Annotated in this window: 53 protein-coding genes (1 of these 53 only partly in view); 21 read left to right on the top strand and 32 right to left on the bottom strand. The window is 64.4% G+C overall.

Annotated features, from left to right (window positions below; all coding sequences use genetic code 11):
• Nucleotides 1-54: 54 nt before the first annotated feature.
• Together AB0O52_RS05385 and AB0O52_RS05380 are read right to left on the bottom strand one after the other, a co-directional pair.
• The gene (locus AB0O52_RS05385) at nt 55-804 is read right to left on the bottom strand and encodes an SDR family oxidoreductase (RefSeq protein ID WP_364534466.1); all 750 of its coding nucleotides are present in this window, start codon (nt 802-804) and stop codon (nt 55-57) included.
• A gap of 88 nt (nt 805-892) precedes the next feature.
• Entirely contained in the window at nt 893-1,618 is a 726-nt protein-coding gene (locus AB0O52_RS05380; RefSeq protein ID WP_234749389.1) for a beta-ketoacyl-ACP reductase, read from the bottom strand.
• 174 nt (nt 1,619-1,792) lie between these two features.
• Here AB0O52_RS05380 and AB0O52_RS05375 point away from each other — a divergent pair, with 174 nt between their 5' ends.
• The 5 genes from AB0O52_RS05375 (at nt 1,793) to AB0O52_RS05355 (ending at nt 4,391) form a co-directional block, all read left to right on the top strand.
• Complete coding sequence (locus AB0O52_RS05375) at nt 1,793-2,281, top strand: DUF3099 domain-containing protein (protein WP_364534464.1); 489 nt, start codon at nt 1,793-1,795, stop codon at nt 2,279-2,281.
• A complete protein-coding gene (locus AB0O52_RS05370) occupies nt 2,278-2,556 on the top strand; it encodes a hypothetical protein (protein WP_364534462.1) in 279 nt (92 codons plus the stop codon). The genes AB0O52_RS05375 and AB0O52_RS05370 overlap by 4 nt, the downstream gene beginning before the upstream one ends.
• Complete coding sequence (locus AB0O52_RS05365; protein ID WP_364534460.1) at nt 2,557-3,411, top strand: SURF1 family protein; 855 nt, start codon at nt 2,557-2,559, stop codon at nt 3,409-3,411.
• Nucleotides 3,395-3,880, top strand: coding sequence for a YbaK/EbsC family protein (locus AB0O52_RS05360; RefSeq protein ID WP_364534458.1), 486 nt, complete (start codon nt 3,395-3,397; stop codon nt 3,878-3,880). Before AB0O52_RS05365 ends, AB0O52_RS05360 begins: the two co-directional genes overlap by 17 nt.
• A gap of 67 nt (nt 3,881-3,947) precedes the next feature.
• Nucleotides 3,948-4,391, top strand: a complete 444-nt coding sequence (locus tag AB0O52_RS05355; protein WP_364534455.1) for an SRPBCC domain-containing protein — start codon at nt 3,948-3,950, stop codon at nt 4,389-4,391.
• Between the two features lie 44 nt (nt 4,392-4,435).
• On the opposite strand, the gene AB0O52_RS05350 is transcribed toward AB0O52_RS05355, so the two are convergent.
• Nucleotides 4,436-6,034, bottom strand: a complete 1,599-nt coding sequence (locus AB0O52_RS05350) for an ABC-F family ATP-binding cassette domain-containing protein (protein WP_364534452.1) — start codon at nt 6,032-6,034, stop codon at nt 4,436-4,438.
• 271 nt (nt 6,035-6,305) lie between these two features.
• On the opposite strand from AB0O52_RS05350, the gene AB0O52_RS05345 reads away from it, so the two are divergent.
• The 4 genes from AB0O52_RS05345 to AB0O52_RS05330 all read left to right on the top strand — a co-directional run bounded on the left by AB0O52_RS05345 (nt 6,306) and on the right by AB0O52_RS05330 (nt 9,239).
• A complete protein-coding gene (locus AB0O52_RS05345; protein WP_364534449.1) occupies nt 6,306-7,082 on the top strand; it encodes a hypothetical protein in 777 nt (258 codons plus the stop codon).
• A 153-nt stretch (nt 7,083-7,235) separates the two neighbouring features.
• Nucleotides 7,236-7,850 carry a biotin transporter BioY gene (locus tag AB0O52_RS05340; protein ID WP_364534447.1) on the top strand — a complete coding sequence of 205 codons (615 nt, stop codon included), beginning with the start codon at nt 7,236-7,238 and terminating at the stop codon, nt 7,848-7,850.
• A gap of 34 nt (nt 7,851-7,884) precedes the next feature.
• Nucleotides 7,885-8,619 (top strand): ABC transporter ATP-binding protein, encoded by a 735-nt coding sequence (locus AB0O52_RS05335; protein WP_364534444.1) that lies wholly within the window; start codon nt 7,885-7,887, stop codon nt 8,617-8,619.
• Nucleotides 8,616-9,239, top strand: a complete 624-nt coding sequence (locus tag AB0O52_RS05330) for an energy-coupling factor transporter transmembrane protein EcfT (protein WP_364534441.1) — start codon at nt 8,616-8,618, stop codon at nt 9,237-9,239. The genes AB0O52_RS05335 and AB0O52_RS05330 overlap by 4 nt, the downstream gene beginning before the upstream one ends.
• Here AB0O52_RS05330 and AB0O52_RS05325 read toward each other — a convergent pair.
• The 8 genes from AB0O52_RS05325 to AB0O52_RS05290 all read right to left on the bottom strand — a co-directional run bounded on the left by AB0O52_RS05325 (nt 9,236) and on the right by AB0O52_RS05290 (nt 17,195).
• Nucleotides 9,236-10,483: a thiolase family protein gene (locus AB0O52_RS05325; protein WP_364534438.1), complete on the bottom strand. Its 1,248-nt coding sequence runs from the start codon at nt 10,481-10,483 to the stop codon at nt 9,236-9,238. The two genes, AB0O52_RS05330 and AB0O52_RS05325, sit on opposite strands and share 4 nt — an antisense overlap.
• On the bottom strand, nt 10,446-11,870 hold the full coding sequence (locus AB0O52_RS05320; RefSeq protein ID WP_364534435.1) for an AMP-binding protein: 1,425 nt from the start codon (nt 11,868-11,870) through the stop codon (nt 10,446-10,448). The genes AB0O52_RS05325 and AB0O52_RS05320 overlap by 38 nt, the downstream gene beginning before the upstream one ends.
• Before the next feature lie 125 nt (nt 11,871-11,995).
• Nucleotides 11,996-12,328: a metal-sulfur cluster assembly factor gene (locus tag AB0O52_RS05315; RefSeq protein WP_364534432.1), complete on the bottom strand. Its 333-nt coding sequence runs from the start codon at nt 12,326-12,328 to the stop codon at nt 11,996-11,998.
• Between the two features lie 14 nt (nt 12,329-12,342).
• On the bottom strand, nt 12,343-13,134 hold the full coding sequence (gene sufC / locus AB0O52_RS05310; protein WP_364534429.1) for a Fe-S cluster assembly ATPase SufC: 792 nt from the start codon (nt 13,132-13,134) through the stop codon (nt 12,343-12,345).
• Between the two features lie 38 nt (nt 13,135-13,172).
• A complete protein-coding gene (locus tag AB0O52_RS05305; protein ID WP_364534426.1) occupies nt 13,173-13,529 on the bottom strand; it encodes a non-heme iron oxygenase ferredoxin subunit in 357 nt (118 codons plus the stop codon).
• 26 nt (nt 13,530-13,555) lie between these two features.
• Entirely contained in the window at nt 13,556-14,884 is a 1,329-nt protein-coding gene (sufD, locus tag AB0O52_RS05300) for a Fe-S cluster assembly protein SufD (RefSeq protein WP_364534423.1), read from the bottom strand.
• A gap of 2 nt (nt 14,885-14,886) precedes the next feature.
• The gene (gene sufB / locus AB0O52_RS05295; protein ID WP_284981344.1) at nt 14,887-16,362 is read right to left on the bottom strand and encodes a Fe-S cluster assembly protein SufB; all 1,476 of its coding nucleotides are present in this window, start codon (nt 16,360-16,362) and stop codon (nt 14,887-14,889) included.
• Between the two features lie 11 nt (nt 16,363-16,373).
• Entirely contained in the window at nt 16,374-17,195 is an 822-nt protein-coding gene (locus AB0O52_RS05290; protein WP_364534420.1) for a MarR family transcriptional regulator, read from the bottom strand.
• 108 nt (nt 17,196-17,303) lie between these two features.
• Here AB0O52_RS05290 and AB0O52_RS05285 point away from each other — a divergent pair, with 108 nt between their 5' ends.
• The 3 genes from AB0O52_RS05285 to AB0O52_RS05275 are packed head-to-tail and all read left to right on the top strand — an operon-like array spanning nt 17,304 to nt 20,046.
• Nucleotides 17,304-18,269: an ABC transporter ATP-binding protein gene (locus tag AB0O52_RS05285; protein ID WP_364534417.1), complete on the top strand. Its 966-nt coding sequence runs from the start codon at nt 17,304-17,306 to the stop codon at nt 18,267-18,269.
• Nucleotides 18,266-19,042: an ABC transporter permease gene (locus AB0O52_RS05280; RefSeq protein ID WP_364534414.1), complete on the top strand. Its 777-nt coding sequence runs from the start codon at nt 18,266-18,268 to the stop codon at nt 19,040-19,042. The genes AB0O52_RS05285 and AB0O52_RS05280 overlap by 4 nt, the downstream gene beginning before the upstream one ends.
• Nucleotides 19,043-19,101: 59 nt before the next feature.
• Nucleotides 19,102-20,046 carry a COX15/CtaA family protein gene (locus AB0O52_RS05275; RefSeq protein ID WP_364534411.1) on the top strand — a complete coding sequence of 315 codons (945 nt, stop codon included), beginning with the start codon at nt 19,102-19,104 and terminating at the stop codon, nt 20,044-20,046.
• A 60-nt stretch (nt 20,047-20,106) separates the two neighbouring features.
• Here the strand turns inward: AB0O52_RS05275 and AB0O52_RS05270 are convergent, their stop codons facing one another.
• Together AB0O52_RS05270 and AB0O52_RS05265 are read right to left on the bottom strand one after the other, a co-directional pair.
• Nucleotides 20,107-21,255, bottom strand: coding sequence for a glutathione-independent formaldehyde dehydrogenase (locus tag AB0O52_RS05270; RefSeq protein ID WP_364534408.1), 1,149 nt, complete (start codon nt 21,253-21,255; stop codon nt 20,107-20,109).
• Nucleotides 21,256-21,682: 427 nt separating this feature from the next.
• Nucleotides 21,683-22,645, bottom strand: a complete 963-nt coding sequence (locus tag AB0O52_RS05265; protein WP_364534405.1) for a heme o synthase — start codon at nt 22,643-22,645, stop codon at nt 21,683-21,685.
• 415 nt (nt 22,646-23,060) lie between these two features.
• Here AB0O52_RS05265 and tkt point away from each other — a divergent pair, with 415 nt between their 5' ends.
• Genes tkt through pgl form a run of 6 tightly spaced genes read left to right on the top strand, consistent with a single transcriptional unit; the run spans nt 23,061 to nt 31,319 of the window.
• Nucleotides 23,061-25,178 (top strand): transketolase, encoded by a 2,118-nt coding sequence (tkt, locus tag AB0O52_RS05260; RefSeq protein ID WP_364534811.1) that lies wholly within the window; start codon nt 23,061-23,063, stop codon nt 25,176-25,178.
• A gap of 57 nt (nt 25,179-25,235) precedes the next feature.
• On the top strand, nt 25,236-26,354 hold the full coding sequence (gene tal / locus AB0O52_RS05255) for a transaldolase (RefSeq protein WP_364534402.1): 1,119 nt from the start codon (nt 25,236-25,238) through the stop codon (nt 26,352-26,354).
• A 5-nt stretch (nt 26,355-26,359) separates the two neighbouring features.
• The gene (locus AB0O52_RS05250; protein ID WP_364534399.1) at nt 26,360-27,991 is read left to right on the top strand and encodes a glucose-6-phosphate isomerase; all 1,632 of its coding nucleotides are present in this window, start codon (nt 26,360-26,362) and stop codon (nt 27,989-27,991) included.
• 15 nt (nt 27,992-28,006) lie between these two features.
• Entirely contained in the window at nt 28,007-29,572 is a 1,566-nt protein-coding gene (gene zwf / locus AB0O52_RS05245; RefSeq protein WP_364534397.1) for a glucose-6-phosphate dehydrogenase, read from the top strand.
• Nucleotides 29,569-30,492, top strand: coding sequence for a glucose-6-phosphate dehydrogenase assembly protein OpcA (locus AB0O52_RS05240; protein WP_364534394.1), 924 nt, complete (start codon nt 29,569-29,571; stop codon nt 30,490-30,492). Before zwf ends, AB0O52_RS05240 begins: the two co-directional genes overlap by 4 nt.
• Nucleotides 30,493-30,500: 8 nt before the next feature.
• Entirely contained in the window at nt 30,501-31,319 is an 819-nt protein-coding gene (gene pgl, locus AB0O52_RS05235; RefSeq protein ID WP_364534391.1) for a 6-phosphogluconolactonase, read from the top strand.
• On the opposite strand, the gene AB0O52_RS05230 is transcribed toward pgl, so the two are convergent.
• From AB0O52_RS05230 to AB0O52_RS05150, 17 genes are all read right to left on the bottom strand, one after another.
• On the bottom strand, nt 31,272-31,667 hold the full coding sequence (locus AB0O52_RS05230) for an RNA polymerase-binding protein RbpA (RefSeq protein ID WP_364534388.1): 396 nt from the start codon (nt 31,665-31,667) through the stop codon (nt 31,272-31,274). The two genes, pgl and AB0O52_RS05230, sit on opposite strands and share 48 nt — an antisense overlap.
• A 99-nt stretch (nt 31,668-31,766) precedes the next feature.
• Nucleotides 31,767-32,024: a preprotein translocase subunit SecG gene (gene secG, locus AB0O52_RS05225; RefSeq protein ID WP_364534385.1), complete on the bottom strand. Its 258-nt coding sequence runs from the start codon at nt 32,022-32,024 to the stop codon at nt 31,767-31,769.
• A 47-nt stretch (nt 32,025-32,071) separates the two neighbouring features.
• The gene (gene tpiA / locus AB0O52_RS05220; RefSeq protein WP_364534382.1) at nt 32,072-32,887 is read right to left on the bottom strand and encodes a triose-phosphate isomerase; all 816 of its coding nucleotides are present in this window, start codon (nt 32,885-32,887) and stop codon (nt 32,072-32,074) included.
• Nucleotides 32,888-32,970: 83 nt separating this feature from the next.
• On the bottom strand, nt 32,971-34,197 hold the full coding sequence (locus AB0O52_RS05215) for a phosphoglycerate kinase (RefSeq protein ID WP_364534379.1): 1,227 nt from the start codon (nt 34,195-34,197) through the stop codon (nt 32,971-32,973).
• 9 nt (nt 34,198-34,206) lie between these two features.
• Nucleotides 34,207-35,217, bottom strand: a complete 1,011-nt coding sequence (gene gap / locus AB0O52_RS05210; RefSeq protein WP_364534376.1) for a type I glyceraldehyde-3-phosphate dehydrogenase — start codon at nt 35,215-35,217, stop codon at nt 34,207-34,209.
• A 286-nt stretch (nt 35,218-35,503) separates the two neighbouring features.
• Nucleotides 35,504-36,127 carry a superoxide dismutase gene (locus AB0O52_RS05205; RefSeq protein ID WP_364534373.1) on the bottom strand — a complete coding sequence of 208 codons (624 nt, stop codon included), beginning with the start codon at nt 36,125-36,127 and terminating at the stop codon, nt 35,504-35,506.
• Nucleotides 36,128-36,236: 109 nt separating this feature from the next.
• Nucleotides 36,237-37,217: a DNA-binding protein WhiA gene (gene whiA / locus AB0O52_RS05200; protein WP_133202987.1), complete on the bottom strand. Its 981-nt coding sequence runs from the start codon at nt 37,215-37,217 to the stop codon at nt 36,237-36,239.
• 9 nt (nt 37,218-37,226) lie between these two features.
• Nucleotides 37,227-38,243 carry a uridine diphosphate-N-acetylglucosamine-binding protein YvcK gene (gene yvcK, locus AB0O52_RS05195; protein WP_364534370.1) on the bottom strand — a complete coding sequence of 339 codons (1,017 nt, stop codon included), beginning with the start codon at nt 38,241-38,243 and terminating at the stop codon, nt 37,227-37,229.
• Nucleotides 38,243-39,166, bottom strand: coding sequence for an RNase adapter RapZ (gene rapZ, locus AB0O52_RS05190; RefSeq protein ID WP_364534367.1), 924 nt, complete (start codon nt 39,164-39,166; stop codon nt 38,243-38,245). Before rapZ ends, yvcK begins: the two co-directional genes overlap by 1 nt.
• Before the next feature lie 87 nt (nt 39,167-39,253).
• Entirely contained in the window at nt 39,254-41,248 is a 1,995-nt protein-coding gene (gene uvrC / locus AB0O52_RS05185; RefSeq protein ID WP_364534364.1) for an excinuclease ABC subunit UvrC, read from the bottom strand.
• 58 nt (nt 41,249-41,306) lie between these two features.
• Entirely contained in the window at nt 41,307-41,975 is a 669-nt protein-coding gene (locus AB0O52_RS05180) for a lysophospholipid acyltransferase family protein (protein WP_364534361.1), read from the bottom strand.
• Nucleotides 41,962-42,678, bottom strand: coding sequence for an HAD hydrolase-like protein (locus AB0O52_RS05175; protein WP_364534358.1), 717 nt, complete (start codon nt 42,676-42,678; stop codon nt 41,962-41,964). Before AB0O52_RS05175 ends, AB0O52_RS05180 begins: the two co-directional genes overlap by 14 nt.
• Nucleotides 42,679-42,777: 99 nt before the next feature.
• Nucleotides 42,778-45,705, bottom strand: a complete 2,928-nt coding sequence (gene uvrA, locus AB0O52_RS05170) for an excinuclease ABC subunit UvrA (protein ID WP_364534355.1) — start codon at nt 45,703-45,705, stop codon at nt 42,778-42,780.
• A gap of 65 nt (nt 45,706-45,770) precedes the next feature.
• The gene (locus AB0O52_RS05165) at nt 45,771-46,148 is read right to left on the bottom strand and encodes a GntR family transcriptional regulator (RefSeq protein WP_364534352.1); all 378 of its coding nucleotides are present in this window, start codon (nt 46,146-46,148) and stop codon (nt 45,771-45,773) included.
• Nucleotides 46,135-48,033, bottom strand: coding sequence for an ABC transporter ATP-binding protein (locus AB0O52_RS05160; RefSeq protein ID WP_364534349.1), 1,899 nt, complete (start codon nt 48,031-48,033; stop codon nt 46,135-46,137). Before AB0O52_RS05160 ends, AB0O52_RS05165 begins: the two co-directional genes overlap by 14 nt.
• Nucleotides 48,030-49,772: an ABC transporter ATP-binding protein gene (locus tag AB0O52_RS05155; RefSeq protein ID WP_364534346.1), complete on the bottom strand. Its 1,743-nt coding sequence runs from the start codon at nt 49,770-49,772 to the stop codon at nt 48,030-48,032. Before AB0O52_RS05155 ends, AB0O52_RS05160 begins: the two co-directional genes overlap by 4 nt.
• 137 nt (nt 49,773-49,909) lie before the next feature.
• Nucleotides 49,910-50,689 (bottom strand): trans-aconitate 2-methyltransferase, encoded by a 780-nt coding sequence (locus AB0O52_RS05150; protein WP_364534343.1) that lies wholly within the window; start codon nt 50,687-50,689, stop codon nt 49,910-49,912.
• A gap of 57 nt (nt 50,690-50,746) precedes the next feature.
• On the opposite strand from AB0O52_RS05150, the gene AB0O52_RS05145 reads away from it, so the two are divergent.
• The 3 genes from AB0O52_RS05145 to AB0O52_RS05135 are packed head-to-tail and all read left to right on the top strand — an operon-like array spanning nt 50,747 to nt 55,213.
• The gene (locus tag AB0O52_RS05145) at nt 50,747-53,308 is read left to right on the top strand and encodes a DUF3516 domain-containing protein (protein ID WP_364534340.1); all 2,562 of its coding nucleotides are present in this window, start codon (nt 50,747-50,749) and stop codon (nt 53,306-53,308) included.
• 20 nt (nt 53,309-53,328) lie between these two features.
• Nucleotides 53,329-53,826, top strand: coding sequence for a GNAT family N-acetyltransferase (locus AB0O52_RS05140; RefSeq protein WP_364534337.1), 498 nt, complete (start codon nt 53,329-53,331; stop codon nt 53,824-53,826).
• A gap of 16 nt (nt 53,827-53,842) precedes the next feature.
• The gene (locus tag AB0O52_RS05135; RefSeq protein ID WP_364534808.1) at nt 53,843-55,213 is read left to right on the top strand and encodes an alpha/beta fold hydrolase; all 1,371 of its coding nucleotides are present in this window, start codon (nt 53,843-53,845) and stop codon (nt 55,211-55,213) included.
• Nucleotides 55,214-55,278: 65 nt separating this feature from the next.
• On the opposite strand, the gene AB0O52_RS05130 is transcribed toward AB0O52_RS05135, so the two are convergent.
• Nucleotides 55,279-56,313, bottom strand: a complete 1,035-nt coding sequence (locus tag AB0O52_RS05130; RefSeq protein WP_364534334.1) for a TerC family protein — start codon at nt 56,311-56,313, stop codon at nt 55,279-55,281.
• A gap of 179 nt (nt 56,314-56,492) precedes the next feature.
• Nucleotides 56,493-57,183, bottom strand: partial view of an excinuclease ABC subunit UvrB gene (gene uvrB / locus AB0O52_RS05125; protein ID WP_364534331.1) — the final stretch only. 1,397 nt of this gene lie beyond the right edge of the window; the window shows 691 of its 2,088 coding nt (coding positions 1,398-2,088); its start codon lies beyond the right edge, outside the window; its stop codon occupies nt 56,493-56,495.

The following is a 57,183-nucleotide window of genomic DNA, read 5'->3' as shown; positions in this document are numbered from 1 at the left end:
GCCCGGGACTGGGTAATCCAGTCCCGGGCCGATCCTCTATGCGCTGAATAGCTATCAGGCGCTCTTGCCGAAGTAGTCGGCCCCGCCGACGTACTCGGTGTGGCCGCTCTCGACGTCGGCCGTGACCATCTTTGCCACCTCGGCGGCGAACTCCTCCACCGAGTACAGCTTGCCGGCCTCGGCCCGGCGGGCCTCAATAGCACCCGGGTTGGAGCGGTCCAGCAGTGTCGCCGTCACGGTGCCCTCGATCATGTCGCCGGAAACCACCACGAGCGAGATGCCCTTTTCCTCCAGGCTCGGCAGCAGGGCCCGCAGGGCATCCTCGCCGGCGCGCTTGCTGCGGGCAACGGGCTCGTACTCGGGCATCGTGGGAACAGTCTCGACGAAGTGCGCCTGGTGGCTCGTGACGAAGACCACACGGGACCCTTCCGGCATCAGCGGGACAGCGGCGTTGAGCATGTTGATCTGCGCATCACGGTTCAGTTTCAGGGCGTAGTCCTCCTCCATGCCGGACTCCATGCCGCCGGAAGCGTTGAGCACGAGGACGTTCAGCGAACCGAATTCCTCCATGGCCGCGCTGGCCAGTGCCTGGACGCCCTCCTGGGTGGTCAGGTCCGCGCCGACGGCTACAGCGCGACCGCCGGCGGCCTGGATCTCGCCCACTACCTTGTTGGCCCGCGGGGCCTTCTGGCGGTAGTTGACGACGACGGCGGCCCCCTCGCCTGCCAGGATCTTGGCTACTTCAGCGCCGATGCCGCGTGAAGAACCGGTGACGATTGCCGTCTTGTTGTCCAGCAGTCCCATTCGTACTCCTTTATTCAAATCGTTCAACTTGTTCAAACCATCCAAGTTCTTTTAGTCCCGGGTCAATCATGCCAGCGGGAACCCTGCCCTAGTGGCCCATGCCCAGGCCGCCATCCACGGGGATGACGGCACCGGAAATGTATGCGGCTTCGTCACTGGCGATCCAGCGGACCACGTTGGCGACCTCGGAAGCTTCGGCAAAGCGGCCGGCCGGAACACTCGCCAAGTAGGCTTTCTGGGTGTCTTCGGGAAGCTCGGCGGTCATGTCCGTGTTGATGAAACCCGGTGCCACAACGTTCGCCGTGATGCCCCTGCTGCCAAGTTCCCGGGTGAGGGAACGGGCGATCCCCACCATGCCGGCCTTCGAGGCCGAGTAGTTGATCTGTCCGGGGGCCCCGTAGAGGCCCGACACGGAAGAGATCAGCACAACCCGCCCCTTGCGCATGCGGATCATGCCCTTCGAGGCCCGCTTGATGACCCGGAAGGCACCTGTGAGGTTGGTGTCGATGACAGACGTGAAGTCGTCCTCGCTCATGCGCAAAAGGAGCGTGTCCTTGGTGATGCCGGCGTTGGCTACCAACACCTCCACCGGCCCGTGGGCGGCCTCGACTTCCTTGAACGCGGCGTCAAGCGAGGCCTCGTCGGTCACATCGGCCTTGACGCCAAGAATGCCCTCAGGGAGGGGTGTTTCGCTGCGGTACGTCACGGCGACCTTGTCGCCGTTGGCGAGGAATGACTCTGCGATCGCCAGGCCGATGCCGCGGTTTCCGCCCGTGATGAGGACACTGCGGGCGGTTGATACTGCTTCAGACATGCTGCTCTCCAGAGTTCCGCGACAGGACTGTGCCGCTTGAAAGTGGGTGATTTCCTGCATCGATCTTAGCCGCCGGGTGCCCCCGGCCGCGGGTAGCTGCGCCCGGCGCGGTTTGGGAGGCCCGTCCCGGGGTGAGAGAATTGAGGGAAGCCGTTGGAGCGTGATGAATCAGCCGTGACAAGAGATAGCAGTCCCCTGCGGGCGCCCGGGGACCCGGACGCCGTTTCAGGTGACCCCGTGGTGCACAGCATTACCGACGCCGCCGCCGCCCACTCGGACGACATGCGCGAACGAATGATCAAGTACGCCTTGGCGATGGGTATCCGCCTGGTGTGCCTGTTGCTCATATTCGTAGTTGATGGCTGGTTCAAGATCATCGCCGTCGCGGGGGCCGTGTTCCTGCCTTGGATTGCCGTAGTGATCGCCAACGGCAGCGACAAAGCCGAAGTCCACAGTGATGCCTTGCTGGACTACGTCCCGGCCGCGGAGCTGGAAGCGTCACCCGAAGAAGGGGAACCGGCCGCTCCGGTCACCGTTTTAGAGGGCGAACTCATCGAGGACGACGCCGCCTCCCGGGACCCTTCCGGCCCTGCACCGGTTGACAACCCCGGCGCCGGCAGGCAACGATACCCGCTCGGCGGGGAAGAACAGGCGGCTTCATGAATATCTTCACTATGGGCGGCCCTGGCCTGGAGAATGAGGAGCAGGCAGGCCGGGGCGCGACGCCTGCGGCTGTCTGTTCACGAAAGGCGTGCCGCGCCGAGGCTACGTGGCAGCTCCTGTGGAACAATCCCCGCATCCACACCCCCGAGCGCCGCAAGGTGTGGCTGTCCTGCGGGGAGCACCGGAAATGGTTGGAGGACTACCTGCAGACCCGCGGCCTGTGGAAAGAAACCGTACCGTTTGCGAAGACAACCGATCCAGGCGAGGCCTCCTGAATGTATCGCTTTCTTTTTTCCAGCAAGTGGCTGGGCTATTTCGTCCTGGCGGTGATCTTCGCCACCGGCTGCGTGTTGCTGGGCCGCTGGCAAATGGACCGCAGGGCAGAGACGTTGGCCGAGATCAACCGCGTGGTCACCAACTACTCGGCCACTCCGGTTCCCTTCTCCGCCGCCAAGGCGCAGTTCCAGTCCTTGGACCCCGAAAAGGAATGGGCGCAAGTGGAACTGCACGGAAGGTATGACGTTTCCGGCCAACGCGTCGTCCGTAACCGTCCCCTCAACGGCCAGCCCGGGTACGAAGTAGTGGTCCCCCTCCGTTTGTCGAGCGGGGAAGCCGTGGTGATTGATCGCGGGTGGCTGCCCATCGGCAACAAGACGCCCGGCCACCCCGACAGCATCCCGGCGCCTCCGGCCAGCGAGGTCACCGTCGTCGCCCGCTTGAAGGCCTCGGAACCGGATCTGGGCCGCGGCGCCGTGGACGGCCAACTGGCATCGATCGATCTTCCTTCCTACGCCAAGGAGCTTGGCTATCCCATCATGACCGGCGCCTACGGGCAGCTCGCCACAGAGTCGCCCGCCGTCCAGGTGATGCCCGCGCCGTTCGCTAAGCCGGCCACGGATGAGGGCACCCACCTCTCCTACTCCTTGCAGTGGTTCGCTTTCGGTGTGCTGATGTTCGTCGGTTTCGGTTACGCGGCCAGGCAACAGGCCCGCAATGCCCGGATTGATGCCGAGGACGAGGAAGAAGAAATCAGCGCCGTGCCTGGTCGCAAGGCACCCACGCCACGGAAATCAAAGCGGCCAACGGCCGAAGAAGAGGAAGACGCAATCCTGGATGCACAAGGCTACTGATATGGTCCCGGCTCCCGTGCTGAATGTGAAGTCCGCCCTGACCGCGGCCGGCGCCCAAGACACGGTTCGCACCTTCGACGACGATGTCCCCACCGCCGCCGCGGCAGCCTCCTTGCTGGGTTGCGATATCGCGGCCATCGCAAACAGCCTGGTCTTCGAACTGGACGGCACCCCCCTGCTGATTCTCGCGAGCGGGGCCGCGAAGGTGGACACTGCCTTGGTCGCCGCCTCCTTGGGAACAGCCAGGATCCGCCGGGCCAGCCCGGACTTCGTCCTGGAGCACACCGGCCAGGCCGTGGGCGGCGTGGCTCCCCTTGGACATCCGCGGCCTATCCGTACCATCCTCGACATTTCGCTCCAGGAGCATCCACTGCTCTGGGCCGGCGCAGGCGACCATAACTCGATGTTCTCCATCAGTTACGGCGAACTCCAGCGGATTACGGCAGCCCAGCCCCTCAAGGTCCGCTGAGCCGGCAGTCCGCGGGCACATTGATCCGGCCCATTGATCCGCTCCGGCCTGGGGCTAGGCTGTGAGCATGGCTGAATACACCTACGTCACGTACATCGAAGGAACCCCGGACCAGATTTGGACGGCACTGACGGACTCAGACCAAAGCGCCGAGTACTGGGGCCACTCCAATGTCTCGGACTGGAAGGCAGGTTCGCGCTGGGAACACCGGCGCACGGACGGTTCCGGAACGGCCGACGTCGTGGGAACAATCCTGGAAGCAACACCGCCGGCGCGCCTGGTGAACACATGGGAGGATCCCGCGGTTCCAGCGGTGGTAAAGCCCGACGTGGTCACCTTCACCATCGAGTCCCATGACGGTATCGCCCGGCTTACCGTCCACCACAGGAACATCGCCGACGACGAGCAGTTGGCGATTGCGGGCCGCGGCTGGTCGGCGGTCCTGTCCAACCTGAAAAGCTACATTGAACTCGGCCGCCCGCTAGCCTCCGTGCCGTGGGAAATGCCCTGACGCCGTGGGAAATGCCCTGACGGGGAAACGCCCCGACCCGCACCCTACGCGAGGGTGATGAGGTCCAGGTAGTCTTCGTTCCAGTGGTCCTCGACGCCGTCCGGGAGCAGGACCACGCGTTCCGGGTTCAGCGCCTGCACTGCGCCTTCATCGTGGCTGACGAGCACGACGGCGCCGGAATAGTTTCGCAGTGCGCCGAGGATCTCAGCGCGGCTGGCAGGGTCGAGGTTGTTGGTGGGCTCGTCCAGGAGCAGCACGTTGGCGCTCGAGGCCACGATGGTGGCGAGGGCCAGTCGGGTCTTCTCACCACCTGAAAGCACTCCCGCCGGCTTGTCGACGTCGTCACCCGAAAACAGGAAGGAACCGAGGATCCCGCGGACCTCTGCGTCTTTCATGTCCGGAGCGGATGACCGCATGTTCTCCAGGACGGTGCGCTCGTGGTCCAGGGTTTCGTGTTCCTGCGCGTAGTAGCCCACTTTCAGCCCGTGGCCCGGGACGATGTCGCCGGTGTCCGGTTTGTCCACCCCCGCTAGCATCCGCAGGAGCGTGGTCTTGCCTGCACCGTTGAGGCCCAGGATGACCACTTTGGAGCCACGGTCGATTGCCAGGTCCACGTCAGTGAAGATTTCCAGTGAGCCGTAGGACTTGCTCAGACCCTCTGCCGTGAGCGGAGTCTTACCGCACGGAGCAGGATCCGGGAAACGCAAGGCTGCCACGCGGTCATTCTCGCGGACTGCTTCCAGGCCGCCGAGCAGCCGTTCGGCACGCTTCGCCATGTTCTGCGCCGCCACGGCCTTGGTGGCCTTGGCACGCATCTTGTTCGCCTGGTCCATGAGGACCTGGGCCTTCTTCTCCGCATTGGCGCGTTCGCGCTTGCGGGCGCGCTCGTCGGTCTCTCGCTGTTGCAGGTACCGCTTCCAACCCATGTTGTAGAAGTCGATCTGCGCCCGGTTGGCGTCCAGGTGGTAAACCTTGTTCACCGTGGCTTCGAGGAGCTCCACGTCGTGGCTGATCACGATCAGCCCGCCCTGGTGGCTCTTGAGGAAGTCGCGGAGCCAGGTGATGGAGTCCGCATCGAGGTGGTTGGTAGGTTCGTCCAGGAGGAGCGTTTCGGCGTCCGAGTAAAGGATCCGGGCCAGCTCCACGCGGCGGCGCTGGCCGCCCGAGAGTGTCTTGAGCGGCTGGTTCAGGAGGCGCTCGGGAAGTGCCAGATTGGAGGAAATGGCCGCGGCTTCGGCCTCAGCCGCATAACCGCCTCCTGCGAGGAACTCGGCTTCCAAGCGGTCATAGCGGTTCATGGCTTTGCGCTGGACCGTGACGTCTTCGCTGGACATGTCCGCCTGCGCCTGCTTGAGCTTGCCCACCACCACGTCCAGGCCGCGGGCCGAAAGGATGCGGTCGCGTGCAAGCTGCTCCATGTCCGGGGTCCGCGGGTCCTGGGGCAAGTAGCCAATCTCACCGCTGCGGGTGACCTTGCCGGCCGCCGGCAGTCCCTCGCCGGCAAGGACGCGGGTGAGGGTCGTCTTGCCTGCACCGTTCCGGCCCACCAGACCGATTTTGTCCCCCTTGTCCACGCGGAAGCTCACCTGGTCCATGAGCAGGCGGGCGCCGGCGCGCAGTTCGAGTTCCTGGACGGTAATCAATTCGGGGGATGCCTTTCAATGGGGAACACCCGCAGCACCGGAGGTCAAGGCGCGGCTGAAGTGGAGGGGCCGAACAAACGGCCTTTACGATTCTACCGCCCACCAGCCCGCCCGCCCGCCAGCGACAAGGGTGCACGCGGATGATCCCAAAATAGTAAGTACCCTTGCTACTATTTTCGGCGCGTGGTTAGGTGAAGGTAGGGCCCGGAAGGGAACGCTGCATAGCGGCTCAGGGATGAATCCGATGGGACGATTGCGAGGGAGGCTCTCGATGAGCAGTGCAACAGGATCCAATGGCAAACACCTCAGGGCGGACCGGAGCCAGGATGAAGTCCCGTACACCGCCGAACCACCGCGGGACCAGGTAGCCGATGTACCTGGGGCTGGCCCTGCTTATGTTGAGGACGGCTATGTCGACACAACGAGCAGCTATCCCGTGATTCCGGCCGCTTCCGACCCGGACGCCGCCACCCGTGAGACGGTCATCGCCCGCGAAAGGGAGCAGTTCGGCGGAATCAAGATCGGCTCGGCCTTCTTCGGCTGGCTGACCGCGACGGGGATGGCCGTGCTATTGGTCGCGCTCCTGGCGGCGGCGGGGATCGCTGTTGGACTCGCCAACAACGCGAACGTCAGCGACGCAGTGAACCTGGCGTCGTCGCAGACCGTCGGCATTTCGGGGATCATCGCTCTCCTGGTGATCCTGTTCCTTTCCTATTACTGCGGCGGCTACGTCGCCGGACGCATGGCCCGGTTCAACGGCGTCAGGCAGGGGCTCATGGTCTGGTTTTGGGCAGTCATCGTCGCCGTGCTGGTGGCGTTGCTGGGATTGGTCGCCGGACCGCGGTTCAATATCCTCGCCAACGTGAACAGCTTCCCGAGGATTCCCGTGAATGAGGGACATCTGAGCACAACCGGCATCATCGCCACCGTCGTGGTGGCAGTAGTGACCCTCGTCGCCGCGGCACTGGGAGGACTGGCCGGCATGCACTACCACCGCAAGGTGGACCGCGCGGGTTTCACCCCGACGGACGAGGAGATCGAAGCTTAGCCAAAGACTCCGGCCGCTGGCCGCCGTTCTTTGTACCTTGGCGCCAAGGCCTCGCCGCGCTGCTCGTGGACACCCTACAAAATGCCGTGCCAGGCCGCTCTGTAGTGTCGGTTTGAGGGATCCATTCCGCCCCAGGCACAGACAGGACACACCATGAGCAGCACAGAAACCGCTTCCACGCGACGAACCCCTCCCCGCACCCGCTGGACGTCCACGGACATCGGCCTCATCGCAGTATTCGCGGGCCTCGTGGCCGCCTCGACCCTTGTTCCGGGCATTCCGGTCGGCGCCCTCGGCGTGCCGATCACCCTGCAGACCCTCACTGTCATCCTGACCGGCCTCGTGCTCGGCGGCGGGCGGGCCTTTGCCGCCGTCGGGCTTTACACCCTGCTCGGTTTCGCGGGACTGCCGATCTTCAGCGGAGGTCGCAGCGGTCTCGGTATCCTGGCCACACCGTCGGCCGGCTACATCATCGCGTTCCCCCTCGCGGCGGCCGCCACCGGCTGGCTGGCTGCGATCGTGATCCGCAAAACCGTCAAGCACCGTGCCGTTTTCCTGTTTGCCGCCGCCATGATCAGCACCATCGTCCTCATCCACGGCCTCGGAGTGCTTGGCTTCATGGTCAATGGCAAGTTCGACTTCGCCAAGGCATTCCTGGCCGACCTGCCCTACTACCCCGGCGACATCATCAAGAACGTCCTGGCGGCAATCATCGCCGTCGCGCTCCACAAGGCCTTCCCGGACATCCTGGTCCGCCGCGTCAAATAAAGCCCGCGTCAAATAAAGCAGGAACAATCAGTACATGAACACCATCACCCTCAGCGACGTCTCAGTGCGCGTGGCCATCGACGGCAGCCCGGCGCCCAAGACTTTGCTGCAGGACGTCTCCTTGGAACTCACGGAGCAACGCATCGCGGTCATCGGGGCCAACGGCTCGGGAAAGTCCACCCTGCTGCGCCTGCTCAACGGCCTGGTGGCTCCAAGCGATGGTGCCGTCAGCGTCAACGGCGCAGACAGCGTGCGGGACGTTCGTCAGGTCCGCAGCCAGGTGGGATTTGTCTTCACCGATCCCCTGTCGCAGCTGGTCATGCCGACCGGGCGGGAAGACGTCGAACTCTCCCTGCGGCGTTCCATCAAGAACTCCAAAGAGCGCGCAGCCCGTGCCGAAGCCGTATTGCAACGCTTCGGCCTCCTGGACCTCGCCGACCAGAGTATTTACGAGCTCTCCGGCGGCGAACGGCAGCTGCTCGCCCTCGCGGCCGTCCTCGCCGTGAATCCCGCCGTACTGGTCCTCGACGAGCCTTCAACGCTGCTGGACCTGCGCAACCGGGAGCTGCTCAGGCGCACGCTTGCGGGCCTTGAGCAGCAGATCATCATGTCCACCCACGATCTGGACCTTGCCCTCGAAGCGGACCGCGCGTTGGTCGTGGATTGCGGACGGATAGTGTTCGACGGCGGAGCAGCCGGCGCCGTCGAACACTACCGCGCGCTGTGCGCAGGGGCCGCGGCGCCCGGCAACAAGGTGCAGGCCACGTGAGGGTCCACGGGGTCCTGATCCCCAACTATGTGCGGGGCAACTCGATCGTGCACCGCACGCCCCTGTGGCTCAAGTTCCTGTTGGTTGCCGGCTGCGGGCTGGCATCGTTCCTGATTGTCGACTGGCTTGTCTCGGCAGTGGTCCTCGCCGTGATGTGCGGACTCTTTCTGCTGAGCCGCGCGGGACTCAAACGGCTCGCGCATTCCGTGTGGCTCGTGACGCCCATCCTCGTGGCGATCGGCGCCGTCCAATGGTGGCAGCTGGGCGGCCCCGTTGCAGCGCGGATTGTGCTGAATGTGCTTGTCTGCGTCGTCGCGGCATCGGTACTTACGGTCACCACTCCGGTGCAGGCGTTGCTGGACGGGGTTGTTGCCCTGTCCAAGCCGTTCAAGCGTTTCGGGGCGGACCCCGAGCGCTTCGCGCTGACCATCGCCATCATGCTGCGCAGCCTTCCGTTCATTGCCGGCGCATTTTCCGATGTCCGTGACTCAGCCCGGGCGCGGGGGCTTGAGCGCAATCCCCGCGCCTTGGTCTTGCCGGTATTCATCACCACGGTTGCCTATGCGCGGCAGACCGGCGACGCCCTGGCCGCGCGCGGCCTTGGCGACGCCGAAGACTAACCGCCCGTCAACTGCGAATACCGGAACAACGCCGCCGTGCCCATTCCGCCCGCGCTGCTGATCATCGCCAGCGCCAGGCTCTCCCGGCCCGGCTGCGCTTCGGCAATCCTGCGGGCCTGGGCCAGTAGCCGCGTCACCAGGACGGCCCCGGACGCGCCATAGGCGTGTCCCAAGGCCAGCGCGCCGCCGTCGAGGTCCGCCCGTTCCGGTTCCACTCCCAGCGCGTCAAGGCAGGCGAGCGTCTGCGAAGCGAATGCCTCGTTGAATTCGACGAGGTCCAGTTCTCCGGGTTCAAGATCCAGCTCCGCCAGCAACCGCTTGGCCGCCACTGAAGCTCCGATACCCAGTAGTTCCGGGTCCACGCCGGCTGTGTCGCAACCCAGGACGAGCAATCCGTCGGCGGCACCAAGTTGCCGTGCCCGCTCCAGTGAAGTGATAACGACGGCGGAGGCCGCGTCAGCGTCGAAGCACGAGTTTCCGGCCGTCACCGTGCCGCCGGGTACGAATGCCGGCGGGAAGCGGGCCATGAGTCCTGCCCTGAGGGATGCCCGGGGTCCGTCATCCGCGCGCACTACGGCGCCCTCTGCTTCCAAGGGAACAATTTCCGCGGCGAACGCCCCGGCAGCAGTGGTAGCGACCGCCCGCTGGTGACTCCGGAGGGCGAAATCGTCCTGTCGTTCGCGGCTGACGAAGAATTCCCGCGCCACATTTTCAGCGGCCACCCCCATGTCCGGGTCCCCGAACTCAGGCGGCACGAAGGTGGCGCGGGTGTAGAAGTCCGGCTCGCCGTCGGGGTCTTGGTTTCGCCGGGCACGCAGCGGGGCAGTACTGATGCTCTCCACTCCCCCGGCCAGGAAGACGCCGTTACCGCCTGCGGCTACGAGCCGGGACGCCAGGGCAATGGCGTCGAGTCCGGAACCGCACTGCCGGTCCACGGTCAGTCCGGGAATGCCCACAGGCAGTCCCGCCTGCAATGCGGCATACCGGGCCAGGTTTCCGCCTCCGCCCACCGCATTGCCGATCACGACGTCGCTGACGTCCGAACCGGCAACACCCGTGGCCGCCAGGAGTGAACGCAGGACCGGGGCGAGGAGCTCCTCGGCGCGGAGCGACTTCAATTGTCCGTTGGCGCGGCAAATAGGCGTGCGCAGGGCGGCAATGATCACCGGCTGGCGCGAAGGGTCCAGCCCGGTGCCCGGCTCGCGGCTAGGCAAGGGGTTTCGCCCGCGGATCGTTGTGCTCAATCCAGTCGAGCAACAGCTGGCGGCTGACCTTCCCGCGGTCCGTCACGGGCAATTCGGACAGCGTGAAATACCGCTGGGGTCGCTTGTCCCGGGCGAGCAAACCGTCCAGGCCGGTCTTGACCTGGGTTGCCGTCACCGAACCGTAGGCCGGAACGATTCCTGCGACAACTTTCTGGCCGCGGACTTCGTCCGGCATCCCGGCCGCGACCGCCGCCGAGACCCCGGGGACCGATGCCAGGGCGAGCTCCACCTCATGGGGATAGACGTTCCTGCCGGAGGTGATGATCATGTCGGACCGACGGCCGAGGATATGCAGGACACCGGAGTCCATATGGCCTTGGTCCCCCACCGTGTACCACCCGTCAAAGCACCGCAGCGCCTGGCCGTCGTCGCCCCACAAATACCCATTGCTGACCATGCCGGAGCGGACGCAGATGTTTCCGTCGGTCCCGTCGAGGACCTCCGCGCCGTCGTCGTCCATGATCCTGAGTTCGACGCCGGGAAACGGTCCGCCGATTCCCGTGCCGCCGGCGTCGAGCGGTTCCCCGGCAGCGAGGCGCGTTCCGGAAACGAAACTGAGTTCGGACGCACCGTAGTACTCGAAAATCGCGGCATTGGGCGCCCAACGCCTGGCGGCCTCGAGGGTGCGGGCGTCAAGCTTCGAGCCTGCGCAGATGATGCTTCGCACGCCGGATGCGTCCACGCCTCCGGCCAGTCCGCGTTCGCTCAACAGGCGCAGCGTGGTGGGCACCAGGACCAGGCGGGTGATGCCGTCGTAAGCGATGGCTGCGTGGACATCCCCGACGTCGAAAGTCTCCGTGGTGTGGAAGGCCGCTCCGGCATACAGGCATTCCGACAGTGCGTACAAGTTCAGGCTCGCGGCCAGCGGTCCGGGCGCGAGTGTCCTGTCCTCCGGTGTCAGCCCGAAGAATTCGATGGAGGCGTCAAATGAGACCTGCCACGAACGCCGTGTACGGGTGAAGGCCTTGGGGACGGAGGTGGTTCCGGAGGTCAGGCCGATCAGGAACGTGGTGTCGGGATGGCCGTCGGACAGCTCGTCGCCGGCGGTCTTCGGGCCCGTGGCGGAAGTCTGTGCGGCGGCGGGCCCGGCTTGTCCGATTCTCTGCGTGACCTCGTCGATCATGGCCTGCGGCCACAACGGGTCGAGCACGGCGCAGCGCCGCTCGCCGGCCACAGCGGCCGCGTACGCCACCACGAACCCGAGGGAATTGGCCTCGGCGAGTACCGTCGTTGCGGGCGTCTCCCCGAGGCGCAAGGTTGCGGCGTCCCTGAGGTCAGCCCAGTTGAGCCGTTTGCCGCCAACGACGACGGCAGTGTCGTCGGGGCGTTCATCGGCCCAAAGCTGAAGTTTGTCCAGGAAAGGCATCATCGAATTTTAGCCTCTGCGGCGGGTCAGCGGCGTTCTATGACGCTGTGCGGGTACGACGACGGCCGGCCACCTTCGCAGGAAGGTGACCGGCCGTCGTCGTACCCTAAGCCGGGGCTGGGGACCTAGATGTTGAAGCCGAGGGCCCGCATCTGGTCTTTGCCGTCGTCCGTGATCCGCTCGGGACCCCACGGCGGCATCCATACCCAATTGAGGCGCCAGTCGTCCACGATGCCGTCGAGCGACTGGCCGACCTGCTCTTCAAGGACGTCCGTCAGCGGGCATGCCGCCGTCGTCAACGTCATGTCGATGAGCAGGGCGCCGTCCTCTTCCGAGTACTTCAGACCGTAGAGCAGCCCAAGGTCCACCACGTTGACACCGAGTTCCGGGTCAATGACATCCTTGAGCGCCTCCTCGACGTCCTCGAGGCTGGTGCGAGCCGCTTTGATTTCGGTCATGGCGGGAGTCCTAACTAGGCCTGTGCTGCCGCAGCAGCGATGGTGGCTGCGCCGGCGCCCGTGGCGTAACGGTCGTAGCCTTCTTCTTCGAGGCGGTCGGCCAATTCAGGGCCGCCCTCTTCGACAACCTGGCCATCAACAAACACGTGGACGAAGTCCGGCTTGATGTAGCGCAGGATCCGGGTGTAGTGGGTGATGAGCAGGGTACCCATGTTGCCCGTGGCGTGGGCGCGGTTGACGCCCTCGGAGACGACCTTGAGCGCGTCGACGTCCAGGCCGGAGTCAGTCTCGTCAAGCACGGCGAACTTCGGCTTGAAGAGTTCGAGCTGGAGGATTTCCACGCGCTTCTTCTCGCCGCCGGAGAAGCCCTCGTTGACGTTGCGCTGTGCGAAGTCGGCGTCGATACGCAACTGCTGCATGGCCGCCTTGACGTCCTTGGTCCAGGTGCGGAGGGCAGGAGCTTCGCCATCGATTGCCGTCTTGGCGGTGCGCAGGAAGTTGGTCATGGTCACGCCCGGAACCTCTACGGGGTACTGCATGGCCAGGAAGACGCCTGCGCGGGCGCGCTGGTCAACGCTCATGGCCAGTACGTCTTCGCCGTCGAGCGTGATGGTGCCCCTCGTGACGTTGTAGCGCGGGTGGCCGGCAATGGTGGACGCCAGGGTGGACTTGCCCGAACCGTTGGGGCCCATGATTGCGTGGGTCTCGCCGGTCTTGATGGTCAGGCTGACGCCCTTCAGGATCTCCTTGGTGCCCTGCTCCGTCTCGATGCTGACGTGCAGGTCCTTGATCTCAAGAGTAGACATGCTCTTCTTTCTTTCGTAAGTCTTTAGGCACTTGGCGCTCAGTAGTTCTGTACTGAGGCGCCGTTCACAACGTTGGTCACGTCCACGTAGACGTCGTCGCCGTCGAGGGTGACGGCGAAGACGGGGACGGGGTCATAGGCAGGGAGCTGCAAGGGTTGTCCGGTGCGGAGATCGAACTGGGAGCCGTGGCCCCAGCATTCGATCGCGCAGCCTTCGATTTCGCCCTCGGAGAGCGAGATGTCCGCATGCGAGCAGGTGTCGCCGATGGCGTGGATCTCGCCCATCGAATCCTTGACGATGGCTACGGGGTAGTCATCGATCAGGATGCGCAGCGCCTGCTTGACCTGGATCTCGTTGGCGTTGCATACCAGTTCGCCTTGTGGCTGTTCGCTCATAGTCTGTTTTCCCTGCTTGGCTTGTATTAGTTGTCGGTCGCGGCGAGCTCGCGCTCAACAGCTTCGGTCAGGCGCTCTTCGAGTTCCGGTACCTTGATCTGCTGGATGATCTCGTTGAGGAAGCCACGGACCACCAAACGGCGGGCTACGTCTTCAGGGATGCCGCGTGCCATAAGGTAGAACAAGTGTTCGTCATCGAAGCGGCCGGTGGCGCTGGCGTGGCCGGCGCCCTCGATCAGGCCGGTTTCGATTTCCAGGTTCGGCACGGAGTCCGCGCGTGCGCCGTCCGTGAGGACCAGGTTGCGGTTGGCCTCGTAGGAGTCGGTGCCTTCTGCTTCCTTGCGGATCAGGACGTCGCCCACCCACACGGTGTGTGCGTTGCGGCCCTGCAGGGCACCCTTGTACAGCACGCGGGACTTGCAGTTGGCCACTGCGTGGTCAACGAACAGGCGCTGCTCGAGGTGCTGGCCGGCGTCGGCGAAGTACAGGCCGAACATCTCGGCTTCCGCGCCGGGAGCCGTGAAGCGCGTGGACGGAGTCATGCGCACGACGTCGCCGCCGAGGCTGACCACGATGTGCTTGAACTTGGCGTCACGGCCCAGCTTGGCCTGCTGCGAGGAGGCGTGAACGGCGTCGTCGTTCCATTCCTGGAGCGAGATGACCGTCAGGTCGGCACCGTCTTCGACGAGGATTTCGACGTTCTGCGAAACGATTGCACTGCCCTGGTGGTCCAGCACGATCCGGGACTTCGAGAAGCGGCCTGCCATGATGACGATGTGCTGGGCGGAAGCTTCAGCGGAGGTGCCGGTCAGCAGGACGGACACTTCGCCGTCGAGCTGGAGCTCGGCGGGCACCGTGATGACGGTGGCCTCGGTAAAGTTCTCCCAAGCGTTGGCGGACACGCGGTCCTCCGGGATGGCCGCCGAGCCGATGCGGGCGTCGTCCCGCCCCACGGTCTCGACGACGACGCCCTCCGGGGCGGTAACGGCGACGGACGGCGCCGAGCCGGAGAGGACCTCGTTGTGAAGGCCGCGAAGCCGCTTGAGCGGGGTGAAGCGCCAGTCTTCTTCCAGCCCCGTGAGGGGCTTGAAGTCAGCCAGCTTGTACGAGGTCAGCCGACCTGCGCGCGAACTGTCCGGAATTCCAACGCCGCCGCCGTGGGAGTGGCTCTTGGCCGAGGCGCCCGCGAGCGGTCCGGCCGAAGGCGCCTGTTCCAGCGTCTTTTCCGAGGTGGAAGACGTGTTGGTGCCGGTGTTGACCGGTGAGAGGTTCTCACCCTCTTCGGTGAAGCCGTCAATAAAGGGGTGTGCCGATGGCGCGCCGATGCGGGCCTTTTCAGTAGTGATTTCAGTCATTGCTAACCGACGGATCCTTCCATCTGCAGTTCAATCAGGCGGTTGAGTTCAAGGGCGTATTCCATAGGCAACTCACGGGCAATCGGCTCAATGAAGCCGCGCACGATCATGGCCATGGCCTCGTCCTCGGGCATACCGCGAGACATCAGATAGAAGAGCTGCTCCTCACTGACTCGGGAAACGGTGGCCTCGTGACCCATCACAACGTCATCCTCGCGGATGTCGATGTAGGGATAGGTATCGGAACGGGAAATGGTATCTACCAACAAGGCGTCGCAACGCACGGTGTTGGCGGAGTGCTTGGCGCCCTCGCGGACCTGGACCAGGCCCCGGTAGGCTGCACGACCGCCGCCGCGGGCCACGGACTTGGAAATGATGGAGCTCTTGGTATTCGGCGCGATGTGGACCATCTTCGAGCCGGTGTCCTGGTGCTGGCCTTCGCCGGCGAAGGCGATGGACAGGGTCTCACCCTTGGCGTGCTCGCCGACCAGGTAGACAGCCGGGTACTTCATGGTCACCTTGGAGCCGATGTTGCCATCGATCCATTCCATGGTGGCGCCTTCTTCGCAGATAGCGCGCTTGGTGACCAGGTTGTACACGTTCGTGGACCAGTTCTGGATGGTCGTGTAACGGACGCGGGCGCCCTTCTTCACGATGATTTCCACCACTGCGGAGTGCAACGAGTCCGAGGTGTAGATCGGAGCGGTGCAGCCTTCGATGTAGTGGACGTAGGAGTCCTCGTCCGCGATGATCAGGGTGCGCTCGAACTGGCCCATGTTCTCGGTGTTGATGCGGAAGTAGGCCTGCAGCGGGATGTCCACATGGACGCCCTTGGGGACGTACACGAACGAACCGCCGGACCACACGGCCGTGTTCAGCGACGCGAACTTGTTGTCGCCCACCGGAATGATGGTGCCGAAGTACTCTTGGAAGATCTCCGGGTGCTCACGGAGCGCGGTGTCCGTGTCCAGGAAGATAACGCCCTGCTTTTCCAGGTCCTCGCGGATCTGGTGGTACACAACCTCGGACTCGTACTGCGCGGCCACGCCGGACACGAGGCGGCTGCGCTCGGCTTCCGGGATGCCCAGCTTCTCGTAGGTGTTGCGGATGTCCTCGGGGAGGTCTTCCCACGTGGCAGCCTGCTTCTCGGTGGAGCGCACGAAGTACTTGATGTTGTCGAAGTCGATGCCGGAGAGGTCTGCACCCCAGGTGGGCATCGGCTTGCGGTCGAAGTACTTCAAGCCCTTCAGGCGGAGGTCCAGCATCCATTGCGGCTCGTTCTTCTTGGCCGAAATGTCGCGGACTACCTCTTCGTTGAGACCACGGCGTGCGTTGGCGCCGACGTCGTTCTTGTCGGCCCATCCGTACTCGTAGTTGCCAATACCGTGCAGCTCGGGATTCTTCTCCAGAATCTCCGAGATCACAGCACCGTCAGCTAGCGCTTTCTCTGCTGTTCCTTCAGCTAATTGACCCGTCATCACGGCCTTTCTTACTGATTGTTGGATTCGACATGGGGCGTGGCCCGCAGCTTGGGAAACCCGAGGGCCTCCTTGGCGGCCGGCCTGCCTGTGGGAATGTGGGTGGTGCAGACATGGCCGCCCTGCGCGAGGGTGGAGAGCCTGCGGACATCGACGCCGACCAAACGGGAAAACAGTTCGGTCTCAGTGTCACAAAAAACGGGAAATTCCGCGGCGAGCTGCTGGATGGGGCAATGGCCCTGGCACAACTGGACGCTCGAGAGGGAAGCGGGCAAGGGCGACTTGGTCTCAATCGACGCGGCCGACGCGACGTATCCGTCCCTGCTCAGCGCCTTGGACAGGGCCACAGCGCGGGCTGCGATATCGGAACCGGCCCGGTCGACTTCGGGTGCGTAGCGCTGTTCCATCTCGGCGAAGCGCTCTACTGCGTAGTCCCTGACTGCTTGTTCGCCCGCAAGGTCCCGCAGCCGCCGCAGCGCGGAACTTGCAATGTTAAGGTAGTCATCCCCAAGCTTCGACTGGCCTTGGGAGCTGAGGACATAGCGACGGGCCGGCCGCCCTGCGCCGGCACCCGCCTTCGCGACGCGCTTTACCTCGATGACCCCGGCACGCTGAAGGTGATCCAGGTGCCGGCGGACAGCTGCAGGGGTGAAGCCCAGCATGTCGCCAAGTTCAGCCGCGCTGACAGGACCGTGCTCCAGCACCGCGTTGAGAACCCGGTCCCGGGTGCGGTCTTCCGCATCGGCCACGCCGACAGCTGCGCCACCGGGCACAGGCACGACGGCGCTGTGCCTTGCGAGCGGCCTTGCGGGCACGGAAACAGAACTCCTCATGGAATACACAACACAATCATGTCGTAATTTAGTCCGTGCATCCAGTAAGGCAAGGCTGGCCTGCGGCACCTTCCCCTGCACCCCTACTACTTCACGTAGAATACTTTGGTGCGATCTCCCGAATCCCCTGTCCTCACCATCGATGGACTCATCAAGGACGTTGGCCCGCTGGCTTCCCTTGACGGCAAGATGCTCCGGGTGGTCAGCGGACTGTCAATGTTCGCAGAACGCGGCCAGGTCACGGCTTTGCTGGGCGCCAACGGTGCAGGCAAGACAACAACGCTCGAATGCGCGCAAGGCCTTCAAAAGCGTACCGGCGGCCGGATCGAACTCCTCGGCGAAGACCCTGACACGGCCGGGGCGAACCTTCGTTCGCGCGTCGGCGTGATGCTGCAGGACGGCGGCCTCCCGCCGTCGGCCCGTCCCATCCCCTTGCTTCGGCACATTGCGGGCATGTACCGGAATCCGCTTCCCCTGGACGGGCTCGTGGAGCGCTTGGGCATCGACTCCTTCAGCCGCACCGGCGTCCGCCGCTTGTCCGGCGGCCAAAAGCAACGGCTCTCGCTTGCGGCTGCCCTCATCGGCAATCCCCAAGTCCTGTTCCTGGACGAGCCCAGCGCGGGCCTCGATCCCCAGTCGCGCCAAATCGTCTTTGAGCTCATCGCCGAACTGCGGAACGCCGGCATGGGCATCATCCTCACCACGCACCTCATGGACGACGCCCAGAGGCTTGCGGACTATGTCTACATCATCGACGCCGGCCGCAACGTCGCTGAGGGCACCGTCGCCGACTTGTTGAGCCACGGCCACGAGGCCATGGACGGGGTGACCGAACGCACCCTGTTCTTTGACGCCCCGGCCGGCCTGGACATTGCGGCAGCCATCGGCGACGAACTGACCATCACTGAAAGCCGGGCGGGCAGCTACGCGATCGCCGGCACACTGACGCCGCAGCATCTGGCGAAGCTCACGGCCTGGTGGGCCGAGAAGGGCATCATGCCGGCATCCCTCCGCCTGGAGGCCCGCAGCTTGGAAGACGTTTTCCTGGACATTTCCGGAAGGGACATCCGATGACCAACGCAGCCCCCGCCCTCGGCATACCCGACGCCGGACCCGCGCCCTTGATGCGCAGGATCCTCCTGCAGGGCCGCTACGAAACTTTGACCATGATCAGGAACGGCGAGCAGCTGATCCTCGCGGTGATCATGCCCTTGCTGGCCTTGGTGGGACTCACCGTCACACCGCTGCTCGATGGCCTGGGCGCCAATCGGGTGGACATCGCAACCCCGGGCGTTCTCGCACTGTGTGCCATGTCCACGGCATTCACCGGCCAGGGCATTGCCACGGGATTCGACCGCCGCTACGGCGTGCTCCGCTTCCTCTCGACCACTCCCCTTGGCCGGACGGGCCTCATCGCCGGCAAGATCATCGCCGTCTTGGCCGTCCTGGTTCTCCAGGTCCTGGTGATCGGCGCCGTGGCCGCGTTGCTGGGCTGGCATCCGCGTCCCGAAGGCTGGCTTCCCGGCCTGGGCCTGCTGGTTCTCGGCGCCGCTGCGTTCACTGCGCTCGGGCTCCTGGTTGCCGGCACCGTGCGGCCGGAAGCAACCCTCGCCATCACCAACCTGCTCTGGATCCTGCTGGGCGCCCTCGGTGGAATCGTGGTTCCTGCCGAGCGTTTGCCGGACTTGGCCCAAAGCATCGTGCACTTCCTGCCCTCAGGAGCCCTGGGACAGTCACTCAGGGACGCTTTCCTCCATGGCAGCGTCTCCTTGCCCTACGTTCTTGTGCTGTTGCTGTGGACAATCGTCCCTGGCGCGGCCGCCGTCCGCTGGTTCAAATGGAACTGAGCGTCCCGTTGTGGAACCGAACCGTCAGCGTGAATTGAGTACCGAGAATTGAGAACACTGTGAGCACGGCTTCCCGCCTCCCGAAGTCCATCCAGCAGTTGACCGCCAAGCTGCCCACGGAAGTCAACAGCACCATCCGCAGGCTGGCGATGTTGTCCCTGGTCGGCCAGGTGGTCCTGGTGGTCACCGGCGGCGCGGTCCGGCTGACATCCTCAGGGCTCGGCTGCCCGACATGGCCGCGCTGTACCAGCGGTTCGCTCGTGAATACCCCGGAGATGGGCATCCACGGCTTCATCGAGTTCGGCAACCGGATGCTGACATTCGCCTTGGCGGCCGTCGCCGTCCTGATGCTGGTGTACTTGTGGAACCTCCGCAAGGAACGCAGCGACCTCTTCCTCCTGGCTGTGGGCCTGCTGGCCAGCATTCCCGCACAGGCCATCATTGGCGGAATCACCGTGCTGTCCAACCTGAACCCCTGGGTTGTCGGACTGCATTTCCTGGTTTCCATGGCCCTGGTTGTCTTCTCCACACTGCTGGTTAATCGCGCATACGGCCGGACCGGCCGCTTCATGAAACGGCAGTTGGCAGCGATTCCTGGCGCAATGAGTCCCGTCATGACCGCCGTCGCGTTCTTTTCGGCAATCGCCGTGTGCCTCGGCGTCGTCGTCACCGGCGCCGGACCGCACGCCGGGGACGCAAGCGCTCCGCGCAATGATCTCGACTGGGACCTCGTCTCGCACATCCACGCGGTGCCGGCGTACCTCATCACGGCTGGAGCCGTCTTCGCCGTCTACTTCGTCCTGCGCAAGGGAATCACCGGCCCGTTCCGCACTGCGGCACTGCTGCTGCTTGCCGTAACGGTCCTGCAGGCGGTCATTGGCTTTGCCCAGTATTACAACGGCATCCCCGCCCTCTTGGTGGGCGCGCACATGTTGGGTGCCGCCCTGCTCATGAGTGCCGCCACGAACGCGGCGGACGTGGCCCGGTTCAGCCCGAAGCTCTAGGCGTTTCTCCTTCGGCGACTGCCGCCGTCGTACCTCAGCAGGTGTGGGAATAACCGCGCATCAGGCTTCGGCGGGGTGGAGGACTACCTTGGTCCAACCGTCCTCGCGGCTGTCGAAGTTCCTGTACCCCTCGGGGGCCTGGTCCAGCGGCAGCTCGTGGCTGACGATGAATGAGGGGGTGGCTTTGCCGCCAGCGATGAGGTCGCGCAGGGCCCGGTTGTATTTCTTGACGGGACACTGTCCGGAGCCCATGGTCTGTCCTTTGAACCAGTAGTTTCCGTAGTCGAAGGCCACTTGGCCCTGCCGGGCGAGTTTGTCGGGGGCTCCAGGGTCCTGTGGCAGGAACACGCCTACGACGCCCAGACCGCCGACGAACCGGACCGAGTCCACGAGCCGGTTCAGGGTCATGTTGGGATGTTCGGTTCCGCCCGGGTCGTGGGCCTGGTAGCCGACGCATTCGCAGCCCCGGTCAGCCCCGAACCCCATGGTCTGGTCCTTGACGAATTCAACGGGGTCCACCTCCGCATCGTTAACGGGGATGGCGCCGATCTGCTCCGCCAGTTTCAGCCGGTCAGTTTGGCGGTCCACGACCATGACTTTGCCGGCGCCTTTGATAATCGCCGAGTAGGCGGCCATGAGGCCGACTGGTCCTGCGCCGTAAATGACCACTGAGTCTCCGGGGTACACCCCCGCCAGTTCGGTGGCGTGCCAGCCGGTGGGGAAAATGTCGGCGACCATGACGTAGTCGAGCTCTTTCTCCACGGCGTCCTCGCCCAAGCGCAGGCAGTTGAAGTCCCCGTATGGCACCCGCAGGTACTCGGCCTGTCCGCCCTGGTACGGACCCATGTCCGCGAACCCGTAGGCTGCGCCGGCGAGGTGGGGTTCTGGCTGCATGGTCAGGCAGTAATTAGTGAAACTCCGTTCGCAGTTTTTACAGAATCCGCAGGCAATGTTGAACGGCAGCACGACGCGTTCGCCCACCTTTACTTTGCTGACCGCCGGGCCCGTGTCGATCACTTCGCCCAGGTTCTCGTGCCCGAAGGCGCGTCCGGGTTCGAAGCTGGTGCGGCCTTCATACATGTGCAGGTCCGAGCCGCAGATATTGGTCGTGGTAATCCGGACCAGCACGTCGGCCGGATGTTCGATTTTGGCATCCGGTACGTCCTCGACGCTGACGTCATTCGGTCCTTTGTAAACTACTGCCTTCATTTTTCCGCTCTTTCTTTTATCCCATCCCGGCCGTTGCCCAAGGCGTCGTAGCTTCCGGGTGCGCAGCAAAGTCACGGGCATGCAGGGCAGCGGCCCCAAACGGCCGGGGTGTCACCTGGATACACGCATGTGGAACTGGCGGGTAAGGGGGGAAACAAGGATTGTGGTCGCCGAACCCACCACAGGGTCGGGAGGCAGGCTCATCCGGGAAAGTCCCGCCCGGCCCGTCCGCCCGCAAAAGGGAAATTGATCGAGCCTTAATAGTAAGCACCCTTAGCAAAGGTGTCGAGAGGTTACCGGAAACTGAAAAGACCCTCGTCCACATCATCACGACGTGAAGGAGGGTCGTTCGTTTGCCCGCTAAAGCTACGCGGGGGTTTGCCATATGCCCCTATAAGTGACCGGGCGTTTGCCGATGAGGGGGCCGTCAGCCGCCGATGATCGGGGAACCCATGAACGGGTCCACGGCGAGGGCAATGAAGAGAAGCGTCAGGTAGCTGATGGAGCCGTGGAAGACCTTCATGGCGCCCTTGTTCGAGACGTCCCCGCCCTGTGCCCGGTTGTAGAGGGCATGGGATTCGTACAGGAACCAGGCGCCGGCAAGGACGGCGGCGATGGTGTACACCCAGCCCGCGCGGCCAACCGGCACCAAAAGCAGCGAGCACACCACCATGGCCCAGGCGTACAGAACCACCTGGACGGAAACCACCTTGGCACCTGCGATGGCACCGAGCATGGGGACGTTGGCGTTGCGGTAGTCCTCGCCGTACCGCATGGACAGCGGCCAGTAGTGCGGAGGAGTCCACAGGAAAATCACCATGAAGAGCACGACGGCGGGCCACTCAACAGTGTTCGTCACCGCCGCCCAGGCGATCAGCACGGGGAAGCAGCCGGCGGCACCGCCCCATACGATGTTCTGTGCCGTGCGGCGCTTGAGGATCATCGTGTAGATGACAACGTAGAAAACAATCGCACCAAGGCCTAGCCACGCCGAAAGCGGGTTGGCCCCGAACCAGAGGATGGCGATGGAGGCAGTTCCAAGGATCCACGCGAAGACGAGTGCTTCGCGGGGGGTGACTTCGCCCGTCACGAGGGGACGCTTTTCGGTTCGGTGCATCAACTTGTCGATGTCGCGGTCGATGTAACAGTTGAAGACCCCTGCGCTGCCGGCTGCGAAGGCGCCACCCACCAACGTGGCAAGTATCAAGCCGATCGAGGGGAAGCCCCGTTCCGCGAAGATCATGGTGGGCAGGGTGCTGACCAGCAGCAACTCGATCACGCGGGGTTTGGTCAGTGCCAGATACGCCTTGAACTTACGGGACATTCCGCGCTTCCCCACAGCCGGGGAAGCATTGAGGGGCGTATCTGTTGTGCTCACGTTGGCAGTCACTCTGTTCTTTGCTGGTGTTGTCAAGGCGGGTTTCCCGCGGTGGCGCACTCGCCGCTGGTGGCCTCCAGATATCATACCGTGGCCCGTCCCACGCCACGGCACCGGCGGACTTTCCATTGTTTCCGAAAGTTCACCGGCACTTTGCCGCCGCCGTGATTCATAAAACGGAATATGCGTCCATTTTTTGAGATTCCCACCATTCAAGGCTGCGAACCGGGCTAAGCTGTCTGCAGATCAGCTCACGCAGGTTTCCGAGAAAGCGTATTCTCAGATTTGCATGTCTGGATGATAGATCAACGTTTCAATGGTGAACGGCTGGTAGGAACTTCGCAGCGGGCGCCATCCTGTGCCCGAGGCTTGCCATGTGCCGTCACCAGCCGTCAGCACAGAGAGGGGCTCGGTTTACGTGCCACATTTGGAAGAGCAAGAACTGACTTGGACCAGCCTGGACCAGCGCGCCGTGGACACCATCCGCGTTTTGGCCGCTGACGCCGTCGAGAAGGTCGGCAACGGTCACCCCGGCACGGCCATGAGCCTTGCACCGGCCGCCTACCTGCTGTTCCAGAAGCTGATGCGCCACGACCCGAAGCACCCGGACTGGATCGGCCGCGACAGGTTCATCCTGTCCCCCGGACACACGTCGCTGACCCTGTACATCCAGCTGTTCCTTTCCGGCTACGGCCTGGAGCTGAAGGACCTCGAGGCCCTGCGCACGTGGGGTTCGCTCACCCCGGGCCACCCGGAATACAAGCACACCGCCGGCGTCGAGATCACCACCGGCCCGCTGGGCCAGGGCCTGGCCTCCTCGGTGGGCTTCGCCTACTCACAGCGCCGCCAACGCGGCCTGTTCGACGCCGATGCTCCCGCCGGCGAGAGCCCGTTCGACCACACCATCTGGGTCATTGCCTCCGACGGCGACCTCCAGGAAGGTGTCACCTCGGAAGCTTCTTCACTGGCCGGGCACCAGGAACTGGGCAACCTCGTGGTGATCTACGACGAGAACCACATCTCCATCGAAGACGACACCGACATCGCGTTCACCGAGGACGTGCTCCAGCGCTACGAAGCCTACGGCTGGCACACCCAGCGCGTGGACTGGACCAAGACCGGCGAATACGTCGAAGATGTCCAGGAGCTCTACGGTGCCCTGCTCGCCGCGAAGGCCGAGACGTCCAAGCCGTCCATCATCTCGCTGCGCACCATCATCGGCTACCCTGCTCCCAAGAAGCAGAACACCGGCAAGATCCACGGTTCCGCCCTCGGCGCCGAGGAAGTCGCAGCACTGAAGGAAGTACTGGGCTTCGACCCCGAGCGTTCCTTCCAGGTTGACGAGGACGTCCTGGCACACGCCCGCGCCGTCGTCGAACGCGGCGCAGCCGAGCGCAGCGAATGGCAGGCATCCTTCGAGGCCTGGCAGACCGCCAACCCGGAGGGCGCTGCCCTGCTTGAGCGCATCGAGGCCAAGAAACTTCCTGTCGAGCTCGACGCCGCGCTGCCGGTGTTCGAAGCGGGCAAGGAAGTTTCCACCCGCGCCGCGTCCGGCAAGGTCCTGAACGCGATCGGCCCGGTCCTGCCGGAACTGTGGGGCGGCTCGGCCGACCTCGCCGAGTCCAACAACACAACCATCGAGGGTTCGCCGTCGTTCATCCCGGCCTCGCGCTCCACCGGCGCGTGGAAGGGCAACCCCTACGGCCGGGTGCTGCACTTCGGCATCCGCGAGCACGCAGCGGCGTCGATCGTGAACGGCATCTCCCTGCACGGCCGGACCCGGGCGTTCTCCGGCACGTTCCTGATCTTCAGTGACTACCAGCGTCCCGCGATCCGCCTTGGCGCCCTCATGGGTGTTCCGTCGCTGTACGTCTGGACCCACGACTCCATCGGCCTGGGCGAAGACGGCCCCACCCACCAGCCGGTGGAACAGCTGTCCACCCTGCGCGCCATCCCGGGCCTGGACGTTGTCCGTCCCGGCGACGCCAACGAGGTGGCCGCAGCATGGAAGACCATGCTGGAAAACCACGAGAACCCGGCAGGCATCGTGCTGACCCGCCAGAACATCCCGACCTACGCACGCGGCGAGGGCGTTGCCGAGGGTGACACCTTCGGTTCCACCGCAGGCGTCGCAAAGGGCGGCTACGTCCTGGCAGAGGCTTCGAAGGACGGCGCCACGGTCCCGGCCGACGTCATCCTGATCGGCACCGGTTCCGAGGTCCAGCTGGCCGTGAACGCCCGCGAAGCGCTCCAGGCCGAAGGCATCGCCACCCGCGTCGTCTCGATGCCGTGCGTCGAGTGGTTCAACAAGCAGGACTCCGCCTACCGCGAGTCCGTCCTCCCGGCCGCCGTCAAGGCCCGCGTCTCGGTCGAAGCCGGTCTGGCACTGGGCTGGAAGGAATTCGTCGGCGACGCCGGACGCTCCATCAGCCTCGAGCACTTCGGCGCCTCGGCGGACTACAAGCGCCTCTTCAAGGAGTTCGGCATCACGGCAGAAGCAGTCGCCGCCGCCGCGAAGGACTCCCTCGCGGGTCTCAGTAGCTGAAAACGCGTTTGAGACGAATCCGACAGCAACGAACAGATTTCCAAGGAGATTAAAGAAATGACTACGACTCCCACCCAGCAGCTTTCCGACGCCGGCGTGTCCATCTGGCTGGACGACCTTTCCCGGGAACGCCTGTCCAGCGGCACCTTGCAGAAGCTCATCGACGAGAAGAACGTGGTTGGCGTCACCACCAACCCGTCCATCTTCCACGCCGCCATCACCGCCGGCAGCGACTACGACGCCGTGATCTCCGAAGAGGCCGCCAAGGGCGCCACCGTCGAAGAAACTGTCTTCGAGATCACCACCCGCGACGTTGCCGACGCGTGCGACCTCTTCGCACCGGTCGCGGCAGCGAGCAAGGGCGTCGATGGCCGGGTCTCCATCGAGGTGGACCCCCGCCTCGCATGGGACACCGAAGGCACCATCGCCGAGGCCAAGCACCTGTACAAGAAGGTCAACAAGGACAACGTCCACATCAAGATCCCCGCAACCCTTGAGGGCCTCGCCGCCATCACGGCAACCCTGGCCGAAGGCATCAGCGTCAACGTGACCCTGATCTTCTCCCTGGAGCGCTACCGCGCCGTCATCAACGCCTTCCAGTCCGGCCTTGAGCTGGCCAAGGAAAACGGCCACGACCTCTCCAAGATCCACTCGGTGGCGTCCTTCTTCGTCTCCCGCGTGGACACCGAGATCGACAAGCGCCTCAACGCCATCGGCACCGATGAAGCCAAGGCCCTCAAGGGCAAGGCAGGCGTCGCCAACGCCCGCCTGGCGTACCAGGTCTACGAAGAGCTGTTCTCCACCGAGCGCTGGGCAGTCCTGGCGGCAGCCGGCGCGCTTCCGCAGCGCCCGCTGTGGGCTTCGACCGGCGTGAAGGACCCGGCATACCCGGACACCCTCTACGTCACCGAACTGGTCGCCGCCGGCGTCGTCAACACCATGCCGGAAAAGACCCTCGACGCCACGTTCGACCACGGCGTAGTCACCGGTGACACCATCTCCGGCACCTACGAGGAAGCCAACAGCGTCCTCAACGCACTGGAAGGCCTGGGCATCTCCTACAACGACGTCGTCGCAATCCTCGAATCCGAGGGCCTGGACAAGTTCGTCGCCAGCTGGAAGGAACTTCTGGCAGACGTCGAAGGCGCCCTCGCCTCTGCACGGAAGGCTTCCTAACCCACATGAGCACTCTCAGCTACGACGCCAGCGGTGCTGCGCAGCAGGCCATTGAGCAGCACATCCCGGCACTTGTCGAAGACCGGATTGCCACGAGGATTTTCGCGAAGGACCACACTCTGTGGGGTCCGGATGCCGAATCCGAATCCGCCATCCGTCTTGGATGGGTGGAAGCGGCAACCGTTTCCCGGCCTTTGGTCGAAGGGATCCTGGAACTCCGGGATGCCTTCCGGGCCGAAGGAGTCTCCCGCATTGTCCTGTGTGGCATGGGCGGCTCTTCGCTTGCCCCCGAGGTCATTGCCGGCACCGCCGGCGTCGAGCTGACCGTGCTGGACAGCACAGACCCCGAACAGGTCGGTGCTGCCCTTGCGGACCGCCTGGCCGAGACCGCGATCGTGGTCTCCTCCAAGTCGGGCTCCACCGTGGAGACCGACTCGCAGCGGCGGGTGTTCGAGCAGGCCTTCACCGAGGCCGGCATCGATGCCAAGAGCCGCATCGTCGTCGTGACCGATCCCGGTTCGCCGCTGGACAAGGCCTCCCGTGAAGCCGGCTACCGTGCCGTTTTCAACGCCGACCCGAACGTCGGAGGCCGCTTTTCGGCGCTGACGGCTTTCGGCTTGGTTCCCAGCGGCCTCGCCGGGGTCGACATCCAGGCCTTCCTGGACGAGGCCGAGGAAGCTGCGGAGATCCTCAACGAGGACTCCCCGGAAAACATCGGGCTCCGGCTCGGTGCTGCGCTCGGCGGAACCACCCCGCTGCGCAACAAGATCGTCATCGTCGAAGACGGTTCCGGCATTGTCGGATTCGCGGACTGGGCTGAGCAGCTCATCGCCGAGTCCACCGGCAAGCTCGGCACCGGGGTCCTGCCGGTTGTTGCAGGCCCGTCCGCACCCGAGGTCAGCAGCGGCGCGGAAGACGTCCTGGTGATCCGGCTCGTCGGTGCGGACTCCGACGTCGAACTCGGTGGGAACGAGGCCGCCGTCGCCGGTGGCCTGGCCACCCAGATGTTCGTCTGGGAATTCGCTACCGCGGTCGCAGGGCGCCTGCTGGGCATCAACCCCTTTGACCAGCCCGACGTCGAGGCAGCCAAGATTGCCGCGCGCGGCCTGTTGGACGCCCGTCCCGAGCCGACGCCGGCGAACTTCGTCGACGGCGTGATCGAGGTCCGCGGGGGTGCGTGGCTCGGCGACGCCGCAACGGCCGCCGACGCGGTCAAGGCGCTCCTCGGTGAACTCGGCACGGACGGCTACCTCAGCGTCCAGGCATATTTCGACCGGATCGCGTTCGCGCAGCTGGAGGGCATCCGCGACGAACTCGCCGCCGTCAGCGGCCGGCCGGTCACTTTCGGCTGGGGTCCGCGCTTCCTGCACTCCACCGGGCAATTCCACAAGGGCGGACCGGCCATCGGTTCCTTCCTGCAGGTGACGGCCTCCGCGGCCGGCGATATCGCCATCCCGGAGCGCCCGTTCACTTTCGGTCAACTGATCACAGCCCAGGCGGCCGGCGATGCCCAGGTTCTCGAGAACCACGGCCGTCCGGTCCTGCGACTGCACCTCACGGATCGTGGGGCGGGCGTTGCCCAGCTCCAGGACATTGTCGCCGCGTTGGCCGGCCAGGCCAGCGCGCTCGAAAGCTAAGGCACAAACCCAAACATGCCAGAAACTGAAATCGGTTACAGGTCCACCGGAAAGGCAAGCCACCGCAATCCCCTCCGGGATCCTCGGGACCGGCGCCTGAACCGCATCGCAGGGCCTTCGTCGTTGGTGTTCTTCGGAGTCACCGGTGACCTCGCCCGGAAGAAACTCATGCCGGCGGTCTACGACCTCGCCAACCGCGGGCTCTTGCCGCCGAGCTTCGCGCTCGTCGGCTTCGGCCGGCGGGACTGGAGCAACGAGGACTTCGCGGACGAGGTCAAGGAGAACGTCAAGGCGCACTCCCGTACCCCGTTCGACGACGCCGTCTGGAACCAGCTCTCCGAGGGCATCCGCTTCGTCCAGGGAGAGTTCGACGACGACCAGGCGTTCAAGCGCCTCAGCGCCACGCTTGACGAACTCGACGAGACCCGCGGCACGCGCGGCAATCACGGTTTCTACCTGTCCATTCCTCCCAAGGCCTTCGAGCAGGTCTGCCAGCAGCTCTCCAAGCATGGTCTGGCGCAGGCCGGCGACGGGCAGTGGCGCCGGGTGGTCATCGAGAAGCCCTTCGGCCACGACCTGGATTCCGCGCGCAAGCTCAACGACATCGTCGAGTCCGTCTTCCCGCCGGACGCGGTCTTCCGCATCGACCACTACCTGGGCAAGGAAACGGTCCAGAACATCCTGGCCCTGCGCTTCGCCAACCAGCTGTTCGAGCCGCTCTGGAACGCCAACTACGTTGACCACGTCCAGATCACCATGGCCGAGGACATCGGCACCGGCGGCCGGGCGGGATATTACGACGGCGTCGGCGCGGCCCGCGATGTCATCCAGAACCACCTCCTGCAGCTGCTCGCGCTGACGGCCATGGAGGAGCCCATCTCCTTCAACGCCGATGACCTGCGTGCCGAAAAGGAAAAGGTCCTGGCCGCGGTCAGGCTCCCCGAAGACCTGTCCACCCACTCGGCCCGCGGGCAGTTCACCGGCGGCTGGCAGGGCGGGGAACTGGTCCAGGGCTACCTCGAGGAAGAGGGCATTCCGGCCGATTCCAAGACCGAAACCTACGCGGCGATCCGCCTGGACATCAACACCCGGCGGTGGGCCGGCGCGCCTTTCTACCTCCGGGCAGGCAAACGCCTTGGCCGGCGCGTGACCGAGATCGCGGTGGTGTTCAAACGGGCGCCCAACCTGCTCTTCCGCGGCCACGGCGAGGACGACTTCGGCCAGAACGCCGTGGTCATCCGCGTCCAGCCCGACGAGGGCGCCACGATCCGCTTCGGCTCCAAGGTCCCGGGCACGCAGATGGAAGTCCGCGACGTGACCATGGACTTCGGCTACGGCCACTCGTTCACCGAGTCCAGCCCCGAGGCCTACGAACGCCTCATCCTGGACGTGCTGCTGGGCGAGCCGCCGCTCTTCCCGCGGCACCAGGAAGTCGAGGAGTCCTGGAAGATCCTGGACCCCTTCGAGGAATACTGGGCCGGGCTCGATGAACAACCCGAACCCTATGCCCCCGGCAGCTGGGGCCCGGCCTCGGCCGACGAACTGCTTGCCCGCGACGGACGAACCTGGAGAAGGCCATGATCGTAGATCTTCCCGACACCACCACCTCCAAGATCTCCAAGAAGCTCACCTCCCTGCGCGAGCAGGGAGGCGTGATCGCCCTTGGTCGCGTCCTGACCCTCGTGGTCGTCACCAAGTCCGGTCTCGAGGAAGAAGCCATCGAGGCAGCCAACGAGGCCAGCCGCGAACACCCCTGCCGCATCATCGTCCTCGCCGACGCCGGCAGCGAGGCGCCCAACCGCCTCGACGCCCAGATCCGGGTGGGCGGCGACGCCGGCGCATCGGAGGTCATCGTGCTGCGCGGCTATGGTGAGCTCGCCAAGGAAAGCGAATCCCTCGTCGCGGCGCTGCTGCTGCCGGACGCGCCGATCGTGGCCTGGTGGCCGCACGGAGCGCCCGAGAACGCCTGCGAGACCTCCATCGGACGCATCGCGCACCGCCGCATCACGGACTCCGCCAACGAAGCCGACCCCGCGGCGGCCCTGGCCCGGATCCGGGCCACGTACCGCGCCGGGGACACCGACCTCGCCTGGACACGCCTGACCAACTGGCGCGTGCAACTCGCGGCAGCCCTGGATCAGGTAGACGAATCGCCTGTCACGGCCATCGCCGTCGAGGGCGCTTCGGACTCGCCCAGCACTTTGCTGCTGGCCGCCTGGCTCACGCTGTTCCTCGACGCCCCGGTCCGGATCCTCGCCGACCCGGCAGGAACGGGCATCCGCAGGGTGCGGCTGAGCCGCGCCACCGGCGACGTCCAGCTGGTCCGGCCCGGCCTCACCGTCGCGGAACTGACCCAGCCGGGCCAGCCCGCCCAGCGGATTTCACTCCCGCGCCGCAGCCTGCGGGACTGCCTCGCCGAAGAACTGCGCCGCCTCGACCCCGACGACGTCTTCGGAGAAGTGATTACTATGGGACTGCCCCGAACCAATAGCAAGGAGTGACCGTCCCAGTGAGCGCTGACCCCAGAGTAAGCATCCATCCCAACTCCGCCGTCCTTATGGCCGCGATCGCAGCACGGCTCATCACCAAGCTGGTGGACGTCCAGGACAAGCACGGCGAAGCCACTGTGGTCCTCACCGGCGGAACCGTGGGTATCGGCACGCTGAAAGCGGTTGCCGACTCGCCCGCGGCGCCCGCCGTTGACTGGTCCCGGGTGAACTTCTGGTGGGGTGACGAGCGCTTCGTTGGCAAGGACAGCACGGACCGCAACACCGTACAGGCGCGTGAGGCACTGCTCTCCAGCCTGCCCGTGGACCCGGCCCGTGTGCACGAACCGGGTTCATCGGATGAGTTCGCCACCGCGGACGAGGCCGCCGCGGACTACGCGGCCCGGCTCAAGGCTGCAGCCGTTGCCGAGCACGCCGCGGACACCTCGGACAGTCGCCCCGAGGAGGCCGGGGAGTTGCCTCGCTTCGACATCCTGCTGCTCGGCGTGGGACCGGATGCGCACATTGCCTCGCTCTTCCCGGAGCAGGCGGGTATCCGCGTGAAGGACCGTACGGTCGTGGGCGTCGAGAACTCCCCCAAGCCACCGCCGTCGAGGATTTCGCTGACGTTGCCCGCCATCAACTCCGCCCAGGAAATCTGGATGGTTGTGGCAGGCGAGGACAAGGCCGGCGCCGTGGGACTGGCCCTCGCCGGGGCCAACCCGGTCCAGGTTCCCGCCGCCGGTCCTAGTGGCCGCTCGAGGACCCTATGGCTCATCGATGAAAATGCAGCCTCACGTGTCCCCCAGCAGCTCGTCCGTAAGGACCCCGCGGGCGCGTAACCGCTTGAGCGCTCCGGCCAGGACAATTTCCGCCTCCTGGCTGGAGCGCCTTTCTTTAACGTAGTCCAGGTGGCTCTTGAAGACTTCTTCGTCCGCACGTTCCGTGGTGGCTTCGCCCTGTTCGCGGACGGCAACCAGGCCACATTTCGGACAGTCCCACCGGATCGGGATTTGATCTTCCGGGAGCTTAACGAAAACAAGCCGCGTCTCATGTCCCTTGGCGCACCAATAGGGAACACGAATACGCGGCAAGCTCTCGCCACCAACAGAGTCGGGTTGGTTCCTCGGGGCCGATCCAGCAGTTACGCCGGCACGTGTGCCCCGGAATCCTGAAGTACCATGAACCATCGTCGATCCCCTTGAGAGTTCGGCTGCATGGCGCTGAAGGCCATGGAGCCTAGTCTAGTGAGAGGACCCCTCTAGTGCGAGGATCCGACGGCGGCAGTGCTAGGAGTTTCCACCCGTGGTGAAACGCATGATGAGGCCAAGTCCAATGATCACGACGCCCCAAGTGCAGCCCAAGACGATGGTGAAGCGGTTGAGGTTTCGCTCTGCGACACCTGAAGAACTCAATCCCGAGCTCATGCCGCCGCCAAACATATCGGACAACCCGCCGCCACGCCCCTTGTGGAGGAGGATGAGCAGCGTCAGCAGAAGGCTGGTAATGCCCAGCAGAATCTGCAGAATGACTTGAAGAACGTCCACGACGGCCTTTCGGAAGAACGGAAAACGGGAGCGGAACCTGAAACGGACTAAGCCGCGCTGAGGTGGCTCTCGAACCTGACAATGTTAGCAAACTCGGCTGGGTCCAGGCTCGCGCCACCTACCAGCAGCCCGTCGACGTCGCTCTCGGCCATGATCGCCGCAGCATTGTTGGCCTTGACCGAACCGCCGTAGAGGAGCCGGGTCTTGGCAGACACGGCATCGTCGAACAAGGATGCGAGCTCTGAACGGATCGCTGCGCACATCTCCTGTGCGTCTTCGGGTCCCGCGACTTCGCCCGTCCCGATGGCCCAGACAGGCTCGTACGCGACAACCAGTTCGGCTGCCTGCTCCGCAGAAAGGCCTTCGACGCCGGCGCGCAGTTGTGCCAGCGTGTGCTCCACGTGGGTGCCGGCCTGGCGGACTTCAAGGCCCTCGCCGACGCACAGGACCGGCGTGACACCGTTGCGGAAGGCCGCTTTGACCTTCGCGTTGAGGAGCTGGTCATCCTCGTTGTGGATGGTGCGGCGCTCGCTGTGGCCCACCAGGACATAGGCGCAACCGAGCTTGTTGAGGAACTGGCCGGAGATATCGCCGGTGTAGGCTCCGGAGTCGAACTGCGAAAGGTCCTGTCCGCCGTAGACGACGTCCAGCTCGTCGCCCTGAACGAGGGTTTGCACACCGCGCAGGTCGGTGAACGGCGGGAAGACCGAAACCTCCACCCGGCCGTAGTCGTGCTTGGCGTCGGACAGGGTCCATGCCAGCTTCTGCAGCAGGGTGATGCCCTGGACGTGGTCCATGTTCATCTTCCAGTTGCCGGCAATGAAGGGCTTGCGGATGAAGTTTCCGTTGGCAGAAGTTGTCACGTGTGCTCCAAAGATGCGTTGAGATAGGGAAGCCGGCGGGGCGCTTGCCTTCCAGGAAGGGGCGCCCCGCCGGCCGTGTAGCCTTAGCGGTCCAGAACGCTCAGGCCGGGAAGATCCTTGCCTTCAAGGTATTCCAGGCTGGCGCCGCCGCCGGTGGAAATGTGACCGAACTGGGAGTCCTCAAAGCCGAGGGTCCGGACGGCCGCGGCGGAGTCGCCGCCGCCCACCACAGTGAATGCCGGCGTCTCGGTCAAAGCCTGGGCGATGGCACGGGTGCCGCCCGAGAAAGCTTCGAATTCAAAGACGCCCATGGGGCCGTTCCAGAACACGGTCTTGGCGGCCTTGATCTGTTCGGCGAATGCCTCCGCGGAGATCGGTCCGATGTCCAGGCCGATGCCGGAGGCACCGAACGAGCTGTCCTCGATCGCGTCTGCGGCGACCACTTCGTGTTCGGCGTCAGCCGCGAAGCGGCTTGCGACCACGACGTCGGTGGGGATGACGAATGCGGTACCGGCGTCGGAAGCGCGCTTGAGGTAGTCCTGGACCACGGGGATCTGGTCGGCTTCAAGCAAACTGCCCGCGACCTTGTGACCAACCGCCGCGAGGAAGGTGAAGAGCATTCCGCCACCGACGAGGATGGTGTCAGCCTTGCCCAGGAGGTTTTCGATCACCGCGAGCTTGTCCGAGACCTTGGAGCCGCCCAGAACCACGACGTACGGGCGCTGGGTATCCGTGGTGAGTTTGCGCAGGACCTCCACCTCGGTGTGGACGAGGTCCCCCTGGTAGGAAGGAAGCCGGGTGGCGACGTCGTACACGCTGGCGTGCTTGCGGTGGACGGCACCGAAGGCGTCATCCACGAACGCACCGTTGGCACCGGTCAGCGCTACGAGTTCATCGGCGAAGGCGCCGCGCTCGGCGTCGTCCTTGCTGGTTTCGCGGGCGTCGAAGCGGACGTTCTCCAGGACGAGGACGTCTCCGTCGCCCAGCGAGGCGGCCAGTTCCTTGGCGGACCCGCCAACGGTGTCTTCCGCAAGCTGGACCTTGAATGGAGCGAGCTCCGCCAGCCGCGCCACTGCGGGCTTGAGCGAGTACTTGGCCTCGGGAGAGCCCTTGGGGCGTCCGAGGTGGGCCGTGACGAGCACGCGGGCACCGGCGTCCGAGAGCTTTTCGATGACCGGGAGGGAGGCCTTGATGCGGCCGTCGTCGGTCACTGTAGAGCCGTCGAGCGGCACATTCAGGTCACTTCTGACAAGAATGTACCGCCCGCGGACACCTTCAGCGATCAGTTCGTTGAGGGTGTGAGATGTCATGTGTCTACCCTAGCCCAGCTTGGATGCGACGAGCTCCGTGAGGTCAACGAGGCGGTTGGAGTAGCCCCATTCGTTGTCATACCAGGAAACAACCTTGACCTGGTTGCCGATGACCTTGGTGAGGCCGGAGTCGAAGATCGAAGAAGAGGGATCGCCGACGATGTCCGAGGAGACGATCGGATCTGCCGTGTAGCTGAGGATGCCCTTGAACTGCTCGGTCTCGGAGGCAGCCTTGAGTGCTGCGTTGACTTCCTCGACGGTCACTTCGCGGGAAACCGTGACGGTCAGGTCCGTGGCGGAACCGGTCGGGACCGGGACGCGGATGGCGTAGCCGTCGAGCTTGCCCTTCAGCTCCGGAAGGACGAGGCCGATCGCCTTGGCAGCACCCGTGGAGGTGGGAACCATGTTGATCGCTGCGGCACGGGCACGGCGAAGGTCGCTGTGGGGGCCGTCCTGCAGGTTCTGGTCTGCCGTGTAGGCGTGCACCGTGGTCATGAGGCCGCGCTCGATGCCGAAGGCATCGTTGACGACCTTGGCCAGCGGGCCGAGGCAGTTGGTGGTGCAGGAAGCGTTGGAAATGATGTGGTGGGCTGCGGGGTCGTAGAGCTCGTGGTTGACGCCCATGACGATGGTGATGTCTTCGTCCGAGGCAGGGGCGGAGATCAGGACCTTCTTGGCACCTGCATCGATGTGCTTCTTCGCGGCGGCAGCCTTGGTGAAGAAGCCTGTGGACTCGATGACGATGTCGACGCCCAGCTCGCCCCAGGGGAGGTTCGCAGGATCGCGCTCTGCAAGGACCTTGATGATGTTGCCGTCAACAATGAGGTTGCCCTCTTTGACTTCAACGGACTCAGTCAGGCGACCGCCGACGGAGTCATACTTCAAAAGGTGGGCAAGTGCCTCGGGACTCGTGAGGTCGTTGACCGCAACAATTTCGAGGTCTGCACCCTGGGCGAGTGCTGCGCGGAAGTAGTTGCGGCCGATGCGGCCAAAGCCGTTGATACCAATACGGGTGGTCACTATTTCAGTCTCCTTGGTGCTCTTGCAAGCACACCTAGTGAGTCGGATCTTGATTCCAACTAACAATTCCCGCACATCATTGGGCAGAAGTGATTATCAGATCGGAGGGCGACCAGCCACATTGCTGAAGGCTAACCGCCTTCCGTGACCCATCTTACGTTTAACTACGTCTGCCCCCGCAACTGCGGGGGCAGACAATCCGGTATTTGAGCGAAATTCACCTGAATGTGAAGTTTGTTACATCCTTGTGTATTCCGCGTCACTCACCGATTCGGGACGGAAATCGCTAGAGAACGATCAGCCCGGTGGCGTTCGCGCGGGCCGCTTCGAAGCGCTTCGCGACGTCGGCCCAGTTGACGATGTTCCAGAAGGCCTTGACGTAGTCAGCCTTGACGTTGACGTAGTCGAGGTAGAAGGCGTGCTCCCACATGTCCAGCATGAGCAGCGGGGTTGTGCCGACTGCGACGTTGCCCTGCTGGTCGTAGAGCTGCTCGATGAGGAGGTTGCCGCCGATGGGCTCGTAGGCAAGGAAGCCCCAGCCGGATCCCTGCAGGCCGAGCGCGGCTGCGGAGAACTGGGCACGGAACGCATCGAAGGAGCCGAAGGCGTCGTCAATGGCTGCAGCCAGCTCACCCTCGGGCTTGTCGCCGCCGTCCGGGGAAATGTTGTTCCAGAACACGGAGTGGTTGATGTGGCCGCCGGTGTGGAACGCGAGGTCCTTCGAGAGGCGGTTGATGTTGGCGAAGTCGCCCTTGTCGCGAGCCTCGGCCAATTGGGCCATGGCGTTGTTGGCGCCTGCTACATAGGCGGCGTGGTGCTTGCTGTGGTGCAGCTCCATGATCTTCGCCGAAATGTGCGGCTCAAGTGCTGCGTAGTCGTAGCCGAGCTCGGGCAGTACGTACTCTGTCACGAAATCCTCCAATGTAGTGGACCGGGGTCCGGTTGGTAACTCTCGTTTTGTTCATCCGACCGGCGAACCGGCCGGAAATCCACACCCTGACGATTCTAGGGCGGGAGCTTTATTCGTCCATCATTTCGGGGGTCACATTTGCCTCGGTACCCGGGATCCCCAGGTCGCCGGCCCGCTTGTCCGCCATGGCCAGAAGCCGCCGGATCCTTCCCGCGATGGCGTCCTTGGTCATGGGCGGATCGGCTAGCCGGCCCAATTCATCCAGGCTGGCCTGTTTGTGGGCCACGCGGAGTTCACCGGCGTACTTGAGGTGGTCGGGAACGTCGTCGCCCAGGATTTCCAGGGCCCTGTCCACGCGGGCGCCGGCCGCGACGGCGGCCTGGGCCGAGCGGCGCAGGTTGGCGTCGTCGAAGTTCGCGAGGCGGTTGGCCGTGGCCCGGACTTCCTTGCGCATGCGACGCTCCTCCCACACCATGAGGGCGTCGTGGGCGCCCATCCGGGTGAGGAGCGCGGCGATCGTGTCACCGTCACGGATGACCACGCGGTCCACCCCGCGCACTTCCCGGGCCTTGGCCTGGATGCCGAGGCGGCGGGCGGCCCCCACGAGGGCAAGCGCCGATTCCGGCCCGGGACACGTGACCTCGAGCGAGGAAGACCGGCCGGGTTCGGTAAGGGATCCGTGAGCCAGGAACGCTCCGCGCCACACTGCTTCGGCATCCGACGCCGAGCCGTTGACGACGGCGGACGGCAAGCCACGCACAGGCCGTCCGCGGCCGTCGAGGAGGCCGGTCTGGCGGGCCAGGGCTTCGCCGTCGCGCACTACACGGACAACGTAGCGGCTACCGCGACGGAGCCCCCCGCCGGAGACGACGATGATTTCGCTCTGGTGCCCGTAGACTTCGGCGATCGCGGCTCGAAGCCGCCGCGCCGTTGAGGCGAGGTCAACCTCTGCCTCGATCACGATCCGGCCCGAAATAATGTGTAGTCCGCCCGCAAAACGAAGCATGGCCGAAACTTCGGCCTTGCGGACGGACGACTTCTTGATGTCCAGCCGGGAAAGTTCTTCCTTGACCGATGCGGTCAGTGCCATCGCATGTTCCTAACTATTCCCGAAGATATCGTGATACGCCGATGCCAGACGCAGCGGGTCGTGGACTGGACGGCGGCTCGACGCCCCCACTTTACCCAAGACCACCTCTGCACCGATCATCCCGGCAGCGCGTTCGAATTCCTTGACGTCCGATATTGAGGAGGGGTCGGCCAGGACAACGTCCACACTGAACTCCGGCGCGTAGTGGCGCAGGGCATCCAGGTGGTCCGCAGCGGACATCCCGGAAGTTTCCTTGGTGTCCATGGCGAGGTTCATGGTGAGGCAGCGTTTGGCCGGGGTGTCGCACAGGGCCTGGCGCATTTCGGGCAGCAGCAAATGCGGCAGCACGGACGTGTACCAGGAACCGGGACCCAGAATGATCCAGTCCGCGAGCTCGATCGCAGTCAGCGCCTCGATACAGGCGCGCGCGTCCTCCGGAAGGAGCCTGACGTTTTCGAGGGATCCGGCGACGGCGCACTTGGCCTGGCCTTTGACAGCCTGGAACTCGTAACCGCCCCCTGGCAAGGGCACCCTGACGTCGCCCTCGATGTTCAGCGGTTGCGTGGACATCGGAAGGACCTGGCCACGGGCACCCAAAAGGGCGCCTGCCCATTTCAGTCCGGCCACGGCGTCGCCCAGGAGCTCCCAGAGGGTGACGATGAGCAGGTTTCCCATGGCGTGATCGTCCAAGGAACCCTGGCTACCGTTCGGCGTCCTGAAGCGATGCTGCATGACGTCCCGCCAGGTGCGCCCCCAATCGGTGTCGTCACAAAGGGCGCTCAGCGCCATGCGAAGATCGCCCGGCGGAAGGACGCCGTACTCTTCACGCAGCCGCCCGGAGGATCCGCCGTCGTCGGCTACGGTGACAATCGCGGTGAGCTCGGAGGTCAGGAGCCGCAACGCCGACAACGACGCGGAAAGCCCGTGTCCGCCGCCGAGCGCCACAACCGAGGGGCCCTTGGCGGGCTGGCTGCCCGGGGTGCCCTTCGGTGGAACCAGCGGCAGGGGTCCGGTCAGGACCCCCATTACTCGCGACCCAGATCGCGGTGGCTTGTGGTGACGGTGACGCGGGGATATTGCGCCAGCCGTTTGGAAAGTTCGACGGCGACCGCGACCGAGCGGTGCTTCCCGCCCGTGCAACCCACAGCAATGGTGGCGTAGTGCTTGTTTTCTGTGCGATAGCCGTCCAGGACAGGTTCCAAGGCGAGGACGTAGCGGTCAACGAAGTCCTTCACTCCCTCGGCACCCAGCACGTAATCGCTGACATCGGCGTCGAGTCCAGTGTGCGGACGCAATTTCGGAACCCAATGCGGGTTGGGGATGAAACGTGCATCCGCCACGAAGTTGGCGTCCACGGGCAGTCCGTATTTGAAGCCGAAGCTCATGACGTTCAAGCGCAACGCGACAGGGCCCGTGTCGGTGAAAAGTTCGGTGATGGCGGTTGCCAGGCCGTGGACGTTGTACGTGCTCGTGTCCAGCACCACGTCCGCTGATTCCCGCAGTTCCTTCAGGACGTCGCGTTCGGCCGCGATGCCGTCCAGGATCCGGCCGCCACCTTGGAGCGGATGCGGGCGGCGGCCCTGCTCGAAGCGCCGCACCAGGACGTTGTCGCTGGCATCGAGGAAGAGGACACGGAAGGTGATTCCGCTGGCGCTGAGGGCGCCGAGCGCCGTCCTGATATCGGTGAAGAGGCCTTTGCTGCGCACATCGACGACGACGGCGAGCTTGGGGATGGACTGGGGCGCGTGCGAGACGATTTCGGCAAGCGTCCCCAGCATCTGCGGCGGGAGGTTTTCGACGACGTACCAGCCGTGGTCTTCCAGGGCGTCCGAGGCGGTGCTGCGGCCTGCTCCGGACATGCCAGTTACCACCAGCAGTTCCGCTTCGACAGGCTTGACGGGGATGAGACCGTCCTGCTCCGCGCCGGATCCTGCTGTTGACTCTGACATCAAGTGTCCCCGTTTCTGAGATGGTCCAAAGTTTCTGGGATGGTCCAAGGCAGACCACCTCCTGGAGCGGTCCGCTTCTTACCCTAGCTAAATTTCAAGGATTTCGCCGGTGGTCATGTTCACGGCAGGCGCGGTCTCTCCGGAGGCGCCGGCAGCCGCCAGATGGCTCACGACGGCTTCCGCCAAAGCCGGGCCGATCCCCTTCGCGGCGGTCAGCTCAAGGGCCGTTGCGGCTTTGATCTTCTTGAGGGAACCGAAGTGCGCAACGAGCGCCTTCCGTTTAGCCTCGCCGAGGCCCGGAACGCCGTCGAGTGCGGACACCGTCATGGCCTTTCCACGCTTCTGCCGATGGAAGGTGATGGCGAAGCGGTGGGCTTCGTCGCGGATGCGCTGGAGCAAGTAGAGACCCTGCGAAGTGCGGGGCAGAATCACCGGGAAGTCGCTGTCCGGCAGCCAGACTTCTTCAAGCCGCTTGGCCAGGCCCACGACGTAGACGTCATCGATCCCCAGTTCCGCGAGTGCCCTCGCGGCGGCATTCACCTGGGGCTGCCCGCCGTCGACGACGACGAGGTTCGGCGGATAGGCGAATCTCGCCTTGGCTCCCGTGAGGGCAGCGTCATCAGACGACGGTTCCCCGGCGCCGGGATTCGGAACTTCTCCGCTCTTGGGAAGCTGGGCGGATTTGTCCTGCAGGTAGTGCCTGAAGCGCCTGGTAAGGACGTCGTGCATTGCAGCGGTGTCGTCGCTTGCCGCCGCGCCCGTGATGGAGAACTTCCTGTAGTCGGCCTTCTTGGGGAGGCCGTCCTCCACCACCACCATGGACGCAACCACGTTGGTTCCCTGCACATGGGAAATGTCGTAGCACTCGATCCGGAGCAGCGGCACGGGAAGCTCGAGGGCTTCCTGCAGTTCCTGGAGCGCCTGGGAGCGGACAGTGATGTCGCCGGCCCGCCGGACTTTGTGAAGCTTCAGCGCCTGCTCGGCGTTTTCGCGAACGGTGGACATCAGCGCGGCTTTGTCACCGCGCTGCGGCACCCGGATATCCACCTTGGCGCCCCTGAGGCCGCCGAGCCATTCGAGCAGTTCGTGATGGTTGCTCGGAATCTCCGGCACGAGGACTTCGCGCGGAATACGGCCCTGGTTGTCGCTGTCCTCGCCGTAGACCTGCAGCAGGAGGTGCTCGATGAGCTCCGGAGTGGTGGCGTCTTCGACTTTCTCCACGACCCAGCCCCGCTGGCCGCGCACCCGGCCACCCCTGACGTGGAATACCTGGACGGAAGCCTCGAGGTCGTCGTCGTACAGGGCGAAGACATCCGCGTCGGTGTCCTCGGAAAGCACGACGGCGTTGCGCTCGAACACTTTGCGGAGGGCGATGATGTCGTCCCGGAGCCGAGCTGCCCGTTCGTAGTCCAGCTCGGCGACGGCGGCGCCCATGTCCTTTTCGAGGCGCGTGATGAAGCGTTTCGCTTCGCCGCCCATGAATGAGCAGAAGTCTTCGGCAATGGCCCGGTGCTCCTCGGCGGTGACACGGCCGACACACGGGGCCGAACACTTGTCGATGTAGCCGAGCAGGCATGGCCGACCGCTGGCCTGGGCGCGCTTGAGCACGCCGGGGCTGCAGCTGCGGACCGGAAAGACCCGCAGCAAGGTGTCCATGGTTTCGCGGATGGCCCCGGCTGTGTACGGCCCGAAGTAGCGGGTGCCCTTGCGGCGCTCCCCGCGCATGACCTGGACCCGCGGGAGCTTCTCCCCCATGCTCACCGCAAGGTACGGATACGTCTTGTCATCACGGAAGACGACGTTGAAGCGGGGCTTGAATTCCTTGATCCAGGTGTATTCGAGCTGGAGCGACTCAAGCTCGCTGCCCACCACGGTCCATTCGACGCTGCTGGCCGCGTGCACCATCGCGTGCGTCTTCGGCAGCAAGCCTGCGGGGTTGGCGAAGTACGAGTTCAGCCGGGAGCGGAGGTTCTTCGCCTTGCCCACGTAGATGACGCGGCCGTGCGGATCCCGGAACCGGTAGACGCCGGGGGTGGTGGGGATTTCTCCCGTCTGGGGTCGATAACTCGCTGGATCTGCCACAGATCCAGTCTAGTAAGGGAATCGCACTCCCCCGTACGGGCCGGCCGGCCCGCGGAAGCTACTCCGCGGACTTGCTCTGGTTGTAGCTGGTGGAACGTTCCTGGCCGCTCAATGCCGCGATGGCATCCATGATCTTGTCGGTGACTTCGCGCCTGGCCGGCAGGGAATGGTCCGGACCGGTTTTCTCGAAGTAAAGCGGCTCGCCGACCTTCATGGTGAAATGCTGCGGACGAACGGTGTTGCGGTCCACAGGCTGCAGCTTGTCGGTGCCGATAAGGCCAACCGGAATCACGGGCGCCCCCGTGGTCAGGGCAAGCCAGCCGACCCCGGTACGTCCGCGGTAGAGCAAGCCGTCCCTGGAGCGGGTTCCCTCCGGATAGATACCGATGCCCCTGCCGTTCTCCAGGATGTCCAGGAGGGTCTTGAGGGCCTGCACACTTGCTGCCTGCTCTCCACGTTCCACCGGAATGGATCCGACTGCCTGGAAGAACGCCTTCATCGCCCGGCCTTTGAAGCCTTTGGTCGTGAAGTACTCGGCCTTGGCAAAGAAGCCCACCGGCCGCGGCATCAAGGCCTGGACAATCACGCTGTCCAGGAAAGACAAATGGTTCGGCGCCACAATGAAGGGCCCTTCCTTGGGCACGTTTTCCAGCCCGATGACGGTTGGGCGGCAGGTGCTGGAAATCAGTCCGCGCGTGGTCCAGCGGATGACATCAAAGGCTTCCATCGTTCTGCACCTCGCTCAGGGCCGTCGCGTGGACAGCGTCAAGTTCTTCGATCTTCTTCAGCAGCTGCGCCGCGTTGTCCACGACGGCGACGGCGCCTGCCTCCTGAAGTTCCCCGTCGGGCGCAAATCCCCAACTGACCCCGATGCAGTCGAGTCCGTTGGCCATGGCACCGGCAACATCCTGGTGGCGGTCCCCGACCATCACCGCGGGCTGGGAACGCAACGTGGCCAGCGCGGCACCAACGATCGCCACTTTGCCCGGAGCTGTATTGGCGGCCATTGACTCATCGTCCGGGGCACCGCAGATGGAGGCAAAGAAACCTGCGATGCCGTGGTGCTCCAACACGGTGTGCGCCAAGCCTTGAGGTTTCTGGGTGGCCACGGCAACCGGCCGCCGCGACTCCGCGAAGAACTGCAGGAGCTCACGGATACCGGGATAAAGGCGGCTTTGACCGATTCCGACGGAACGGTAGTAGCTGCGGTAAAGCCCGATGACGTCGTCGACTTTTCCCGCGGGAACCCCGGCAATGTGTGCCAGCGAATCGCTGAGCTTGGGTCCAACCATGGAATCCAGCACGGCTTGTTCCGGGACACGGAGGCCCATTTCGCCCAGGGCCGCGGCGATGCCGCCGGTTATGCCACCTGCAGGATCGACAAGGGTGCCGTCCAGATCAAAGATTACGGGCACCATTGTTTGAGTCACCGGGTTAGTTTCTCACGAGTTGAGGCATGCCTGAAACTCACATGCCGGCCGGGGAATACTTCAATCGCCACCGAATATTCCCCGGCTGTTCACACGGGACTAGCTGAGAATCTCCGCCAGGAACGTCGCGGTATGGCTTTCGGTGGACTTGGCAACCTGTTCGGGCGTCCCCGTAGCCACGATGCGCCCGCCGCCTGAACCGCCATTGGGGCCAAGGTCCACAATCCAGTCGGCGGACTTGATGACGTCAAGGTTGTGTTCAATCGTGATGACCGTGTTGCCCTTGTCCACCAAACCCTGCAGCACCATCAGCAACTTGCGGATGTCCTCGAAATGGAGGCCCGTGGTGGGCTCGTCCAGGACATATACGCTCCGGCCATTCGAACGCTTCTGCAGTTCCGAGGCCAGCTTCACGCGCTGGGCCTCGCCTCCGGAAAGCGTGGTGGCGGGCTGTCCGAGACGGACATAGCCGAGGCCGACGTCGACGAGGGTGTTCAAATGCCGGGCGATGGGGGTGAAGGCGGCAAAGAACTCGGCGCCCTCCTCGATGGGCATGTTGAGGACGTCAGCGATGGTCTTGCCCTTGTAATGGACCTCCAGGGTCTCCCGGTTGTACCGGGCGCCATGGCACACCTCGCACGGTACATAGACGTCCGGCAGGAAGTTCATCTCGATCTTCAGGGTGCCGTCGCCGGAGCATGCCTCGCAGCGGCCCCCCTTGACGTTGAAGGAGAAGCGTCCAGGCTGGTATCCGCGGACCTTGGCTTCAGTCGTTTCCGCGAAAAGCTTCCGGATGTTGTCGAAGACGCCGGTGTAGGTGGCGGGGTTGGAACGCGGGGTCCGCCCGATGGGGCTCTGGTCCACGTGGACCACCTTGTCGAGATGCTCAAGGCCTGCCACGGAACGATGCCGGCCGGCAACCTGCTTGGCACCGTTGAGCTTGTTGGCAAGAACCTTGTAAAGGATCTCGTTCACCAGGGTGGATTTTCCTGAACCGCTGACGCCCGTGACAGCTGTGAAGAGGCCCAACGGGAAGGTAGCGTCAACGTTGTTCAGGTTGTTTTCGCGGGCGCCGATGACCTTGAGCTCGCGCTTCTTGTCATACTTGCGCCGCTTGGCAGGGATGTCGATCTTGCGTCGCCCGGACAAGTAGTCGCCGGTCAGCGAGTTCGTGTTTTCCAGGAGTTCCTTGTAGGAACCGGAGTGCACCACCTGGCCACCGTGCTCGCCGGCGCCGGGTCCAATGTCCACCACCCAGTCGGCCTCGTGGATGGTGTCTTCGTCGTGCTCGACCACGATCAGCGTATTGCCCAGGTCGCGGAGCCTGGTCAGTGTTTCGATGAGGCGCCGGTTGTCTTTTTGGTGCAGCCCGATGGACGGCTCGTCCAGGACATACAGGACGCCCACCAAGCCGGAGCCGATCTGCGTGGCAAGCCGGATGCGCTGGGCTTCGCCGCCGGACAAGGTCCCGGACGGCCGTTCGAGATTCAGGTATTCGAGCCCGACGTCCAGGAGGAATGTCAGGCGCGCCTGGATCTCCTTGAGAACCTGGTGGGCGATCTGGGCCTCGCGGTCAGTGAGCGTGAGGCTGCCGAGGAAGTCGGCGCAGTCCCGCATCGGAAGGGCTGCTACCTCAGCGATGGACTTGCCGTTGATCAGCACCGAGAGCGAGGCCGGGTTGAGCCGGGCGCCGTTGCATTCCGGGCAAGGAATCTGCCGCATGTACTCTTCGTAGCGGTCGCGGGCCCAATCGGAGTCCGTTTCACCGTGTTTGCGGTGGACGTATTGGATAGCGCCTTCGAAGCCTGTGCTGTACTTGCGCTCCCGGCCGAACCTGTTGCGGTACTGCACTACGACCTTGTGGTCCTTGCCGTACAGCACGGTTTGCCGCACTTCCTGCGGCAGCTTCTCCCAGGCGGTGTCCATGGAGAAGTCGAGCTCCAAGGCGAGGCCTTCCAGGAGCCGGTTCCAATACTCCGTGGTGGCAGTTCCCAACGACCAAGGCGCAATGGCCCCCTGGTTCAAGGAAAGTTCCGGGTTGGGGACGACCAATTCTTCATCGACTTCGAGCTTGGTGCCGATACCGCTGCAGGCTGCACATGCGCCGAAGGGGTTGTTGAATGAGAAGGAGCGCGGCTCGATTTCGTCGATGGCCAGCGGGTGCTCATTGGGGCATGCAAGGTTTTCGGAAAAGGCCCGGATCCGGGCAGGGTCCTCGGCGTCGAGGTCCACGAACTCGACCAGTACACGGCCTTCCGCAAGCCTGAGCGCGGTTTCGATCGAGTCCGTCAGCCGTTGGCTGATCCCTTCCTTGACCACGAGCCGGTCCACCACCACTTCGATGGAGTGCTTGAATTGCTTGCCGAGCTTGGGGGGATCGCTTAGCTGGACGAGCTCGCCGTCGACCCGGGCACGTGAGTATCCCTTGGCAGTGAGCTCTTTGAAGAGCTCGACGAATTCACCTTTGCGTCCGCGGACCACTGGAGCAAGGATCTGGAAGCGGGTGCCGGATTCGAGTTCCAGCAGCTGGTCGACGATCTGCTGCGGAGTCTGGCGCGTGATCGGTTCGTGGCATATCGGGCAATGCGGCCGGCCGACCCGTGCCCAGAGAAGGCGCATGTAGTCGTAGATCTCGGTGATGGTGCCCACGGTGGAACGCGGGTTCTTGCTCGTCGACTTCTGGTCGATGGACACTGCCGGTGAAAGGCCCTCAATGAAATCCACGTCCGGTTTGTCCACTTGGCCCAGGAACTGGCGGGCATAGGCGGACAACGACTCCACGTACCGGCGCTGGCCCTCGGCGAAGATGGTGTCGAAGGCCAAGGACGACTTACCTGATCCTGACAAGCCTGTGAAAACGATCATGGCGTCACGGGGAAGGTCGAGATCGACGTTGCGCAGGTTGTGTTCGCGCGCTCCCTTGACCACGAGCCGGGACAGGTCATGTCTTACGGGCAGGGCAGGTTGCTGCTCGGAAACGCTTGCGAAGGATTCGACGGCGGGGACTTCAGCTACGGCTTTAGGCACCCACTAATGCTAATCGAAAACTTCTTCGAATTTCCATGTGGCTTCCCGCAGCCTACCGACGGGTATCAATCGGCGTCGTAGGCCGCTGCCAGAAGCTGCACAGCCTCCGCGAAACTGGCACCCTGCGCTTTGGCCGCTGCCGAGTAGCTCGCCGCTACGGCTGCCAAGGCGCTCCAGCGGTCATCGCGGGCGCACACAACCGTCCCGTTGCGGCCACGGGTGGCGACCACCCCGGCAGCTTCAAGTTCCTTGTAGGCCCGGGCCACCGTGTGGGGGGCGACATCCAATTGTTCGGCCAGGCTGCGGACTGCGGGAAGCTTGGTCCCGGCAGCCAGGGTGCCGCCGTCGGCCAATTCGATGACGCGGAGCCGAAGCTGTTCATACAGGGCGACCGTGCTGGACTGATTGGGACGCCACGAACCGGGAAACTCAAGCGGGCTCATTTGCTGCACTCTTCCCCTGCTCGGCGCGATGCTTCGCGGACCTCACCGGCATCTCTGCGAGCTCGCCGCCTCCGGCGGCGAATTGCGCGTCGTGCAAGCGGGCATAGTGCCCACCGAGCTCCAACAGCGAATGGTGGGTGCCGTGTTCAACGATCCGTCCGTGGTCCATGACGAGAATTAGATCAGCGTCGCGGATAGTGGACAAGCGGTGCGCAATGACGAATGACGTCTTGTTGCTCCGAAGCCTGTGCATTGCCTGGCGGATGAGGACTTCCGTGCGGGTGTCCACTGAACTTGTCGCCTCGTCCAGGATCAGAATGGGGCGGCCCGAGAGCCGTGCGCGCGCGATGCTCAGCAATTGCCGCTGGCCCTGGCTGAGGGGTTCCCCTCCGTTGCTGAGCATGGTGGAGTACCCGTTGGGCAGCGAGCGGACAAAGTGGTCAACATGGCTCGCCTCAGCTGCGGCCACGACGTCTGCCTCGCTGGCGCCCGGAAGTCCATACTCGATGTTCTCCCGGATTGTGCCGGTGAAAATCCATGGATCCTGGAGAACGACGCCGAAATTCCGGCGGAGTGCATCCCGTCCCATTCCGGCGATGTCCACGCCGTCGATCGTGATCCTTCCCGAGCCGAGTTCGTGGAAACGCATGAGGAGGCTGACCAGGGTGGTCTTCCCCGCTCCGGTGTGCCCGACAATGGCCACCGTCTGTCCCGGTTCCACATGGAAGGACAGATCCTCGATGAGGGGGGCATCCGGCCGGTAGCTGAAGGAGATGTGTTCGAAGGCAACCCTTCCCGAAGGGAGATCAAACCGTGCATCAAAGCTTGAACCGTCGGCGCGGGCAGCGGGGCCCTGTTCCGGCAGTTCGGCTCTCAATTCGGCTGCGTCCAACAGCTCGAAGACCCTGCCGGCGGAAACTGCGCAGGACTGCAGGACCTGGGCCATTCCGCCGATCTGGCCCAGCGGCTGGCTGAAGAGCCGGTTGAATTGGATGAACGCCTGGATGCCTCCGATGCTCATCCTCCCGGCAAGGAACTGGAGTGCACCAACAATCGCAACCCCCACGTAGCTGGCGTTCGACACGAAAGCCATGAGGGGTACCAGCAACCCTGAAGCGAACTGTGCCTTGGAACTGGCGGCGTACAGGCCGTCGTTGTGGCCGGCGAAGCGGGCCGCCATCGACGACTGGGCGTTGAAAAGCTTGATGGTCTCATGACCGGTGGCGGTCTCCTCCACGAGGGAGTTCACGTCCCCTGTGGCTTCCCACTGCCGGACGAAGTACTTCTGCGAGCGTCGGGTCACGACTATCGACGCAAGGGCGGACACGGGAACAGCCATCAGGGATACGACGGCGAGGAGCGGCGAGAGCAGCAGCATCATCGCGAGGGAGCCAAGGACCATCAGCGTTGAGGTGAGGAGCTGGGAAAGGAGCTGGTTGAGCGTCTGCGACACGTTGTCGAGGTCGTTCGTGGCCCGGCTCATGACGTCGCCCCGGGAGCGGCCGTCGTAGTAGGCCAGGGGAAGCCGGTGCAGTTTGGCTTCCACGGCTTCCCGGAGGTCGTATGCGAGCCGCTGCACGGCGAGGGCGTTGAGGCGGCCCTGCGCCCAGCTGAGCAGCGAGGTGACGCAATACATGCCTGCAGCCACAAGCAACAGGAAGACGAAGCGCCCGGCGTCGAACTGCGCTCCGAACACGGCGGCTGCGACGACGTCGGTGGCGTCGCCGAGTATTTTAGGGGCGGCGACATTGAGCGTGACAAAGCCGCAGCTGCACAGGATCGCCGCGGTCATGATTCCGCGGGCGGGCTTCATCAAGCCCACCAGGCGCAGGAGCGACCGCGACGGGTTCGGTGTGACGCCGGGGTGCTCGCCTTCGCTGCTCACGCCGCTTCTTCCGTTTCCATCTGGGACGCTACGATTTCCCGGTAGGTCTCCGAGGACTCGAGAAGTTCGTCATGGGTTCCTTTTGCCAGCAGGCGGCCCTCGTCGATGAGCAGGATCTGGTCCGCCGACACCACAGTGTTGACGCGCTGGGCCACGATGATGACGGCTGCCCCGCGGAGTTCCGGTTCAAGCGCGGCACGGAGTTTCGCTTCCGTCACCGTGTCCAGCGCCGAGAAGCTGTCGTCGAAGAGGTAGACAGATGCGGGGCGCAGGATTGCACGTGCTATGCATAAGCGCTGTCGTTGACCGCCGGAGAGACCGGCGCCGCCCTGGGACAACGTGGTTTCCAGGCCCTGCGGCAAATCGTTCACGAAATCCGCGGCCTGGGCCGTCTCAAGGGCATGCCACAATTGAGAATCCGTCGCGGACGGCAGTGAAATCCGCAGGTTCTCGGCGATGGTTCCGCGGAAGAGCCAGGTCTCCTGGGGCACGACGCCGAGCTGGTCGCGCAAAGCACCGAGGGGAACGGCGGCGATGTCCCGGCCATTGAGCGAGATGGTTCCGCTGCTTGCCTCAAGCAGCCTCGGCACAAGGCTGACGATGGTCGACTTGCCGCTTCCCGTGGAGCCGATGACCGCCGTCGTGGTTCCCGGCGCAGCATGGAAAGTGATGCCTTCCACCACGGGGGTTTCGGCTCCCGGGTAGGCGAAGACGACGTTGTCGAAGCGCAGGCCTTCCGCCGAAGGACGGGCCGCCGCTCCCCCGGCAGTGGTTCCCGGCAGGACCTGTTCAGAATCCGTGGCGAGCACTTCGGTGACGCGTTCAGCGCTGACAGCCGCCCGGGGTGCCGTGCTTAGCACGTACATCGCCATCATGATCGCGAGGAGGATCTGCATGATGTAGGCGATGAACGCGGTGAGCGCACCGAGCTGCATGTCGCCGGCAATGATGCGGTGGCCACCGAGCCAGACCACACCTGCGGAAGAGAGGTTGACCACGGTCATGACGAGCGGAAGCATGGCCGCGACGATCCTGGCAGAACGGAGGTTGTTCTTTGTCAGGGCGACGTTGGCGGCCTCGAACCGTTTCATCTCAAACGGCTGGCGGACAAAGGCCCGGATGACCGCGGTCCCCAGGATCTGTTCGCGGAGCACGCCGTTGATCCGGTCCACCAGGCCTTGGCCTTCGCGGTACAGCGGGACCAGCTTGCGGACAATCAGCAGCATGATGAGCAGCAGCACGGGAACGATGGCGAAAACGATCCAGGACAGGGCCACGTCCTGTTCGACTGCCAGGATCACGCCGCCGACGCCCATGACGGGCGCTGCCACCAGCATGCTGAAAACGAGCACCGTGATGTTCTGCAGTTGCAGGACGTCATTGGTGGTCCTGACCACGAGGCTGGCCGGCCCGAAGGCGGCGACGTCCTGGTCGGGCAGGGAGTGGATCTTGTCGAAGAGTTCCTGCCGCAGTCCGCGGCCGACCTTCATGGCGACAATCGCTCCAAGGTAGCCGGCCAGCACGGCGGCAAGCACCTGGATGACTGTAAGGAGCATCATCCAGGCGCCCAGGCGCAGGATCACCTCGCTGTTCCCGGCAACAAGGCCGTCGTCGATGATCTCGGCGTTGAGGGTGGGCAGGAGGAGTGTGGCGCCGGTCTGGACAAGCTGGAGGAGAACGATGGCCAGCACGTGGGCCTTGAAGGGGGCGAGCCGCTGCAACAGCAAGGATGCCAGCACACTGCCTCCAATCGTCGGCCTCCGGAGCAGCGGATACACACGATGCCGCCCCGCGATCGCGTTGCCATTGTAGTTCAGATCACAGTGCGAAACCTTGTAATGGCGGCACTTCCGGCGTCCCGTGGGTCCGGGTCCGCTCAGCCCCGCTTCTGTGCCACCGCAAAAATCCGGCGGAAGGCAAACACCGTCCCGTGCCGGTCCGTTGGATAGGCCTCGCGGAGCGCTGCTGCGTAGTGCTTTTCGAAGGCGCGCGCTTCGACTTCGGGGAGGGCTGCGAGCACCGGACGCAGGCCGGTTCCCCGCACCCATTCCAGTACAGGATCGGTTCCCGGCAGAAGTTGCTCGTAGGTGGTTTCCCAAGCGTCGGCGTCGCATCCGGCGTCGAGCATGACCCGCAGGTAGTCGGCCGGCTCCCCGACCGCATCCTCGTGCCGGAGAACACCGGACAGCTTTCCGGACCATTCCGGCGAACCGGCCAGTTCGCGCATGAGCACATGGGAAGGCGCACCGAAGTTTCCGGGGACCTGGAGCGCAAACCATGCGCCCGGTTTCAGCGCTTCGAGCCACGCGGCCAGCATCGTCAAATGGCCCGGTACCCACTGCAGCGCCGCGTTGCTGACCACGACGTCGGTGTCCGCTTCCGGTGTCCACTCGGCAATGTCCTTGCGGACGAACGAAAGACCGGGTTGCGCGCGAGCGTGGACCTGGGCCCTGGCCAGCATTTCGGCTGAGGAGTCCAGCCCGACGACGGCGGCACCGGGCCATCGCGCCGCGAGGGTCGCCGTCAAGTTCCCCGGTCCGCAGCCCAGATCCACGACAAGCCGCGGGTCCTCCGCCGAAATCCTCGAGGTCAGGTCAAAAAACGGCCGGTCGCGGTGATTGCCGAACTCGATGTACTTCTCTGGATCCCACTTCACTGCTTCCTCCATCGCTCGTCTCCGCGGCCTGCTCCACCCACACTAAGCTGGAAGGCAATGAAACTTCTTGAGCAGCTCCCGGTAAACTCCAACGCTGGAACGTCCAACGCCGGATCGGGCAGCGGACGCGTCGACCCGGACGAAATCTACACACGTTTCGTCGAATGGACGGAGAGCCGAGGGCTTCAGCTCTACCCCGCCCAGGACGAGGCCATCATGGAACTCGCGTCCGGCTCCAACGTCATCCTGGCAACCCCCACCGGTTCCGGAAAGTCCCTAGTGGCGATCGCCGCGCACTTCGAGGCGATGTCCCGCGGCTTGCGCAGCTACTACACCGCCCCCATCAAGGCCTTGGTCTCCGAGAAGTTCTTCGCCCTCTGCGACATTTTCGGAGCCGAGAACGTGGGGATGATCACCGGTGATTCGGGAGTCAACCAGGATGCAACGATCATTTGCTGCACCGCCGAAATCCTCGCCAACATCGCTTTGCGCGAAGGCAAGGAAGCCGAACTCGGCACGGTCATCATGGACGAATTCCACTTCTACTCCGATCCCCAGCGCGGTTGGGCGTGGCAAGTGCCGCTCCTGGAACTCCCCCAGGCCCAGTTTCTGTTGATGTCGGCCACCCTGGGAGACGTCAGCCGGTTCGAAACCGGGCTGAGCGAACTCACCGGGCGGTCCACTACAACCGTCAGTTCGGCCGAACGGCCCATCCCGTTGCACTACTATTTCCAGGAAACGCCGGTCCACGAAACCCTCGAGGAACTGCTAAGCACCAAGCAGGTTCCCGTGTACGTGGTGCATTTCAGCCAGGTCGAAGCCATCGAGCGGGCCCAGAACCTCATGAGCGTCAACATGTGCACGCGCGAGGAAAAGGACAAAATTGCCGAGCTGATTGCCGGCTTCCGGTTCGCCGCCGGCTTCGGCAAAACCCTGAACCGGCTGGTCCGCCACGGCATCGGCGTCCATCATGCCGGAATGCTGCCCAAGTACCGCCGCCTCGTCGAACAACTGGCACAGGCAGGACTCCTGAAGGTCATTTGCGGCACCGACACTCTCGGCGTCGGGATCAATGTTCCCATCCGCACAGTCCTCTTGACTGCCCTCAGCAAGTACGACGGCGTGCGCACCCGCCTGCTGAACTCCCGGGAATTCCATCAGATCGCCGGCCGCGCGGGCCGCGCGGGCTACGACACTGCCGGAACAGTTGTGGTGCAGGCTCCCGAACACGTGGTGGAGAACGCGAAGGCGATGGCAAAAGCCACGGCGAAGTTCGGTGACGACCAGAAGAAACTGCGGCAAGTCGTGCGGAAGAAGCCGCCGGAAGGCTTCGTCTCGTGGGGGAAGCCCACCTTCACCCGTTTGGTGGAGTCCGTGCCGGACCCGTTGACCTCGAGTTTCACCGTGACGCATGCGATGCTGCTCAACTTGATGGAGCGCCCCGGCGATCCGTTCGCCGCTGCCCGCCGTCTCCTCACCGAAAACCATGAGGCCCGGCCGGCCCAACTGCAGCTCATGAAGAAGGCCCTGAGTATTTACCGCGAGCTGCTGGCGGCCGGAGTGGTTGAACGCATTCCCGAGGCCGAGCAGGAGAAAGAAGGCCGTTCCGTCCGGCTGACCGTTCACTTGCAAGCCAACTTCGCCTTGAACCAGCCGCTTTCACCGTTTGCCCTTGCCGCGCTTGAGCTCCTGGATCCGGAGTCGCCGTCGTACGCCTTGGACGTCGTGTCCGTGATCGAAGCCACCCTCGAGAAGCCCCGGCAGATCCTCTCCGCGCAGCAGAAGAAGGCACGCGGCGAGGCCGTCGCCGCGATGAAGGCCGACGGCATCGATTACGATCAGCGCATGGCCATGCTTGAAGCGGTCAGCTACCCGCAGCCCCTCGCGGAAATCCTGGGCGAAGCGTTCGAGGTGTACCGCAAGGCCGCACCTTGGGTGGGCGACTTTGAGCTGGCTCCGAAGTCGGTGGTCCGGGACATGTACGAGCGCGCCATGAATTTCGGTGAGTTCGTCCAGTTCTACGGGCTGGCCCGCTCCGAGGGGATCGTGCTGCGGTATTTGGCCGATGGCTTCAAGGCCCTGCGTCAGACGGTCCCCCAGGACTCGCTCCGCGAAGACCTCGAGGACCTCATCGCCTGGCTGGGTGAACTGGTCCGCCAGGTCGATTCGAGCCTGCTCGACGAGTGGGAAGAGCTCACCTCCGGGGTGGCTCCGACGCCGCACGACGCCCCGCCTCCTCCCCCGCCGTCGCTTACATCGAACATCCGCGCCTTCCGGGTCATGGTGCGCAACGAAATGTTCCGGCGTGTCGAGTTGTTCGCGGACGAGGACGCGGCCGCCTTGGGCGAGCTCGACGCCGGCAGCGGCTGGGATGCGGAGCGCTGGGAAGACGCTTTGGACGACTACTTCGACGAACACGACGACATCGGAACCGGCCCCGACGCCCGGGGCCCGGGACTCCTCATGATCACGGAGGAACCGGGCATCTGGCGGGTGCGGCAGATTTTCGATGACCCGGCCCGCAACCATGACTGGGGCATCTCCGCCGAAGTGGACCTGGCAGCCTCGGATGAGAGCGGCACCGCCGTGGTCAAGGTGACCTCCGTCAACCGCCTCTAGGCGCCTAGTAAGCTCGAATCATGAGTGTTGTCCGCCCTGCCACAGCGTCCGACGTCCCCGCGATCCTGCAGATGATCCATGAGCTTGCGGTCTACGAAAAAGAGCCCGACGCCGTGAAGAACACGCCGGAAATGCTGTCCGATGCCCTGTTCGGCGAGAATCCGCGGGTGTACGCGCACATGGCGGAAAACGCAGCAGGGGACGTCCAGGGATTCGCCTTGTGGTTCCTGAACTACTCCACGTGGGAAGGCGTCCACGGGATCTACCTCGAGGACCTTTACGTCACGCCCGAGGCCCGGGGCGAGGGCCACGGCAAGGCGCTCCTGCAGCATTTGGCCGCCACCGCCGTCGAACGCGGTTACGCAAGGGTGGAGTGGAGCGTCCTGGACTGGAACGAACCGTCGATCAACTTCTACCGCAGCCTGGGCGCCGTGCCCATGGACGGCTGGTCAACGTTCCGGCTGACCGGCGAAGCCCTGGGTGCCTTCGGCAGCGACAAGGTCATGGCTCGTGGCTGAGCGGGTGGTTGAGGGCATGGTTGGGCGCACGAGTCGGGCCGCCGCTGGGCAAACGGTTGAGCACGCGGCCCACACCATCCGGGCACATCACGAATTCAGGGGTGTCCGCACCACCGAGCACTTTTTCACGGTCCCCCTCGACCACTGGGCCTCCGGGGGTGCGGACGCTCGTGGCACCGCCGAAACGATCACCGTCTTCGCACGGGAGTTCGTCTCCGCCGAGCACTCGGAGGAAGATGCTGCCCGGCTGCCATGGTTGCTCTACCTCCAGGGCGGCCCCGGCGGACGCGGAACCCGGACCACGTCCCTGTCCGGCTGGATGAAGGCTGCCGCAAGGAGTTTCCGCATCCTGATGCTAGATCAACGGGGAACGGGCCTGTCCACGCCGGCGGACCGCAATACCTTGCCGCTCCGCGGCGACGCCACGGCGCAGGCTGAATACCTCACCCATTTCCGGGCGGACTCGATCGTGGCCGACGCCGAACTCATCCGGAAGGCCCTGGGTTCGGAGCCGTGGACCGTCCTCGGCCAAAGCTTCGGCGGTTTCTGCGCGCTGACATACCTGTCCTTCGCGCCGGAAGGTTTGAGCGAAGTCCTCATCACGGGAGGGCTGGCGCCGTTGGAAGGTCCCGCCGAGCGCGTCTACCGGGCCACCTTCCAACGGGTTGCGGAACGAAACGCGGAATACTTCGCGTGGTATCCGGAGGACCGCAAGCTGGTCACCCGGATTGCACGGCACCTGGAATCCACGGAGGAGCGGCTGCCCAGCGGAGAACGCCTCACCACGGAACGCTTCCAAATGGTGGGATCGTTCCTGGGCGGGAACGCCCGTGTGGATGCCCTGCACACCCTCCTGGAGGACGCCTTCGTGCCCTCCCGGGACGGAGAGCGCCTCTCGGATGCATTCCTTGAACAGGTCCACGGGCTCGTTTCGCGGGCGTCGAATCCCCTGTACGCAGTCTTGCACGAGTCCATCTACGGCCAGGGACAGGCCACGGACTGGGCGGCGTGGCGGGTCCTCGCGGAATTCCCCGGGTTCCGGCCCGACGCCGCAGAACCGCTCCTGACGGGCGAAATGGTCTATCCCTGGTATTTCGAACAGGATCCGGCGCTCGTGCCCCTGCAGGAAGTAGCCGGACTGTTGGCCGGCAAGGAAGACTGGAAGCCGCTCTACGATGTGTCCCGGCTGAACGCGAACACTGTGCCCGTCGCGGCCGCCGTGTACCGCGACGACATCTACGTGGACTTCCAGCTATCCATGGAAACCGCAGCGGCCGTGCGCGGACTCCAGGCGTGGACCACAGGGGACTTTCATCACGACGGGATCGGCGAAGACGGGGAAGGTATCTTCAACCGACTTCTGGGAATGGCCCGCGGCACGAAATGAGCCCCGGGCGCAGCTAAGCCCCGGGGCTCCGAAGCCTTCGGCATTTGTCAGTGGCTTCGCATTTGTCAGGGGCCGCTGACTTTGTTCATGCTCTTGCGGGAGTCTTCCTCGAGCCGGGCGTCCAGTTTGGACTTGCTGGCGGCGGGGGTCAGGAGGCTCGCGACAACCGCTACCACGATGGTGCCGATGATGACCGCCAGGGACACATAGGTCGGGATCTCCGGAGCCCATTCAATATGGTGGCCGCCATTGATGAAGGGCAGTTCGTTGACGTGCATGGCGTGCAGGACCAGCTTGACACCGATGAACGCGAGGATGACCGACAAGGCGTGCTTGAGGTAGATCAGCCGGCTCATGAGGCCGCCAAGGAGGAAGTACAGCTGGCGCAAGCCCATGAGGGCGAAGATGTTGGCGGTGAAGACGATGAAGGGGCTCTGAGTCAGTCCGAAGATGGCTGGGATGGAATCCACGGCGAACAAGAGGTCCGTCATGCCGATGGTCACGAAGACGATCAGCATCGGCGTGAACAGTTTCTTGCCGTCGACCGTGGTGCGCAGCTTGCCGCCGTCGAACTTCTCCGACATCGGGACAACTTTGCGGATGCGGGCAATCAGCGGGTTTTCGACGCCCTCTTCCTCGTCTTCGCCGTTGTCCGTGGCCTGCTTCCACGCGGTCCACAGCAGGAACGCGCCGAAGATGTAGAAGACCCAACTGAACTGCTCAATCACCACCGCACCGAGGGCAATGAAGATACCGCGCAGGACGAGGGCGATAATGATGCCCACCATCAGTACTTCCTGCTGGTACTTACGGGGCACCGAGAACCGCGCCATGATGATGATGAAGACAAAGAGGTTGTCGATGCTCAGGCTGTATTCAGTCACCCAGCCGGCGATGAACTGGCTGCCATGCTCCGGACCGGCGAACGCGAACATCGCTACGGCGAACACCAAGGCAAGGGTGACGTAGAAGGCGACCCAGAGACCGGCTTCCTTCATGGAGGGTTCATGCGGACGCTTGACCACCAGGAGAAGGTCGACAAGGAGGATGATTCCGAGAACGACGAAAGAGCCGATCTCAAACCAGGCGGGGAGTTGCATCTAAAATGCCTTTCGCAGGTACGCCAAAACGGCGTAAGTCTCTCCGACCTGCCTGCGTCACCCTGCCTCAAGGCAACAACGCTCAAACGGCGATCCACTAGGCCCGGCGAGGCAGCTGTGCCTTGCGTGTTGACGGACCTAGCGCTTGGGATACTCCCCTACGTAGGCCCAACTTTACCCTAAGCGTGCCCGGCGGACTGCATTTGGCGCAGTTCGCGCTTGAGGTCGCCCACCTCGTCACGGATCCTCGCGGCGATCTCGAACTGGAGTTCGGCGGCGGCCGCGTGCATCTGCTCGGTCAGCTGTTCGATCAGACCGACCAGGTCCTCGGCCGGCGCCGCGGCCAAGCCGTCTTGCCGGACCTTCGAAGCGCCCTTGCCCTTTCCGGTCCGGCCGCCCTTTCCGGCTGCGGCGAGCAACTCGCGGGTGTCGGCGTCTTCGCGGGCAAGCTGATCGGTGATATCCGCGATCTTCTTGCGCAACGGTTGCGGATCGACACCGTTCTCAGTGTTGTACTTGACTTGGATTTCCCGGCGGCGGTTGGTTTCCTCAATGGCCTTCGCCATGGAGTCCGTGATCCGGTCGGCGTACATGTGGACCTGGCCCGAAACGTTCCGAGCCGCGCGCCCGATGGTCTGGATGAGGGAAGTGGCCGAGCGCAGGAAACCTTCCTTGTCGGCGTCCAGGATACTGACCAGGGACACTTCGGGCAGGTCGAGGCCCTCGCGGAGCAGGTTGATGCCCACCAGGACGTCGAAACTGCCCATGCGGAGTTCGCGGAGCAGTTCCACGCGCCGGAGGGTGTCGACGTCGGAGTGCAGGTACTGGACCTTGACGCCGTGGCCCAGCAGGTAGTCGGTCAGGTCCTCG

The organism is Arthrobacter sp. NPDC080073, assembly GCF_040686575.1.
Lineage (GTDB): Bacteria > Actinomycetota > Actinomycetes > Actinomycetales > Micrococcaceae > Arthrobacter.
The sequence above is the reverse complement of the archived record's forward strand: the minus strand, read 5'-3'. Positions and strand labels throughout refer to the sequence as shown.

What these genes read in the sequence shown, in the direction of transcription:
- AB0O52_RS05385 (WP_364534466.1), bottom strand. Translation starts at nt 804, where the DNA reads ATGGGACTGCTGGACAACAAGACGGCAATCGTCACCGGTTCTTCACGC.
- AB0O52_RS05380 (WP_234749389.1), bottom strand. Translation starts at nt 1,618, where the DNA reads ATGTCTGAAGCAGTATCAACCGCCCGCAGTGTCCTCATCACGGGCGGA.
- AB0O52_RS05370 (WP_364534462.1), top strand. Translation starts at nt 2,278, where the DNA reads ATGAATATCTTCACTATGGGCGGCCCTGGCCTGGAGAATGAGGAGCAG.
- AB0O52_RS05365 (WP_364534460.1), top strand. Translation starts at nt 2,557, where the DNA reads ATGTATCGCTTTCTTTTTTCCAGCAAGTGGCTGGGCTATTTCGTCCTG.
- AB0O52_RS05360 (WP_364534458.1), top strand. Translation starts at nt 3,395, where the DNA reads ATGCACAAGGCTACTGATATGGTCCCGGCTCCCGTGCTGAATGTGAAG.
- AB0O52_RS05355 (WP_364534455.1), top strand. Translation starts at nt 3,948, where the DNA reads ATGGCTGAATACACCTACGTCACGTACATCGAAGGAACCCCGGACCAG.
- AB0O52_RS05345 (WP_364534449.1), top strand. Translation starts at nt 6,306, where the DNA reads ATGAGCAGTGCAACAGGATCCAATGGCAAACACCTCAGGGCGGACCGG.
- AB0O52_RS05340 (WP_364534447.1), top strand. Translation starts at nt 7,236, where the DNA reads ATGAGCAGCACAGAAACCGCTTCCACGCGACGAACCCCTCCCCGCACC.
- AB0O52_RS05335 (WP_364534444.1), top strand. Translation starts at nt 7,885, where the DNA reads ATGAACACCATCACCCTCAGCGACGTCTCAGTGCGCGTGGCCATCGAC.
- AB0O52_RS05320 (WP_364534435.1), bottom strand. Translation starts at nt 11,870, where the DNA reads ATGCCTTTCCTGGACAAACTTCAGCTTTGGGCCGATGAACGCCCCGAC.
- AB0O52_RS05315 (WP_364534432.1), bottom strand. Translation starts at nt 12,328, where the DNA reads ATGACCGAAATCAAAGCGGCTCGCACCAGCCTCGAGGACGTCGAGGAG.
- sufC (WP_364534429.1), bottom strand. Translation starts at nt 13,134, where the DNA reads ATGTCTACTCTTGAGATCAAGGACCTGCACGTCAGCATCGAGACGGAG.
- AB0O52_RS05305 (WP_364534426.1), bottom strand. Translation starts at nt 13,529, where the DNA reads ATGAGCGAACAGCCACAAGGCGAACTGGTATGCAACGCCAACGAGATC.
- sufD (WP_364534423.1), bottom strand. Translation starts at nt 14,884, where the DNA reads ATGACTGAAATCACTACTGAAAAGGCCCGCATCGGCGCGCCATCGGCA.
- sufB (WP_284981344.1), bottom strand. Translation starts at nt 16,362, where the DNA reads ATGACGGGTCAATTAGCTGAAGGAACAGCAGAGAAAGCGCTAGCTGAC.
- AB0O52_RS05290 (WP_364534420.1), bottom strand. Translation starts at nt 17,195, where the DNA reads ATGAGGAGTTCTGTTTCCGTGCCCGCAAGGCCGCTCGCAAGGCACAGC.
- AB0O52_RS05280 (WP_364534414.1), top strand. Translation starts at nt 18,266, where the DNA reads ATGACCAACGCAGCCCCCGCCCTCGGCATACCCGACGCCGGACCCGCG.
- AB0O52_RS05270 (WP_364534408.1), bottom strand. Translation starts at nt 21,255, where the DNA reads ATGAAGGCAGTAGTTTACAAAGGACCGAATGACGTCAGCGTCGAGGAC.
- tal (WP_364534402.1), top strand. Translation starts at nt 25,236, where the DNA reads ATGACTACGACTCCCACCCAGCAGCTTTCCGACGCCGGCGTGTCCATC.
- AB0O52_RS05250 (WP_364534399.1), top strand. Translation starts at nt 26,360, where the DNA reads ATGAGCACTCTCAGCTACGACGCCAGCGGTGCTGCGCAGCAGGCCATT.
- zwf (WP_364534397.1), top strand. Translation starts at nt 28,007, where the DNA reads ATGCCAGAAACTGAAATCGGTTACAGGTCCACCGGAAAGGCAAGCCAC.
- AB0O52_RS05240 (WP_364534394.1), top strand. Translation starts at nt 29,569, where the DNA reads ATGATCGTAGATCTTCCCGACACCACCACCTCCAAGATCTCCAAGAAG.
- AB0O52_RS05230 (WP_364534388.1), bottom strand. Translation starts at nt 31,667, where the DNA reads ATGGTTCATGGTACTTCAGGATTCCGGGGCACACGTGCCGGCGTAACT.
- AB0O52_RS05215 (WP_364534379.1), bottom strand. Translation starts at nt 34,197, where the DNA reads ATGACATCTCACACCCTCAACGAACTGATCGCTGAAGGTGTCCGCGGG.
- whiA (WP_133202987.1), bottom strand. Translation starts at nt 37,217, where the DNA reads ATGGCACTGACCGCATCGGTCAAGGAAGAACTTTCCCGGCTGGACATC.
- yvcK (WP_364534370.1), bottom strand. Translation starts at nt 38,243, where the DNA reads ATGGGGGTCCTGACCGGACCCCTGCCGCTGGTTCCACCGAAGGGCACC.
- rapZ (WP_364534367.1), bottom strand. Translation starts at nt 39,166, where the DNA reads ATGTCAGAGTCAACAGCAGGATCCGGCGCGGAGCAGGACGGTCTCATC.
- AB0O52_RS05180 (WP_364534361.1), bottom strand. Translation starts at nt 41,975, where the DNA reads ATGGAAGCCTTTGATGTCATCCGCTGGACCACGCGCGGACTGATTTCC.
- AB0O52_RS05165 (WP_364534352.1), bottom strand. Translation starts at nt 46,148, where the DNA reads ATGAGCCCGCTTGAGTTTCCCGGTTCGTGGCGTCCCAATCAGTCCAGC.
- AB0O52_RS05145 (WP_364534340.1), top strand. Translation starts at nt 50,747, where the DNA reads ATGAAACTTCTTGAGCAGCTCCCGGTAAACTCCAACGCTGGAACGTCC.
- AB0O52_RS05140 (WP_364534337.1), top strand. Translation starts at nt 53,329, where the DNA reads ATGAGTGTTGTCCGCCCTGCCACAGCGTCCGACGTCCCCGCGATCCTG.
- AB0O52_RS05135 (WP_364534808.1), top strand. Translation starts at nt 53,843, where the DNA reads ATGGTTGGGCGCACGAGTCGGGCCGCCGCTGGGCAAACGGTTGAGCAC.
- AB0O52_RS05130 (WP_364534334.1), bottom strand. Translation starts at nt 56,313, where the DNA reads ATGCAACTCCCCGCCTGGTTTGAGATCGGCTCTTTCGTCGTTCTCGGA.